This window comes from Niveispirillum sp. FG148 (genome assembly GCF_057809655.1).
The window spans coordinates 1-55,690 of sequence record NZ_JBMDKJ010000023.1; the positions used below are offsets into that span (position 1 = coordinate 1).

A 55,690-nucleotide genomic window follows, 5' to 3' on the forward strand; every position below is an offset into this window, starting at 1 on the left:
CGTGAGCCAAGCCGCCGGATGGCGGCGCCCGGCGCCTGAGGGAACAGAAAGCAGAAATCATGGCCGGCGACTGCCGGCCCGCCGCGCGTGCGGCGTGAGCCAAGCCGCCGGATGGCGGCGCCCGGCGCCTGAGGGAACAGAAAGCAGATCAAGAGCCATTGGCTCTTGATATCAGTCGTGGCGGGCCTGTGCGAAATTGGCACCGTCCAGGTCAGCGCCATCCAGCTTGGCCCCGCGCAGGTCGGCGCCCGAGAAATCGGCGCCGCGGGCCACCGCGCCGCGCAGATCGGCCCCGCGCAGATCCGCACCCTGCAGGCGTGCGCCGGACAGGCGGGCGGGCCATTTGCGGTCGGGAATGTCGGCGCTGAGCAGGGGGGTCAGGTTGATGCCCTGCAGAAAGGCGCCGCCCAGATGGGCGCGTTCCAGGTTGGCGCCCCGCATGTCGCAATGGCCCATGCTGGCTTCGCGCAGGTCAGTGCATTCCAGGTCGGCCATGACCAGACAGGCATTGGTCCACAGCGACCGGCGGGCCAGGGCGAAGGGCAGTTTCGCGGCGGTCAGGTTGCGACCCCGGAAATCCAGGCCCATCAGGTCGCGGCCGCTGAAATCACCGCGCTTGCCGTTGCGGCCGGCGCTCAACACCCAGTCGCCATGGGTGGCTAGCAACGCTTCCACCGGCTCCCCCCCATCGGTGGTGCCGGGCAGCAGGGCCCCGGTGATCTTCAGATCCGACATGGCGCGCGGGTCCAGGATGGCGCCGCGGAAATTCGCCCCTTCGGCCAGGGCGTCGCGCAGGATGGCGTCGGTCAGCACAGCGCCCGCGAAATCGGCCTCCTGCAACTGCGCACCTTGCAGGTTGGCCCCTTCCAGCACCGCCCCTTTGAAATTGGCCCCGCGCAGGTCGGCGCCGCGCAGGTCGACATTGCGCAGGGTCGCGTCGCTGAAATCGGCCTTCAGGGTAATGGCCCCGTTCATCTTCGATCCGGTGAAGTCCGCCGAATTGGCGATGATGGCCGCCAGATTGGGGATGCGCCCGTCAAAGGCCTGGGGCAGGGGCTTGCCGCCACGATAGACGGCCAGCACGGCCTCCCGGATGTCGGTATCGCGCATCCGGGCGCGGGTCAGGTCGGCGCCCCGCATGGTGATGCCGCGCATGTCGGCCTTGCTCAGGTCCGCCTGCTGCAGGTTGGCCATGCGCAGGTCGGCGGCAAACAGGTTGGCGCCGGTCAGCCGCGTCTTGACCATCTGCGCCTGATCGAAGCGCGATCCCGTCAGTTCGGCGCTGCGCAGGTCCATATTGGAAAGATTGACGCCCCGCAGGTCGCACAGGACGAAAATGGCACGCTGACCGCCGATCCGGCCTTCCATCAGCTTCACATGACGGCGCAGCGCTTCCAGCAGCTCCTCCTGCGAGGGGCGCCGCCATGTCGGTTCTGGCGACTCTGCTTTCTCTGCCGTCAAAATGAGCCTGCTTTCCGGACAGGTCGAAAAGCGGAAGCACCCCCGCCGCGACCATGGATAGACTATGCCAGAACAACCAAGCCTTGCACACCTCAGTGTGGTGGGAAAAGTATGGTGATGCTGGCTTGAATGCCGTTCAAGCTACAAATTTGCGGGCGTTGGCCACCATGACGGAATACATGGTCCGGATGAAATCCGTCGGGCGCAGCCGACCGAAGGGGATATTCTCCGAGGCAAAGGTCACCAGCTCGTCCGGCGGCTTCACCGGCACGACCTCCAGCCCCGCCTTGCGCAGCGCGTCCACCACGGACTTGGCCTGCTTCATGTAATCTTCGTTGAAGAAGCTTTTGTCCGCGTCCTTGATGGACTGGGCGATGATCTCCACGATCGGCTGCGCCACGGGTGGTCCCCACAATGCTTAATCAAGCGTTAATGCCGGGGCGAGTTTAGACGCCGATGCCGGCCCGGCGCAATTCCGGTTGCAGCCGGCCGGCCACGAACAGAAAGAACATCCGGTAGTCGGCGATCAGCGACCAGAGCGGATAGGTGAAGGTCGCGGGCTTGTTATGTTCGATGGCTGCATGGGACACCCAGGCGAAGAAATATCCCGACAAGGGCATGCCCAGCAGATAGAGCGGGTCCAGCGTCGCCCCGAAAAGCGCCAGGAAACCAAGGGCGATGGCGCTGCCGACATAATGGAAGGCGCGCGTCAGCGGCCTGGAATGTTCGCGCAGATAGAAGGGCCAGAAGGCTTCGAACGTCTGATATTCCCGCTGTGCCATGGCTGCAATCCTCCTGTCGCGCGGGCGCTTATGTCATTTTCTTGCCATTGCGGCGCCCAGCGCATAAGTCAAAGCGTTCGCCGGGGCTTGTCAAGGCGCAACGATGTTTCGCTGCCGCCCCGCTCAACCTTATCGAATCGAGGACCGGGAAAATGGGTTACAAGGTCGCTGTCGTTGGCGCCACGGGCAATGTCGGCCGGGAGATGCTGCAGACGCTGGCCGACCGGAAATTCCCGGTGTCGGAAGTGGTGGCGCTCGCCTCCGAACGCTCTGTCGGTCAGCAGGTCTCCTTCGGTGAAGATGATGTGCTGAAGGTCCAGGACCTGGCCAAGTTCGATTTCTCCGGTACCGATTTCGTGCTGTCCTCCCCCGGTGCCAAGGTGTCTGCCGTCTTCGCGCCCAAGGCTGCCGCCGCCGGCGCCTGCGTCATCGACAATACCAGCCATTTCCGCATGGACCCCGATGTCCCGCTGGTCGTGCCGGAGGTGAACCCGCACCACCTGTCCGGCTGGCGCAAGAAGGGCATCATCGCCAACCCCAACTGCTCCACCATTCAGATGGTGGTGGCGCTGAAGCCGCTGCATGATCTGGCCAAGATCCGCCGCGTCGTCGTTTCCACTTACCAGTCGGTTTCCGGCGGTGGCAAGGAAGCGATGGACGAGCTGTTCACCCAGACCCGCGCCATCTATGTCAACGATCCGGTGGAAAAGAAGAAGTTCACCAAGCAGATCGCCTTCAACGTCATTCCGCATATCGATGTGTTCATGGATGACGGCCAGACGAAGGAAGAATGGAAGATGGTGGTGGAGACGAAGAAGATCCTCGATCCCTCCATCAAGGTGACTGCCACCGCCGTGCGCGTGCCCGTGTTCATCGGCCATTCGGAAGCGATCAATATCGAGTTCGAGAACCCGATCACCGCCGATGAGGCCCGCCGTGCCTTGCGTGCCGCCCCCGGCATCTCCGTCGTCGATCACCGCGTCGATGAAGGCTATGTGACGCCGGTGGAGATCGCGGGCGAGGACAATGTCTTCATCAGCCGCATCCGCGAGGATTCCACGGTGGAAAACGGCCTGAACATCTGGGTCGTGGCCGACAATCTGCGCAAGGGTGCGGCGCTGAACGCCGTGCAGATCGCCGAAGTGATGATCCGCGACGGCCATATCGGTCCGGCCGACTGATCCTTGCCCGGTCTGGTTTTTTCCCTCAGTCGCCGGGCGCTGCCTCCGGCAGCTTGGCTTGCGCGCGCATGAGTGCGCGGGCCAGCAGTCGCTGGCCTCCAAGGGTCATAGGCCATGACCCTTGGCATCAAAGCCGCGCCATGAAGGTCAGCGGATAGGGCTTGCCCGCATGGTCGACCGCCGTCTCGCCTACGGGCCGGAAGCCCATGGACGTGTAGAAGGCGATGGCGCCGGGGTTCTGACTGTTGACATCGACCAGCAATTGCGGTGCCAGCGTCAGGGCATGGTCGATCAACCGCCGGCCCACACCCTGGCGGTGACAGGTCGCATCCACGAAAAGCGCGTCGATCTTGGGGCCCGTCAGGCCCATGAAGCCCAGGATGGTGCCATCATCATCGGCCAGCACCCAGACACTGATCTGCGGCAGATAGTGATCGACCAGCAGGCTTTCATAGAAACACAGGTCCTCGGGTGTGACAAAACCATGCGTGGCATCCACGGAAGACCGCCAGACCCGATGCAGGGCCTGGGCATCGGCGGGCGTGGACAGGCGCGGGGCAGAAGGCATCGGTGATCCGGGTCCATGAAAAAGGGGCCGGTCCTTTCACGGAACCGGCCCCCTGATGCTGACGTCAATCCGGCGCGATTACCAGACCTTGCAGGCCTTGTCGCCGCGGACCATCTTGTCGGTCGGCTTGCAGCTGAACGCCTTGGCGAATTCCGGCATGTTCGACAGGGTGCCGTTCACGCGGTGGCGCGGGGCCGAATGCGGGTCGGTCTGGGCGCGCAGCCGCTCATTCTCCGGCTTGGAGGAGGAGCACCAGACGCTGGCCCAGCCATAGAACAGCTTCTGTTCCGGGGTCAGGCCGTCGGCGCCCTTGGCCGACAGCACCTTGTCCCCGCCGACGCGGGCCTTCAGCGCCATCAGGGCCAGACGCAGGCCGCCATTGTCGGCCGTGTTCTCACCCAGGGTCAGCTTGCCGTTCTGGTTGGTGTCGCCGGCCACCTGATATGAGCCGTACTGGTCGACCAGACACTGGGCCTTGGCTTCGAACTTCTTGCCGTCTTCTTCCGTCCACCAGTCCTTCAGATTGCCGGCGGCGTCGAAGCCGCGGCCCTCGTCATCGAAACCATGGGTCATTTCATGGCCAATGACGGCACCGATGGCGCCATAATTCAGGCCGTCATCGGCCTTGAAGTCGAAGAAGGGCGGCTGCAGGATGCCGGCCGGGAAGTTGATATTGTTCTGGGTCGGGTCGTAATAGGCGTTCACCGTCGGCGGGGTCATGAACCATTCGTTCTTGTCCACCTTCGTGCCGATCTTGGCCAACTGGTAGGCGTTCTCGAACGCGGCCGACCGGAACTGGTTGCCCAGCAGGTCGTCTTTCTTGATCTCCAGCTTGGCATAATCGCGCCACTTGTCCGGATACCCGATCTTCTGGGCCATGGCGTCCAGCTTCTCCAGGGCCTTGGCCTTGGTCTCGGCGCTCATCCAGTCCAGGCCCTTGATGTCCTCGGCATAGGCGGCGCGCAGGTCGGCCAGCATCACCAGCATGCGCTTCTTATGTTCCGCACCGAAGGCGGCTTCGACGAAATGCTTGCCCAGATCCTCACCCAGCGCATCGTCAGCCGACGCGGTGCAGCGCTTCCAGCGCGGACGGATCTCGGCCGCACCCGACAGGGTCTTGCCATAGAAGCTGAAATTCTCGTCCACGAAGGGCTTGGACAGCAGCGGTGATGCCTTGCGCAGGGTTGCCCAGGTCAGATAGGTCTTGATGTCGTCCAGGCTGGTCTCGGCCAGGGCCTTGTCCAGGTTGGTGAAGAAGCCCGGATCATTGACATTCATGTCGCTGAAGGCGGGTGAGCCGACGGCCTTCACATAGGCCGCGAAATCCACACCCTTGGCCCCGTCAAGGAAGGTCTTGAAACTGGTCGGGTTGTTCAGCTTGGCCGTGTCGCGGCGGTCCACCTTGCTCATGGTGCCGGTGGCCAGCTTGGTCTCAAACGCCATGACGGCGGCTGCCTTCTTCGCGGCCATTTCGGCGCTGTCGCCGGCCAGCGTGAAGATGGCGGTGACATGCTTCACATAGGCGTCGCGCAGCTTGGTCGAGCGCTCGTCATCCTTGAAGTAATAGTCGCGGTCGGGCAGGCCCAGGCCGCCCTGGTCGAAGGCGGCGATCATGTCCTCCGCCTTGGCGAAGCTCGGCTGCCCGCCAAAGCCGAACAGGGCATTGACCCCGGCATTGTGCAGGGTGGCGATCAGGCCGGCCAGCTGCTTCTTGTCCTTCACGGCGGCGATCTGGCCCAGCAGCGGCTTCACCGGGGCGATGCCGGCCTTGTCCACGGCGGCCTCATCCATGCAGGCGGCATAGAAGGCGCCGATCTTGGCCGTGCCGGGCTCATTGCCCTTGGCGGCCTTTTCCAGGATGTCATGCAGCAGGTTCTGGTTGCGCTGCTGCAATTCGTCAAACGTGCCCCAGCGGGCGCGGTCGGACGGGATGGGGTTCGCCTTGATCCAGGGGCCGCAGGCATGCATGAAGAAATCGTCGCAGGGGCTGACGGCGGCATCGACCGGCGGGATCGACGATTGCGCCATGGACGGCTGGGCCAGACCCATCATCAGGGTCAGGCCGACGGCACCCAGGCATGAACTGGCGAACAGGCCCTTCATCCTTAATACTCCGGTACGGGGATTGCTGAGACATTTTTTCGGGTCGCCGGATGGCGGCTCTTGGGCGCCGACGGTACCACCCTGTGTCACTGTCCGCGAATGGCGCTGTGTAACGCGATTGTTACAACCCGCGCGGCGTCACCCGGCAGCAACAGGCCCAGATTGGCGGCAAGGGCGGTTTCCAGCGGACAATCCGCCCGCCGCACCGCCGGCAGCCCGGTCAACACCTGCTGCTGCACCCGCTCTGCCTCCAGTTCTGCCGCCTTGATCTGCTGGCGCAGGGGATCGGTGATGGCATCCGGTGCCGGCGCCGGTCCCGTCTTCAGCCGCCGACGGATGGCACGCAGCGGCCGCACCACCTCATCCCGCCACGGCACCGTCGCCGCCTGCGCCTCGGCCAGTTCTTCGGCCGTCAAAAGATGCCCCTGGGCCGCCAGCCAAGCCGCCCACAGCAGCAGGTTCACATCCGCCCCATGCCCATCCTGCGCCGCCAGACAGGCGTCCGCCACGCCGGGGGCGGCATAGACGGACAGGGAAAAGGACCAGAGGTCGGGCATGGGGGCTTCCGGAACGGCATCTGACCACGCGGCGCGCATAACCACCAATGCGCCCCCTTGGAATAAGGTGCTTTCCCCGCGAAAGCGGGGATCCAGGGGCCAGAGGAACTGCGATATGGTGCCTGTACCCCCTGGACCCCCGCTTTCGCGGGGGAGGCAGGTATTCAAGCTGGGATGTTGTATCTACCAGCGAACCCCTCTTGAGAATACGCCTTACGCATCCCCCACATAAATCCCCAGCCCCCGCGCCGTCTTCATCAACGTGCCGTCCAGGTCGACGGCGGCATAGGTGGCAATGGCATCCTCAATGGGGATGTCGATGACGCGGCGGTTGGACCAGGCGACCAGCCGGTCGGACTTGCCCTCGGCCAGCAGGTCGACGGCGGCCACCCCGAAGGCCGAGGCCACGACGCGGTCATTATGGCCCGGCGGGCAGCCGCGCTGCACATGGCCCAGGACGGTGACGCGGGTTTCAGCACCCGTGGCTTCGGCGATCAGGTGGCCGACATAATTGCCGATGCCGCCATAGCGCTTCTGCCCGTCGGCGAATTCCTGCTTGGAGGTGCCGCCCTCCATGGTCTTGGCCGCTTCCGACACCACCACCAGGGCGAAATTGCGCCCGCCGGCCTGCACGCGTTTGATCTTGTCGGCGATGCCCTGCACCGACCAGGACAGTTCGGGCAGCAGGATGACATCGGCCCCGCCGGCAATGCCGGCCGACAGGGCGATATGCCCGGCATCGCGGCCCATGACCTCCAGCACCATGACCCGGTCATGGCTGGCGGCGGTGGGCTGCAACCGGTCCAGCGCCTCCGTCGCCACGGCCACGGCGGTATCAAAGCCCACCGACATTTCGGTGATGCCCAGATCATTGTCGATGGTCTTCGGGATGCCGATCAGCTTGATCCCGCCCAGCAGGGCCAGCTTGCGCAGGATGGCCATGGACCCGTCGCCGCCAATGCCGATCAGGCTGTCCACGCCCAGCTCGCGCAAGCCCCCGATGATCTCCATCGACCGGTCCTTGCGCGTGCCGTCGGCCATGGGATAGGCGAACGGATCGCCCTTGTTGGTGGTGCCCAGGATGGTCCCGCCCTGGCGCAGCATGGCCCCGTCCACGCGGTTCAGGTCCAGATTGACATAGCGGACGGGCCGGGCCAGCAGCCCCTGCGTCCCATCCTCGATCCCCACCACCTCCCAGCCATAATGGGCGGCGCGATGCACCGCCGCCCGGATGACGGCGTTCAGCCCGGCGCAATCGCCGCCACTGGTCAGAATCCCGATCCGCTTATTGGCGCCGCTCATGACAAAGAACCTCTCCGGAATGTCTACCGGGACTTTGCCAAGAAACGGGGGCGGGGGGCAACCTTTCCGGAGAGGGCAGCGGCGGGCGGGCGGGGGTGGTTTCACCGGTGGGGGCGATGTGTGATGCTGATAGCTTGCCGCGGTTTGCGCTACTCTGGCGGGAGAAAGGCAGGGGTGGGCGATGGCGATTGAGGTTACAGATCGGTGGAGGCTGAAGGCATTCCTGGCGGATAAGCCGGCCCAATGGTCACGTCTGGTGGCGGCCCGGTCGGCCCTGCGGGTTTTGCCCTTTGCGCTGGCGGGCGTGCCTAAACAGCACTGGCTGACGCCGCTGCGCGTGTGCTTCGTATCATGGGCCGCTGGCAAATATCCGGCCCATGATATGGCAGCTGCCGCCCTTTCCGCCGATTCCGCCGCCGATTCCGCCGCCCTTTCCGCCGTCGATTCCGCCGCCGGTTCCGCCCTTTCCGCCCTTTCCGCCCTTTCCGCCGCCAGTTCCGCCCTTCCCGCCCTTTCCGTCGCCCATTCCGCCGATTCCGCCACCCATTCCGTCGACCTTTCCGCCGGTTCCGCCGCCGGTTCCGCCCATTCCGCCCGTTCCGCCATTTGGCGCGCAGTCAGTGGAGACCTGTCCTGGTTGACTGATCGCGGTACGGCGGGGTTGGTCGAGAATTTGGCGTTGTCCCCCCTCTGGCAGGGTGATACCCCCCTTTGGGCCTTGGACCGCTGGCAGTCATTCATGGCGGATACGCAGGCGTCGGCCGATGGCTGCGCCCCCTGGATTGCCTGGTATCAGGCGCTACTGAGCGGTGACGGCGCCAGCGCCGACTATTTTGGCGCGGACCTGACGATCCGCATTGCCTCCCAACCCGATGAATGGTGGAACCGACCAGCGCGGGAGGTGAACGCGGATATCGCCGCGTGGGTTGCGGATGCGAGGCCGCGCGTTCCGCCAAACGAGTTGGAAAGGCAGATCGACCGTCTGCCGCTACCGGGGCCGGCATCGCACCGCGTTGACCTTCGCGATGGGCGCCTGCATGCCGAACCCGTGATGGCCGATGGTCCGGACGCGATGGCGCAAGTCTATCTGGAGGAATTGCGGGAGAAGGCAAACGATCTGCTGGAGGAACTGTCGGCCAAGAATGCCGATCCGTTCGTGTCGAACGCGGTGCAGCGGTTGCTGGAGGCTCTGCCGGCCGCCTCGCCTGATGTCGAACCAGCCAGGGTTGATGTGCGCGGACTGACGATCAAATCCATCGCCGACATCTATAAGGCTCAAGGGGCGGAGGCGGAGCTGTTTGCCGGTGCGGTGGCGCAGATCAACGATGTCAGCCTGACTGTCCAGCGGCTTTGCCAATGCTATCCCGTGTTCCGGGCAATGGAGCTTGATGCCCTGGCCATGGGCATCACATCTGAACAAGCCCCGTCGGTCGCCAGCGATGCCGCCGATATTGTGGCGGCGATGCAGGGTGCCGACATCTGTGACGCCACCGCCAGCGAAGCCTTTGAAGAAGCCGTCACGGCCGTCAGGGAGGCGCGTACGCCCTCTGTTGCCAGCGTTCTGGCGGCCCGTCTGTTGCAACTGGTCCGCAATGCGCTGCTGATCCTGCTGCGCTCTTCCAAGAAATTGGCGGACGGTGCGGGTACGGAAATCAAAACACTGGCGCAGGATGCCTACAAAGATGCCCGGCCGAAGCTGGTCAAGATCGGAAGCCGCCTGATCCTGGCCGGCGCGCTGACCGCAGTGGGCAGCGCAGCGATCCCGCTGGGGAAACTCGGCAACGTTGTGCCGCAGTTCAAGGAAATCGCGGATGTCGTCAAGTCATTGAAAGATATGATCAAAGACTGAACGCCAATCGGGATGGACATAAGGGAAGGGAACGGAGCCGCACCCGCGACCTCCCGTCCCCGATCCCGCGACGCCCCGCCCTATTCCCCCCGCGCCGCCGCCTCCAGCCCGGCAATGTCGAACTTCACCATTTTCATCATGGCGGCACCCACACGCTGGGCCTGTTCCGGGCCGCCCATCATCAACTCGCCCAGGCGCTTGGGCACAATCTGCCAGGACAGGCCCCAGCGGTCGCGCAGCCAGCCGCATTGTTCGATCTGTCCGCCGTCCGACAGGGCGTCCCACAGCCGGTCCAGCTCCGCCTGATCATCGCATTCGACGATGATGGAGAAGCTGTGGTTGAACGGTTCCATGGGCCCGGCATTGATGGCCATGTAGCGCTGATCACCCAGGGTGAAGGCCGCCAGCTGCACGCTGCCCGGCGGGCCGCTGGGGCTGTCCACGGGCAGGGCGCTGATCCATTCGATGGTCGAGCCTTGGATCAGGCCTGTATAGAAGAGCACGGCCGCTTCCATGTCCTTTTCAAACCACAGATGCTGTTTGACGCTGGGCATATGTTCCTCCTGTCGGGTGCCTGACCCAAGGAACGGTTGGGCGATGCCGGGGCCGACAGGGGAGATGAAAAAAGGGGGCGCCCGTTGCGGGGCGCCCCAGGTGCAGCCGTTTCACGTCGATGGGGATCGAGGGTCAAGCGGCTGGGCCGAACCACATGCTGTCGAGCTTGCCGTCGGGGGTGACCAGCACCCACCAGTCGCGCACGCCCTTTTCATAAGTGGCGCGATAGACGTCCATGCCGCCCGCATCCACGCGCCGGAATTCCAGCTTCTTCAGCTCACCCAGCGGCAGCATCTCCTTCTGGATCTTGGGCAGCACCGCGATGACGCCGTCGGCCCGGTCGGCCAGGATGCTGTCGCGGTCGATCCTGCCTTCCTTGATCTGGGCGATATGGGCGCGCAGGGCCGCTTCGCTGCCGGGCAGGGGCTTGTTGGCCCTGACCCGTTCGGCCAGGGCCGTTTCCAGGGCCTGACCGCTGGCATCATCGATGCGCGGGGCCAGCAGTTCATGGCCGTTCTGGTGCAGGACGACACCCGTCACCGTGCCCGCCGCATCCATCTGGAAACTGCCCTGCATGGGCAGGTCCTTGGCAAAGAACTTGGTCGGGCTTTCGGGCAGGAACTCCATCGGGGTCTGGCCGATGACATTGGCCATGAAGCGCGTGCCGTCGCGATGGACCTTGACGGGCCGCCCTTTGGTGAACGGCATCTCGTAATAGCCCGCGAACTTGTCATAGGCGGCTGGGTCCAGGACGATGGGTTTGCGCGGCTTCTGCTGTTCGGCCATGCGCTCGGCCACCATCGGGTCGATCTTGTCCGCACCCGTGGTGCCGGCGGTGGCCATGGCGGCGGGGGCCAGCAGGGCCAGGACCAGGACCCAGCGCCGGGCATTCATCCGGATCGGCAGGGCGCCGCCTTGCAGGATGCGGTCCACGCGGGCGGCAACGGTGGCGGGCCGCGCCATGGCCAGACCGGCGGGCAGGCGGCGGGCCTTGGCGGCCATCTCCACCAGGATTTCAGCGTAATTCAAGCGATCCTCCATCTGTTCAAGAGCGTCGGTATCGCTGTTGGCCTCGGCAAGCTCAGCAATCCAGTTATTGAGCCACCATGCGGCCGGGCTGAACCAGAACAGGGCCCGGTGGATGGCGGCCAGAAGCAGCGTGTAATAATCCCCGCGTTCGACATGCGAGGTTTCGTGCGCCAGGACGGCCCGGCGTTTGGCGTCCGTCCAGCTTGTATGGTCGGGGGGCAGCAGGATGCTGCCGGCGATGGTCAGCGGCACGGTGGTGCGGTCGCTGACCCGCACGTCGCGGCCGTCCGTCCAGTCGGCGATCATCGGCAGGGCGGCATTGCGCAACCGCAGGCTGGCAAGGGTGCCCGCCAGCAGCCGCAGCAGCATGGCGCCCGCCAGGATGACGTAAAGGCCAAGGACCAGGGACTGTCCCTGCATCCAGATCCAGTGATCGATGCTGGCCGGCGCGGCGGTGCCGGACAGCGCGGCGGCGGGTCCGGCCTGCACAAGCGCGACCGCCGGCCGAAGCCAGTACCGCAGCCCGTTCAGCGGCACGACGATGGTTTCGTCCGGGGCCAGCCGCATCAGCAGCGGCATGGCAAGGGAGAAGGCCAGCACCCCCACCCAGACGGCCATCTGGGTGAAGGGATTGCCGACGCGCAGCAGGCGCAGCGCCAACCAGGCCAAGCCCATCAGCGCGGCCGACCGCAGGGCCGCCTCCGCCAGCAGCAACAGCATCATTTGCCTCCCTTGCGGGCCCGCTCGATCTTCTCGGCCAGGGCCTGAAGCTGTTCGGGCGACAGCATGTCGGTTTCCACCATGCCGACCACGACGTCCTCCACCGACCCGCCGCAGAGCCAGTCGACAATGCGCTTCACGGCGCGCGCCGCCACGCGGTCCCGCCCCTCCGCCGCACGGTAGATGAAGGTCCGCCCCTCCACAGCGTGGGTCAGGTATCCCTTCTCCTCCAGCCGTTTCAGGACAGTGCGGACGGTGGATTCCTTCAGCGGCCGGCTCAGCATCTCCCGCACCGCATCGGCGTTGACGGGGCCCTGCTGCCAGACAAGCTGCATGACCTCTCTTTCAAGGTCACCCAGGTCGGACGGATTGTGATCGTGTGTAGTGCTATCGTTCATAGTGCTACAGTCTGTAGCATTACGGATTGTCGCATGCAAGGGCCTTTTGACGGCCTGGGGCCGCCCCCCGATTGCACCGGGCAGCCCGCTGCGGTACAAGGCGCGCAACCATATTCAGTCCCTTGCCTGCGAAGGAAGCCCGCCATGGCCGCTTATCAATATGTCTATGTGATGAAGGGTGTGACCAAGGTCTATCCCGGCGGCAAGAAGGTGTTCGAGAATATCTGGCTGTCCTTCTATCCCGGCGCCAAGATCGGCGTGCTGGGTGTGAACGGTGCCGGTAAGTCGACCCTGCTGAAGATCATGGCCGGGCTGGACAAGGATTATAATGGCGAGGCCTGGGCCGCCGAGGGCGTCAAGGTCGGGTATCTGCCGCAGGAACCGCAGCTGAACCCGGCCAAGAATGTCTGGGACAATGTCATGGAGGGTGTGGCCCCGACCAAGGCGCTGCTGGACCGGTTCAACGCCGTCTCTGAAGCCATGGGCGACCCGGATGCCGATTTCGACACGCTGATGGCCGAACAGGCCGATCTGCAGGAAAAGATCGATGCGGCCGATGCCTGGGATCTGGACCGCACGGTCGAGATCGCCATGGACGCGCTGCGCTGCCCCGCCGGCGACGCCGCCGTGGACAAGCTGTCGGGCGGTGAGAAGCGCCGCGTGGCCTTGTGCAAGCTGCTGCTGTCCAAGCCCGACATGCTGCTGCTGGACGAACCGACCAACCATCTGGACGCCGAAAGCGTGGCCTGGCTGCAGCGCTTCCTGGCCGATTATGCCGGCACCGTGGTGATGGTCACCCACGATCGTTACTTCCTGGATGCCGTCACCGGCTGGATCCTGGAACTGGATCGTGGCTCGGGCATCCCGTACGAGGGCAATTATTCCGCCTGGCTGGAACAGAAGCAGAAGCGCCTGGAACAGGAAGGCCGGGAAGAGGGCGCCAAGCAGAAGCAGCTGGCCCAGGAACTGGAATGGGTGCGCGCCAGCCCGAAGGCGCGGCAGGCCAAGTCCAAGGCCCGCATCCAGGCTTACGAGGAATTGCTGGCGTCCGCCAACCAGAAGGAAGCCATCGGCGAAACCCGCATCGTCATCCCCACGCCGCCGCGCCTGGGCAATCTGGTCATCGAGGCCGAGCATCTGCGCAAGGGCTTTGGCGATCGCCTGCTGATCGACGATCTGTCCTTCCGCCTGCCGCCCGGCGGCATTGTCGGCATCATCGGTCCCAACGGTGCCGGTAAGACGACCCTGTTCCGCATGATCACCGGCGTTGAACAGCCCGATGGCGGCACCTTCAAGGTGGGCGAGACGGTGCAGCTGGGCTATGTCGACCAGAGCCGCGACAGCCTGGATGACAAGAAGAACGTCTGGGAGGAAATCTCCGGCGGGCTGGACGTGATCGAGCTGGGCAAGAAGTCCATGCCGAGCCGCGCCTATGTCTCGGCCTTCAACTTCCGCGGTCCGGACCAGCAGAAGAAGCTGGGCCAGTTGTCGGGCGGTGAGCGCAACCGCGTGCATCTGGCCAAGATGCTGAAGTCCGGCGCCAATGTCCTGCTGCTGGACGAACCGACCAACGATCTGGACGTGGAAACGCTGCGGGCCCTGGAAGAGGCGCTGACCACCTTCCCGGGCTGCGCCGTCGTCATCTCGCACGATCGCTGGTTCCTGGACCGTCTGGCCACGCACATCCTGGCGTTCGAGGGCGACAGCCAGGTGGTCTGGTTCGAAGGCAACTATGCGGACTATGAAGCCGACAAGCGCCGCCGCCTGGGGGCCGAAGCCGACCAGCCGCACCGCATCAAGTACAAGCCGCTGGAACGGTAGTTTCAGGCACCTCGGGCCAGGCCGGCGACCGCCGGCCCGCGCCTCGTGGCGCGCAAGCCAAGCCGCCGGATGGCGGCGCCCGGCGTCTGAGGGCGCAAAGAACCAGGCCGGCGACCGCCGGCCCGCGGCACATGCCGCGCAAGCCAAGCCGCCGGACGGCGGCGCCCGGCGCCTGAGGGAACACGAAAGCCGTCCTTGATCGCTCGCGATCAAGGACGGCTTTTCTTTGCTTTGAACAGAGTTCGTCCCAATTCCGCCACAGGTGGTACGCTTAATGGAGAGGCTGGCGATCCTGCCCGCCGACAATCAACGCCGAACGGCCCCACCATGCGACTTTCCCTGCTGACTGTTTCCGCCGCCGCCGCCCTGCTGCTGGGCGCCTGCGCCACCGACCCCGCCATCAAGGAAGGGGAGGCCCGCAATCGCCAGATCGCCGCCGGGTCCTGGCGTCTGTCGGAACTGCGCCTGGCCTGCATGGGCAATCCCGACGCGGGCCTGCCGGGTCGGCCCTTGACCCCGGCGGAAGCGGCCGAACAGCAGCGCATCGTGCAGGAACTGGCCGCCCTGGCTCCCGTGGTCTGGACGCAGGTGCCCCTGTCGCACCCGCGGGTGGAGGAATTCCGCCGCATCTGTGCCGGTGACGCGGCCACGGGCACGCCCGCCCGCGCGCTGACGCCCGATGAACGCAAGGAATTGCTGACCCTGCTGGGGGCCGTCACCGTCTCCACCACCGGCATGCCCGTGCCGGGTACTGGAACGCCCTATCCGCCCCCCTCCGGCAGCGCCTATCCGGGCAGCGGGTCGGGCGTGGGCGCCGATGGCAGTGTCATCATCTGGAATGATGGCAGCACCTATCGTCCCAACGATCGTGATCGCTACGACCGCGACCGCTATGAACGCGACCGCGCCCGCTGGGAATGGGAACAGCAGCAGCGCCAGCAGGAGATGCTGTGGGAACTGGAACGGCAGCGCCAGCGCGAAGCCTATGAATGGCGCCGCCGTGAGGAGGAACGCCGCCGCGAGCGGGAACGCGAGGCGCGCCGCCGCCGGGAGGAGGAGCATCGCCACAACCCGCCGCCGCCCGTTATACACCCGCAACCGGCCCCGCCGCCCGTGTCCGACAACGAGGCCCGCCGCGCTGCCGAGGAATCCGCCCGGCGTCTGGACCAGCAGCGCCGCGAGACCCAGGAGCAGATGAACCGCCAGATCGAGCAGCAGCGCCGCGACGCCGAAGGCGCGCAGCACCGGGCGGAGGAAGAGGCGCGCCGCCAGATGGAGGAACAGCGCCGCCGTGACGAAAGCCGCCGCGAGGTGGAGGATGAAGCCCGCCGGCAGGCCCAGGAGGAGCAGCGCATCCGCGATGCCGAAGCCGCCGCGCAGCGCCGCATGGAGGATCAGCGCCGCGCCGCCGAGGAATCGGCCCGGCGCCAGGCCGATGAGGAGCGCCGCCGCCAGCAGGAACAGGAACGCCCGCCCGTGTCGCGCGGCAGCGACGCGCCACAGGTGCAGCCGAACTGATCCAGCGGGGATGATCGGCGGGTCATCCGCCTGTCGCCTACTGTTGGGTGCATCTTCTGCTTCCGGGACCCGCATTCCGGTCGTACAATGCGCCCCTTGTCAGGCGACGGGGGCATCATGGCGGAGATGGAAGGCGGCCCGGTGGCCGCGACGGGTGGGGAGATTGTGTCGCTGCTGCTGCGCGAGGTCACGGCCATGACGCATTATGCGTTCGGCGCGGGCATTCCGCTGCCGGCCGACCTTCTGAACCGCCTGTCGCTGCTGGAACAGGGGCCGGCGCCGGCGATCAGCGACCTTGCGCGGCTGCACACGCAACTGGCGGCGCTGGTGGCGCCGGCCAGTCCGCGCACCATCCTGCTGCTGGCCGAGGACAAATATGCGGGCCGGTTCTTGTCCAGCTTTGGCCCCCTGCCCAATATCCGCCGCCTGCTGGCGGCGGCCCTGCTCTTCCTGCTCTGCTTCCTGGTTGCGTCGCTGTCCGAACATATCAATTCAGTGACCATCCGGCAGGACATCTACACCATCGATTCGGAGCATCTGCTGCATGTCCTGGCCTTCCTGATCAGCGCGGCGGGGCTGGGCGCCTGTTTCAACGCGTTGTCCACGGCCTACCGCTATATTCAGGCCGGCACCTATGATCCGCGCCTGGACAGCTCCTACTGGATACGCATCGTGCTGGGGGTCATTGCCGGCCTGCTGATTTCGCAGCTGGTGCCGCTGGACGGGACGGGGGCGGCCGGCGGCAATGTGGTGCCGGGTGGCGATGGGGATGTGGCGCCGACGCTGGGCAAGCCGTTGCTGGCGCTGCTGGGCGGCTATTCCGCCAACATGGTCAATTCCGTGCTGCAAAGGCTGGTGGAAACGGTGCAGGCCATGTTCAAGGGCAGCGCTGCGGAGGCGCTGGCCGCCCAGGAATCCATTCTGCGCGCGCGCGCCGATTTCCGGGTTGAGCAGCATAAATTGTCGCTGGCCGGTGGCGTCATGGGCCTGCGTCAGGCCATCCAGGATGGGGCCGACGGCCAACGCCTGCTGGAGATGGCGTCGCGGTTGGCTGAACAGGTGACGCCGGGTGGCACCCCGCTGCCCACGATTGACCGCGCCGAATAGGTGTCTGGGGTGGCCGGCGGGGGATTTGTCCTTTATCGTCGCTACCGGTTTCCCCGGATTTCCGCAGGCCTGTGACATCGGGGGGCCATAATTGCGAGGTTCGATACCGGGCATGATGATGCCGAAACTTCCCGCCCTTGCCCGCCTGCTGTTGCTGTCGCTGGCCCTGCTGCCGCCCCTGGCCGGGGCGCAGGCCCAGACGGTGATCGCGCCGTTGCCGACCATCGACAAGCCGCCGGCCACCCGCCCACCCATCGCCGTTCCGGCCAAGCCTGACCTGACGGTACCGCCGCTGCCCGCGGCCCCCGATCCGGGTGACATTCCCGCCGCACCGGTCACCGTACTGCCGCCTGCGCGTGTGCCCGGCCCGGCCACGGGGTCGGAACCGACCCGGCTGACGGGGGAGCGCAGTACCCTGGTCTATGCGGCCGGCGCCGCGGTTCTGCCGGCCGGCACCGATGCCGTCCTGGCCGATATCGTCGCCCGGCTGAAGGCGCACCCGACCGAACGGCTGGACATGCGCGCCTTTGCGTCGGCCCCGCCCGACCGCCCGACGGACGGCCGGCGCACCGCGCTGCTGCGGGTCCGGGCGCTGCGTGACCGGCTGGTGCAACTGGGCATTGATCCGTTGCGTCTGCTGGTCTTCGCGGAAAGCGCAGCCGCTGACGCTGCCCCCGGCGCCCCGCCCTCCGACCGTGTCGATCTGGTGATCCGCCCATGACCAGCCTGTCCGCCGACCGCCGCCCCGGCCACCATCCCCACCACCCGGAACCGTCGCCTGCCCCGGTCGTCCCGCCGGCCAGTCCGCCGCGCCGGTTCCTGATGCGGATGGGCCTGTTCACGGTGGCGGTCGCGGCGATTGCGGCGGCCCTGCTGCCGGCCCTGGTCCAGGCCTTCCTGGCCAATCCGGCGCTGAACGGACTGATCCTGTTCACCCTGCTGCTGGGTATCTGGTTCATCTTCCGCCAGGTGACCATGCTGGGGCCGGAGGTGGCGTGGCTGGAGGCGTTCAACGCCAACCGTGCCGGTGGCCCGCCGCCGCGCCTGCTGGCGCCCATGGCCCGCATGCTGGGCGAACGCCAGGGCGGCCGCTTCACCCTGTCGACGGTGGCCAGCCGGTCGCTGCTGGACGGGGTGGGCACGCGCCTGGATGAAGGGCGGGAGATTTCCAAATATCTGATCGGGCTGCTGATCTTCCTGGGCCTGCTGGGCACCTTCTGGGGCCTGTTGCAGACCGTGTCGTCGATCGGCGGCGTCATCGGCGGCCTCAGCCTGGATAATGCCGATGTGGCCGGCGTGTTCTCCAACCTGCAGGCGGGTCTGGCCGCCCCCCTGTCGGGCATGGGCATGGCCTTTTCGTCCAGCCTGTTCGGTCTGGCGGGATCGCTGGTCCTGGGATTCCTGGAATTGCAGGCGGGCCAGGCCCAGAACCGCTTCTATACAGAGCTGGAGGATTGGCTGGCCGGCGTCACCCGCCTGTCGTCGGGAACCCTGGGCGAGGGGGATGGGTCGGGCGGCGGCGGGTCCGTGCCCGTCTATATCCAGGCCCTGCTGGAACAGACGGCGGAGAATATCGAGCGGCTGCAATTCACCATGGCCAGCGCGGAGGAAGGCCGCAAGGCCCAGAACCAGCATCTGGCCCAGCTGACCGAGCGCATCGCCACCCTGACGGACCAGATGCGCACCGAACAGTCGGTGATGATGCGTCTGGCGGAGGGGACGTCCCAGATGCGCCCGGTCCTGGACAAGCTGGCCGAGGGTCTGTCCAACGGCGGCAGCCTGGGCATTGACGAGGCCACCCGCACCCATATCCGCAACCTGGAACTCTACGCTGCCCGCATCCTGGAGGAGACCAGCCAGGGCCGCGCCCAGTCCACGCAGGAACTGCGCAGCGAGATCAAGATCCTGGCCCGCACCATCGCGGCGCTGGGTGACGCGGAGCGCTGATCCATGGCCTATGTCCGCCGCCGGTCCACACGGGGGGAAAAGGTTGATATCTGGCCCGGCTGGGTGGATGCGCTGTCCAGTCTGGTCATGGTCGTCGTCTTTCTGCTGATGGTCTTCGTCGTCGGGCAATTCTACCTGACCACGGCGTTGCAGGGGCGCGACCGGCAGCTGGCCGACCTGAACAGCCAGGTCGCGCAACTGGCCAGCGCGCTGTCCATGGAACGCGACAACAGTGCCAAATTGCAGGCCGATCTGGGCCAGCTGACCGACCGGCTGCGCGCCACCCTGGCCGAAAAGGAAGCGCTGCAAAGCCGGCTGGACGCGCTGGGCGGGGCCGGTGATGCCGTCATCGCGGGGGAGGACCGGCAGGCCACCTTGACCCGGCAGCTGGAAGAGGAGCGCAAGATCAGTGCGGCTGCCCGCACAGAGGTGGCGCTGCTGAACCAGCAGATCGCGGCCCTGCGCGAACAGCTGCAGCAGCTTGTCACCACCCTGGATGCATCGGAAGCCAAGGCGCGGGAACAGGAAGTGCAGATCGCCGAACTGGGCCGGCGTCTGAACACGGCGCTGGCCGGCAAGGTGGCGGAACTGGCGCGCTTCCGGTCGGAATTCTTCGGCCGGCTGCGGGAAATCCTGGGCAACCGCGATGATGTGCGCATCGTCGGCGACCGTTTCGTCTTCCAGTCCGAGGTGCTGTTCGACAGCGGCTCGGCGGAACTGGGGGAGGCGGGGCAGGTGCAGATGGGCAGCCTTGCCAAGACCTTGCTGGACCTGGCCGGGCGCATGCCGCCGGAGATCAACTGGATCCTGCGCGTCGACGGCCATACCGACATCGTGCCGATCAAGGGCGGGCGTTATGCCAGCAACTGGGAACTGTCGACGGCGCGCGCCATCTCCGTCGTCAATTTCCTGATCCGCATGGGCGTGCCGCCGGAACGGCTGGCGGCGACAGGCTTTGGCGAATATCAGCCGCTGGAGCCCGGCAACAGCCCGGCGGCGCTGGCCATGAACCGGCGGATCGAGCTGAAACTGGACAGCCGCTGAGATATTTTGTTCGCAGGCCGAACGGTTAATGCCATCGCCGTGGCGTGACCATTACGCACGCTCGTGCTATACAACCGTCAATGGGAAAGACGACCCGAGACGAGGCACGCCGCAAGGGACGTGTCCCGGCCCTGCTGGGCCGCACCGGCATCAACCTGCTGTCGGCCATGGTGCTGTGCGGGTTGTGGATGCTCGTCGGCTGGCAGATCCATACGACCTATCGCGATGCGCTGGACGATGCCGAACGGGATACGGCCAATCTCACCCGCGCCTTCGGCCAGCATGTCAGCCGTACGCTGAGCCAGGTGCAGCAGCTGCTGCAGGAAGTGTCCGACCGGGTGGAGGCGGGGTATCCCGCCGACCTGGAGGTGATGCGCCGGCGCGTGGCCGGCATGGACCGCGTGTCGAAATTCTTCGGCATCCTGGACGCCAAGGGCATTGTCGTTGACGCCACGCGCCCCGGGGCCGTGGGGCTGGACATGTCGGACAGTGATTATTTCCGGCAGGCCACCGCACCGGGATCGCCCCGCCTGGGCTTCGGCAAGCCCATTATCGGCCGCACGCCGCTGATGTCGTCGGTGCCCTTCTGGGTGCGCGTGGAGGCACCGGACGGCACCTTGCGCGCCGTCGTCGTGGGTGACGTGCTGTCGGAATATTTCGCGGGCTTCTTCAGTGCCGTCGATCTGGACCTGGAGGCGGTGGCGACCCTGATGGACCTGGATGGCACCGTTTATGCCCGTGGTGCCAGCACGCCGGGCATTGTCGGCCAGTCCTACCCCAATCAGGCGGCCTTGGGTGCTGCGAGGGAGGGGGAGGAACATGGCATCATCCGCGCCGTCAGCCCCATCGACGGCACCGAACGCATCGCCAGCTATGAATTGCTGCCGGGCACCCAGCTGCTGGTGTCGGTGGGCCAGGATGTCGACCACGCGCTGCGCCCCTATCGGCAGCAGCGCAATCAGGCCATCCTGCAGGGCCTGTCGGGGTCGGTGCTGGTGCTGGCCCTGGTGCTGCTGGTCAATGGCTATATCGGCAAGCTGGAGGCCAGCGAAGCCGCGGCGCGCGCCGCGCGCGCGGAAGCCGAACAGGCGACGACAGCAAAGTCGCAGTTCCTGGCCGTGGCCAGCCATGAGCTGCGCACGCCCTTGAACGCCATCATCGGCTTTGCAGAGGTCATGGTCCATCGCATCCATGGCAGCATGGGAAATGCCAAATATGCCGAATATGCCGAGGATATCCGCAATTCCGGACTGCATCTGCTGGCCCTGATCAACGATATCCTGGACCTGGCCAAGATCGAGGCCGGGAAAATGGAACTGAGCCTGGACATCGTCGACCTGCAGCGTCTGGTCGCCGAATGCGCCCGGTTGATGCGGGGCAGTGTCGAGCTGGCCGATATCAGCCTGGAAGTGCGGGGCATCCAGCCGGCCCCCTATATGCGGGCCGATGGAATGAAGCTGCGTCAGGTGCTGCTGAACCTGATCAACAATGCCGTCAAATATACGCCCCCCGGCGGTACCGTGACGGTCAGTGTCGATCAGGAGGAGGATGGCGCCCCGGACGGGACGGAGCGGTTCATCATCCTGAGCGTGGCCGATACCGGCTGTGGCATGAATGAAACCGAGGTGGCGCTGGCCCTGGAGCCGTTCCGGCAGGTCCATTCCCATGTTTCGCGTGCGGGGGAGGGAACGGGCCTGGGGCTGCCTGTGGCGCGGTCGCTGGTCGAGCTGCATGGCGGCACGCTGACCATCGAAAGCGAGCCCGGCAAGGGCACCACCATCACGGTGCGCCTTCCGACGCGGCTGCATGTTTAGCGCTGTTTCCGGTCAACCGGACATGCGCTCTTATCGTGCGGACCGTCAATCCGGCCAGCGGCGGTGCTGCCACATCCATTGGCCCGGATCGTCGCGCACCCAGTCGCCCAGCAGGGCGTTGACCTGACGCATGGCAGCCAGCGTGTCGGCCTTGATGTCACCCGTCCGCGCCAGGGCCAAAGGCGGCAGGGCCGTGACACGGAAGCGGGCAGGGCCCAGGCGGACAACGCGGATGGGCACGGCCGGCGCGTCATAGCGCAGGGCCAGATCGGCCAGCACCGTGCCCGTCCGCGCCTCCCGCCCCAGGAAGGGGACGGCGGGTCCTTCGTTCAGCTTCTGGTCGACCAGAAGCCCCACGTGACCGCCGGTCCGGATGGCGGCCATCAACCCGCGCGCGGCTTCCCGTCCCTTGGGCACCATGGTCCCGCCCAGTGGCGTGCGGGCGCGGGCCAGCATCTCCGCGACATAGGGATTATTGGGCTTGCGGAAGACATAGGTCAGGTCCAGCCCGAACCGGGCCGACGCCATGGCGCACAATTCCCAATTGGCGAAATGGCCCGTGAAAACGATCCCGGGCCGCCCGTCATTGGCCAGGGCCTGCAGATGTTCGGCCCCCACCATTTCCACATGCCGGTCGAAATTCGCCGCAATGCGATCCAGATGCACATATTCGGCGAAGGTGCGGCCCAGATTGTCCCAGGCCTGGCTGATGATGGCATCGACGCGCGCCGGCTCCAGCTCCGGCAGGGCGCGTTCAATGTCGCGGCGCATGCGGCGTGTGCGCGACAAATGCGGTCCCAGCCGGCGCAGCAAGCCACCGCCCAGGTCGGATGCCTTTTCCGGCGACAGCCGCCGCATGATCTTGATGAAAATCCAGACGGCCACGGCCTGCAGCCGGTACAGAAACAGCCGGTCCAGCCTGCGGCGCAGGCGGCTATGGTTGGCCATGGCCTTCCTCCATCAACCGGTCCAGCAGGGCCTCGATCCCGGTCGGATCGTCCCAGTACAGGGTCACGGGCAACGTGTCGACCTTGTCCGCCCAGTTCGGGGGCAGGCGCATGGCATCCTTCTCCGTCGTCACCAATAGTGCATCCGCCGCCATCGCCTGCCGGGCAAGCCCGTCCAGATCGGCCGGGCGATAGGGGTGATGGTCGGCGAACCCCCTTTCCGCCACCACCTGCGCCCCGACGGCGCGCAGCGTGGCGAAGAACTTGGCGGGCTTGCCGATGCCAGCGAAACCCAGGACCCGCCGTCCGCACAGCCTTGCAGCGGCCGCCGCGTCCGGTACCAGCTGCGCCGTCAGCACGGGCAGCCCCCCCGGCACCGCCCGTGCGGCCGCCAGTCCCGGCCCTTCGCCCATCACCACGATCGCCGATGCCCGCGCCAGCCCGTCTGCGACGGGTTCACGCAAAGGGCCGGCCGGCATGACCAGCCCGTTGCCGAACCCGTCCCGCCCATCCACGACGATCAGCGACAGGTCCTTGCGCAAGGCCGGGTTCTGGAACCCGTCATCCAGGATGATGGCCTGAACTCCCGCTGCGGCCATGGCGCTGGCCGCAGCGACGCGGTCCCGCCCGATCCAGGCCGGGTGGTGGCGCGACAGCAGCAGCGGCTCGTCCCCCACCTCCCGCGCGGTGTGGCGGACGGGGTCGACGGGCAGGGGCCCGGCCAGCCGCCCGCCATGCCCGCGCGACAGCGACGCTGCCACCACGCCACGCGCCCGCAGCCGGCTGACCAGGTCCATCACCACAGGCGTCTTGCCCGCCCCCCCAGCCACCAGATTGCCGACGCACAGCACGGGCACGGGGACCTTGACGGGGATGCTCCGCCAGTGCCGCAGGGCCGCCCCGGTTCCCCACAGCAGCGACAGCGGCCACAGCATTGCCGCCGCGGCCCCGCGCTTGGCGTACCAGAAGCCCGGCGTCCGCATCAGCCGATCCCCGCTTCGGCCAGCAGCGGCGCCAGCGCCGCCATGACGGCATCCAGCGCCCCGGCGTTGCGCAGCGCCACATCCCGCGCCGCGACCGTCTGCGTCGTGCGCCGGTCAGGATCGGTCAGCAGACCGGCGACGGCATCGCCGATGCCCGCCGGCCCTTCAAGGGGCAGCAACCCGCCCGCCGCCTCCATGGCGGCCTGGATCTCGGCGAAATTGACCATGTGGGGACCATGGATGACGGCGCTGTCCAGCAAGGCCGGCTCGATGGGATTGTGCCCGCCGACGGGGGCGAAGGACCCGCCCATGACCGTGACCGGCGCGGTGCGGAAGACCAGCCCCATCTCCCCCAGCGTATCCACCAGATAGGCCGCGTCGCCCGCCGCGGGCAGGGCGCCCAGGCTGCGCCGTGTGAAGGCCAGGCGGGATTGCGTCAGCAGGTCCGCCACCTCCGCCCCCCGGCTGGGGTGGCGCGGGACCAGCAGCAGCAGAGCACCCGGCACCCGCTCCATCACGGCGCCATGGGCCGCGATCGCCATTGCCTCCTCCCCCGGATGGGTGCTGGCAAAGCACCAGACCGGGCGGGGGCCGATGGCGGCCGACAGGGCAGCCAGGCTGTCCGGGGCGGCGGGCAGGGGGCTGCTGGCATATTTCAGATTGCCGATGGCGCGGCTGTCGCCGATGCCCAGCGTGCGCAGCCTGTCGGCCGCCGCTGCCGTCTGCGCCAGCGCAAGGCGGAAGACGGACAGCAGCCGCCGGGCCGTGCCGGGCGCGCGGCGCCAGTTGGCGAAACTCTTCCCGGACAGGCGGGCATTGACCAGGGCACAGGGGATGGCCCGCCGCCGGATGGCGCCCAGCAGGTTGGGCCAGAATTCGGACTCGATCCACAACACCAGATCGGGTCGCCAATGGTCCAGGAATCCGGCCACGGCACCGGGCAGGTCGACCGGCACATATTGATGGAAGGCGCGTGTGGCCGGCAGTCGCTTCGCCATCAGCTCGGCCGAGGTGACGGTGCCCGTGGTGACCATGACGGACAGCCCCGCATCGCCCGCCAGCAGCCGGTCGACCAATGGCAGCACGGCCAGTGATTCCCCCACCGACGCCGCATGGATCCAGGCCAGCCGCCCGGGCGGCCGGGGCCGTTGCGGGCGGCCCAGCCGTTCATGCCGACGCGCCGGGTCCTCCTTCCCGCGTGCGGCCCGCTGGTCCAGCAGGCGCGTCACGGCCGGGCCGGCAAGGCGGGTCAAGCCATGGTAAAGGCATTCCAGCATGGGTTCTCGAACGGGCAACGGGCAGGCCTGGGGTCAATGGCGCGCACCCTAGCACGGGCGCAAAGCGCGTCGCCAGTTCCCCCCGGTCCCGTCCGCACAATGCCCCGCCCCCGCCCCAATCCGGCCGCGATCGGCGCCCAGCGTGCAAGGGTAGCGGGCTTACGGGCCCGAAGACCGGATATGATGAGATCATGCGCAATCACCTGCCGCTCGCGGCCGCCACGGCGGCCCTTCTGGCCCTGACCACCACCGGGGCTGCCCTGGCCGACTGGGGCGATCGTGATGGTGATCGGCATCAGCACCGTGAGGATGATCGCGGCGGGCGCGGCCGGGACCGTGATGGTGACCGTCATGGCCATGAGGACCGGGGGCGCGACTGGAATGACCGCGACCGGGGTCGCGACTTCCATCATCATGATCACTATCGCCCGGGCCCGCCGCCGCCGCCGCCGATCTATTACCGCCCGCCCCCTCCGATCTATTATCGGCCGGCCCCGCCGCCCCCGGTCTATTACCGGCCGGCCCCGCCGCCGGTGGTGCATTACCACGTTGTGCAGCCCCAATATTGGCATGGCCATTATGGCGACCGCTGGCGCCGCCTGCCGGATTTCTATGCCCTGGATGTCGGGATCGACCGCGGTCGCTGCGACCGCCGGATGGTGGGCAGCAACGCCGGAACCCTGCTGGGCGCCGTGGCGGGTGGTCTGGCGGGTTCCACCATCGGCGACGGGCGCGGCCAGGTGGCGGCCACGCTGGGCGGTGTCCTGATCGGCGCGGCCATCGGCAGCAGCCTGTCCGGCCCGCAATCCTACGCGGATCACGGCTGCGTCGTGCAGACCTTCGAACGCGCACCCACGGGCCAGGCCGTGGTCTGGGACAATCCCGATATCGGCGCCCGCTACAGCCTGACCCCCACCCGCACCTGGGAGGCAGAGGAAGGCCGTTACTGCCGGGAATATAACAGCGTGGCAGAGATCGGCGGCCGCACCCAGTCCGTCTACGGCACGGCCTGCCGTCAGCCGGACGGCAGTTGGGAGATTGTGCGTTGATATCCATCTGGGGTCTTGACGGGCGGGTTGCCAGGCACGACCTTAGCAGGGATGACACGGGCACCGATGGTGGCCCGATCCTGCCTGTATGCGGCATGGCCGCCGGTAGTGGAGATGACCTGATGCGCGAAGTGAACGCCCGCCGCACCCGTTCGGCCGGTCTGGCCCTGTTGCTGGCCGCGCCCCTGCTGGCGACGCCGGTCCTGGCGGCGGATTCCGGCAAGCCGGTCAATGGTTTCAAGCCCATCACCCGCGACCTGACCCCCGGCGAACGCGCGGCGGCCCAGTCCTATGCCCGCCCCGGCGACAATGCCGCGGCGGCGGCCCTGGCGCTTGCTGGCGGGATCGAGAGCGGTGGCGGTGCCCCCGCCACCGGCTTCAGCATGTCGGTCAGCGGTGGCAATCTGCCGGTCTTCGCCGACGGTTATGGCGCCCGCCGTTCCAACCAGCTTCTGGGCGACGGCCAGATCGGCTATGACGCCGAGCCGTTCTTTTCCAACAACCGCAGCTATTACACGCCCTACGGCTATACCGCGGCCACCCCGCGCCTGAACTATAATGAAAGTTTCCTGCGCCATCTTTATGGCGGGAACATCGCGGGTGTCCCGTCGGTGTCGGCGCCGACGCAGTTCTGGGACGGGCGGCGCTGATCGATGCGTAAGGCACTGGTTCCGGGGCTGCTGTCGGCGCTGCTGGTCCTGACGCCGGCCATGGCACAGGAGGCGTCGCCGGCCCCCGCCGCGCCAGCCAATACCTTCAAGCCGCTGCCCGCGGGGGAGCCGCTGCCGGGTCAGGCCGTGTCGATCGATGATGCGGATGAACGGGCCCGCGCCGCCCTGCCGCCGCCCTGCACGGGGCGCAGCCGGTCAGGCGCCGAAACGGGGACATGGCTGGGGGCGGCGCTGGGCATTGTGGCCGGGCTGTTTGCCAGCGACAAGGATGACAGCGGCCTGACCAAGGCGGGCAAGGCCGCGGCCGGTGCCGGCGTGGGCTCCACCGTCGGCTATCTGGCGGGCCGCGCCAGCGACGGGGATCGCGACTGTCCCGGCATGAAGGAGGAACTGCCCGGTTCCCCGATTGTGCCCGGTGATGATGAAATCCAGTGGGAAAAGACGCGGCGGGAGCGGGCAGGCGGACCCTGACCCTGCCAAAATCATCCGGTGCCTGCTGCTTTTGACGGATTCACCTGGAGTCCGTGCTGTGCTAGATTCGCGCGCAGTGTCCTGTCCGGCCCCAACTGGCCGGTTGCCGCAGGTTGGGAGTTGTCGCCATGGCGATGCGCGTTCGTGAGGATTATCGCGGTCTGACCGGTCCTGAAAAGGCCGCGATCCTGATGCTTGCGCTGGGGGAGGAAATCGCCTCCAAGCTGTTCTCCCTGATGGGCGATGACGAGATCAAGGAACTGTCCCAGACCATGGCCAATCTGGGCTCGGTCAGTTCCAATCTGGTTGAACGCCTGTTCGTGGAATTTGCCGAGCAGATCAGTTCCACCGGCTCTCTGGTCGGTTCGTTCGACAGCACCGAACGCCTGCTGACCAAGGTCCTGCCCAAGGACAAGGTCGACCAGATCATGGAGGAAATCCGTGGTCCCGCCGGTCGCACCATGTGGGACAAGCTGACCAATGTGAACGAGCAGGTGCTGGCCAACTATCTGAAGAACGAATATCCGCAGACCGTCGCCGTGATCATGTCCAAGATCAAGGGCGACCATGCCGGCCGCGTGCTGCAGCTTCTGCCCGAAAGCTTCGCCATGGAAGTCATCATGCGCATGCTGCGCATGGAGGCGGTGCAGAAGGAGGTTATCGACGATATCGAGCGCACGCTGCGCACCGAATTCATGTCGAACCTGGCCCGCACCAACCGCCGCGACGCGCACGAGATGATGGCGGAAATCTTCAACAGCTTCGACCGCAATACCGAAAGCCGTTTCATCGCGGCCCTGGAAGAACGCAACCGCGACAGCGCCGAGCGCATCCGCGCCCTGATGTTCACGTTCGAGGATCTGTCCAAGCTGGATCCCAGCGGCATCCAGACCCTGCTGCGCAATGTCGACAAGCAGAAGCTGGCCACGGCCCTGAAGGGGGCATCGGACACGCTGAAGGACATGTTCTTCACCAACATGTCCGAACGTGCGGCCAAGATCATGCGCGAAGACATGGGTGCGATGGGCCCCGTCCGCCTGCGCGATGTGGACGAGGCGCAGATGTACATGGTGCAGCTGACCAAGGACATGGCCGCCCGCGGCGAAATCGTCATCGCCAGCGGCAAGGGCGAGGACGAGCTGGTCTACTGACCGGCCGCATCCCCGCTGCTTTTCCTCACGCCCGGCTCATCAGCCCCAGGCGGACGGCCAGCCCCAGGAACACGGTACCCGACGCGTAGTTCAGCACCCTGGCGGCGGCCGGATTGCGGGCCAAGGTGCGGCCCAAGCCCCCGGCCCCGGCGCCGACCAGCCCATTCACGATGGTGCCGGAAATGTTCATCATCGTGCCCAGCACCAGGGCCTGCACCACCACCGACCCCCGCGCCGGATCGATGAATTGCGGCAGGAAGGCCAGGAAGAAGATGGCGACCTTGGGGTTCAGGATATTGGTGACGGCGCCGCGCAGGAAGATGCGGGTGATGTCATTCTGCGTCACCGCCGTGCCATCGGCCACGGGTGGGGCGGCGCGATAGGTGTTCCAGGCCAGCCAGACCAGATAGGCGGCGCCCGTCCAGCGCACGATCTCGAACAGCAGCGGCGATGCCATCAGCAGCCCCGCCAGTCCGAAGGCGGCGGCCGCCGTATGGACCATGGCCCCGGCCGCCACCCCCAGCGACGCCGCCACCCCTGCCTTCGGCCCGCGATGCGCCCCGCTGCCCAGACAGAACAGCATGTCGGGGCCTGGGGTCAGGTTCAGCGCCAGAGCGGCAGCCATGAACAGAAGCAGGGTCTCAATGGGGAAGGCGGGCATGGGGACGGCGCTCCATCATGGATGACGCCCCCATGCTGCGGCTGGTGACGGCATTACACCACCACGATTTCGTCAGCCCTGTATCCCTGGATATAGAGCAGGGCGGTCAGGTCGCCATTGTCGATGCGGGCGCGGGCCTGGGCCGCGACGCTGGGCTTGGCATGATAGGCGACACCGATGCCGGCCGCCAGCAGCATGGGCAGGTCATTGGCCCCGTCGCCGACGGTAATGCTGGACGCGACCGGCACGCGCTTGGCCGCCGCGATGCGGATCAGGGCCTGATATTTGGCATCCTTGTCCAGGATCGGCTCATGCACCGTGCCGTCCAGCTTGCCGCCGGCCACGGTCAGGTCGTTGGCCTGATCCTCGTCAAAGCCCAGGGTGCCGCGGACATGGGCGGTGAAGGTCTTGAACCCGCCCGACACCAGCGCGCAATAGACGCCATGCTTCTTCAGGGTGGCGATCAGGGTGGCGGCACCGGGCATATAGGTGATGCGGCCGATCATGTCGGTCAAAACCGATGCTTCCAGCCCGGCCAGCAGCGACACTCGCTCGCGCAGCGCGCCCTTGAAGTCGATCTCGCCATTCATGGCGCGGTGGGTGATGGCGGCGATCCGCTCCCGCGCGCCGATCAGGTCGCCCAACTCGTCCAGCATTTCCTGCTGGATGATGGTGGATTCCATGTCGGCGACCAGCACCGACTTGCGCCGCCCCTCCACCCCTTGCGCTACGATATCCACGGGCAGCCCCGCCAGCGCCTTGGCCACGGCCGCCTGCGCCTGATCATCGTTCAAGCCATTGAAGCCGATATCGGCGGCGATGCCCCGGGCCAGCCAGTCGGCCGGCGCCGTCTCCGCCCCCAGATCGGCCAGCGCCGTGCGTGCCGTCTTGGCGATGGCATCATCCAGGGCGGGGGCCGCCGGATTGGCGATCAGGGTCAGGACTTGGCGCAGCATGGGGAGTTCCCGTCCAAAGCGGTGGTCGATTGCCGCCCTTATCGCCGCTGCGGGAGCGGAGCGCAATGGGGTGCGGCGGGGGGCGGGGATGCTCAATCGACGCGGGGTTGGATACGGACCTTCCGTTCCTGCCGCAATTGCAGGAACCGTTCAATCAGCCGGCGGTAGAAGCCCGGCGGAAGGTGACCATAGGCGAAACGCCCCGGATCGCCCGGTATTGGATGAAGATCGAAACCCGGCCAATTGAATACATTCAGGTCGGTCAGCACGACCCAGGATTTTTCGCCGTCCAACCCCAGATGTGCCTTAACGGCGGCGGGTATCTCGACACAAATGTCCGGATCGGCTGGTGGCCGATGCGTGATGGGGGCGACCGTCACCTGGGGGGCGGAACTTCCCTGTGGCTGCACGCAAAGCAGTATGGCAGCGGGCCGGTTCTTGCGCCCCTCCGTTAATCCCGTGACCGCCTCGTGCCGCCACAGATAGGAATAACAGATGACAAGACCGTTCTCCGGCTTGGGCAGCGCCATCCGGCCTTACTCGTCCAGCAAACGGTCAAGATGGGCATGGGCCGGGTCCATCTGGGCCTGTCCGATGGCGTCCACGATCTCGTCCGGCAGTTCCTCGATAAGGTAGGCCTTGCGGGCGGCCTGTGCCTTCAGCCGCTGATATTCGTCAAAGGCTGGGGCCGACATGAAATAGCCGCTGGTGCGGCCATGGCTGGTGATGGCGACCGGCTCCCGCTGCGCCTCTTCCTTGTACCGGCCGAAATTCTTGGCAAACTCGGTGGCGGTGACGGCAACCATGGGGCTCTCCGTAAATTCCGTATCTTGCGGAATTGTAGCGCCCCTTGGGTCCAAGTCCAGGGACATCGTCTGCTTTGCGCAAACTCGGAACCGAAATAATATACCCTGCATGGAAATGGAGATGTCGTCATGGCTATCATCCTTGCCCGGGAGGCCGGTAAAGACGCAGATGCAAGGCGGGAAACGCGCGCTGCTGCGTCCGCCCGTTTAAAATCCATTTTGGATAAGAAAGTTCTCCTTGTCGGGCGGCCCTACTGGCAACAGCCGTGATTTCGTCGAGACCCACTACGGTCGCACAAGGGTCATCACCGCCCGCACCTTTCTGGCGGAGTTCGGCTGATCGTCCACTTGCGAAACCCCGGATCAGGGGCTAACACCCGTTCATGAGCCAACTCTCCGCCACCCCGGACCCGTCAAATCTCTACCCCGCCAATGTCGTCGGCGGCTCCACTGCGCCTTGGAAATCTGGGTCGGCGATCCGGCGGAATGGGGCAGCCTGAAATGGTGGATTCGGCAGAGACGCTTTCGCGCAGGCAGCAAGCGATGCTTGTCCGCTTCCTGTCAGACAAGGGGCGTGTGGAAGAAGCGTTGGACAAGGGCATGTCCATCCTGTCCGACCCGGCCATCGGCGGGCGAGAGGCCGGATGGGTCCGCACCGCCCTGTCGGGTACGGTGCCGCCGTTCCATGGCGCGCTGCTGCGCGATCACGCCCGTAACGATGCCTATGACGCGGCACTGCGTCGGGCGGTGCGTCCCGGTGACCATGTCCTGGATATCGGCACGGGGTCCGGCCTTCTGGCGATGATGGCGGCCCGGGCCGGTGCCGGGCTGGTGACGGCTGTCGAGATGAATCCGATGACGGCCGCCCTGGCCCGCCGGGTCGTGCGTGCCAATGCCCTGGATGATGTCGTCAGGGTGGTGGGGAAACATTCCGATGCCTTGTTGCTGACGCACGATTTGCCGCGCCCGGCGGATGTCGTCGTGTCGGAGATCATCAGCAACAAGGTGCTGGGGCAGAAATTGCTGCCCGTCTATCGCGACGTCATGTCCAGGCTTCTGACCCCCGGTGGCCGGGTCATCCCCGGTCGGGTGGCGGCCATCGTCGCGTTGGGCTGGCATCCGCGCCGGGTGGAAGGGTCGCTGCGGGACGTGTCCGGTTTCGACCTGTCTGCCTTCGACCCCGCCATCCGGCGCGAACGGCTGTTGACCCTGCCCCAGGACGGGTTGGAACTCCGCTCCGACACGGCTGTGCTGTTCGACTTCGATCTGGCGGACGCGTCCAGATGGCCGGGGCCGACCGCCCGTGTGCGGGTCCGCAAGGGGGAAGGCGAGGCCAACTGTCTGATGCAATGGCTGCGCATCACCTTCGATGACAGCGGCGCCCCCGGTTCGATCTATGAGAACCGGCCAGGGTGGATGCAGACTTCCTGCTGGGCGGTCAACTGCATCGGCCTGGAACAGAGCCAGCGATCCGCGCTACCCGGCGAATATGACATCAGCGGCCGTCTGCGCGACGATGACCTTGAAATCTGGCTGGAATAGGTCCGGGTCGACACCCGTGTTATCCGGGCCCACTGTCGGTGGGCTGGGGATGTGACCTGTGACCACGCTTCTGGTGGTCCTTCTCGACATAGACGCGAAGCGTCTGCAAAAAGGCCAGCGTTTCCTGCCGCAGGGGTTGAAGCAATTCCGCCGAAACGCCGGCGGCGGCGACGGCGGCGCCCAACTGTTGCGCCCTGTGCCGATCTGTCGGGGCAAGGTCCAGCTTTTCTGCCTGATCCAGCAGGATCAAGCAGTCATGGGCCTGCAGCGCGATGACGAAGGCCTGCGACATGGGCGCGATCAGCGACGGATCATCGGCCCAGCTACGGCCGCCGAAAAAGGCCTGCGTGACGCGCTGCCCCGCGCCAAAACAGTCGAAATCCAGGCATCCCTGATAGCCTTCTTCGACCCGGGTCGCGTGGATGGTACAGGTGCCGCAGGTGTCCAGATTGGGGCACGGCTGCTGGGCTGGTTTGTCGATCGCAAACCGGTCGGATCGGTCAAAGGCCAGGGCAATGCAGCACAAGGCGGCGCACCGCGTGCAATCGGGGCGCAGGACAGGTTTTTCCATTCGGGGATACCCATTGCGCGATGCCGCTGGTCACCTCGACCGCGTTGAAAACACCGCGCCAGGGAAAATTTCCGAGCCGCGAACGGGCCCTTGAAGTGCGGTAGCTATAGCCAACGCGCAGGGTGGCGTAAAGCCGGGATTCTATCCATGCCGCAGGGCAGGTCCGGCCGATCGTCCGCTTGCGAAACCCCGGATCAGGGGCTAACACCGCACCATGATTTCACACAACGCCGCATCGGCCCCCCTCCATCCCCGCCCTGTGCTGGTCATCGGCGGCCCCACCGCGTCCGGCAAGTCCGGGCTGGCGCTGTCTTGGGCGAAGCGTGCCGGTGGGGTGGTGATCAATGCCGACAGCATGCAGGTCTATGCCGACCTGCGCGTCGTCACCGCCCGCCCGTCGGCGGCGGACGAGGCCGAAGCGCCACACACTCTATATGGTGTCGTGCCCGCGTCGGTACGGATGAGTGCGGCGCGCTGGCGTGAGCTGGCCCTGGCGGAAATCGACCGGGCGCATGCGGAAGGCCGCCTGCCCATCGTGGTGGGGGGCACGGGGCTTTACCTGCGCTCCCTGATGCAGGGCCTGTCCGACATTCCCGACATTCCGGCCGATATGCGTCAGGCCGCCATGGACCTTCAGGCGGCGATCGGCAGCCCGGCCCTGCATGCCCGTCTGGCCGAAATCGACCCCGTGACGGCCGCGCGCCTGCACCCGACCGACAGCCAGCGCCTGATCCGTGCCTGGGAGGTGATCCAGGCCACGGGCCGGTCGATCAGCGACTGGCAGGCGGACCCGCCCACGGACGTGCCCACACACCTGTCCTTCACGACCCTGGTGGTGGAACCGCCGCGCCCCCGGCTTTATGCCCAATGCGACCGGCGGTTCCTGATCATGCTGGATCAGGGGGCGGAGGCGGAGGTGGCGGCGCTGATGGCGCAGGGGCTCGATCCCGCCCTGCCGGCCATGAAGGCGCTGGGCGTGCCGGAGATTGCCGCCATGCTGGACGGTTCGCTGGATCGGGAAACGGCCATCACCAGGGCCCAGCAATTGACCCGCAACTATGCCAAGCGGCAACTGACCTGGTTCCGCAACCAGATGCCTGCCGCAGTGCGGTTGGATTCGACGGAACTTGCATCTGAAGGGGTGTTCGCGAAATTTTATGACCAGATCATGACAGGCATGACTAAGAACATTGCTGAAATGGGTTGACCATCTTTCCGGTTCCGTCTAGGGTGCCGCCACGTCGCCCTTCGCCCCTGCGAGAGGCGGCGTTTTTCAACCCAGTTGGAACTGTCTGAAAGCGTCTGCCATGTCTTCGGGAACCATCCTCTCCGGTGCGGAAATCGTCATCAAGGCCCTTCGGGACCAGGGTGTCGACACGATCTTCGGCTATCCGGGCGGGGCGGTACTACCCATCTATGACGCGCTGTTCAAGCAGAACCAGATCAAGCACATCCTGGTTCGCCACGAACAGGCCGCCGTTCACGCGGCGGAAGGCTATGCCCGCTCGTCCGGCAAGGTCGGCGTCGTGCTGGTCACGTCCGGCCCCGGCGCCACCAATGCCGTCACCGGCCTGGTCGATGCGCTGATGGACAGCATTCCCATCGTCTGCCTGACGGGTCAGGTGCCCACGCACCTGATCGGCAATGACGCGTTCCAGGAATGCGACACGACCGGCATCACGCGGCCCGCGACCAAGCACAATTATCTGGTCAAGGACGTCAATAATCTGGCCCGTACGCTGCACGAGGCGTTCTATGTGGCCAAGAATGGCCGTCCGGGCCCCGTCGTTATCGACATCCCCAAGGATGTGCAGTTCGCCGACGGCGTCTATCGCACGCCGGGCGAAAGCCAGCCCAAATCCTATCGCCCGCAGATCAAGCCCGACCTGAACAAGGTGGAGGAGGCGGTGGAACTGCTGGCTAATGCCAAGCGCCCCATCTTCTATGTCGGCGGCGGCGTCATCAATTCCGGCCCCGTGGCCAGCCAGTTGCTGACGCAACTGGTGCGCATGACCGGCTATCCCTGCACCACCACCCTGATGGGCCTGGGCGCCTATCCCGCGCATGACCAGCAATGGCTGGGCATGCTGGGCATGCACGGCACCTACGAAGCTAATCTGGCGATGCATGGCTGCGACCTGATGGTCTGCGTCGGCGCCCGCTTCGATGACCGCGTCACCGGCAAGATCAGTGAATTCAGCCCCGGATCGAAGAAGATCCATATCGATATCGATCCGTCGAACATCAATAAGAATGTCCGGGTCGACTTGCCCATCGTCGGCGATGCCGCCTATGTCCTGGAAGACATGATCCGCATCTGGAAGGCGCGCAACAAGCGGGCCGATCAGGCGGCGCTGAAGGTCTGGTGGGACCAGATCGCCGTCTGGCGGTCCAAGGATTGCCTGCGGTATGAGAAGACGGACAAGGTCATCAAGCCGCAATATGCGCTGGAACGGCTGCGCGCCGCCATCCAGGGCCGCGACGATGTGTTCATCAGCACCGAAGTGGGCCAGCATCAGATGTGGGCCGCACAGTTCCTGCCCTTCAACAAGCCCAACCGCTGGCTGACTTCGGGCGGGCTGGGCACCATGGGTTACGGCCTGCCGGCCGCCATTGGCGCGCAGATCGCCAATCCCGGCGCGCTCTGCATCGACGTGGCCGGTGAGGCGTCGATCCAGATGAATATTCAGGAAATGTCCACGGCCCTGCAATATCGCCTCCCGGTCAAGGTCTTCATCCTGAACAATCAGTGGATGGGCATGGTCCGGCAGTGGCAGGAACTGCTGCATGGCTCGCGCTATTCGGAAAGCTATTCCGAAGCGCTGCCCGACTTCGTGAAGCTGGCCGATGCCTTTGGCGGCGTGGGCCTGCGCGCCACCAAGGTGAGCGAAGTGGACGATGTCATCGCCGAGATGATCGCCACCCCGCGCGCCGTCATCGTCGATATGTGCGTCGACCAGAAGGAAAACTGCTTCCCCATGATCCCGGGCGGCAAGGCGCACAATGAAATGCTGCTGGGTCCGGAGGAGCGGGTGTCCGACGCCACGCCGGAGGAAGGGATGGTGCTGGTCTGACCCGGCACCGACCTTTCGCCCTTCCGCCGACCTGACAAGATTTTTTTGGGAGCTTTTCCCCGTGACCACCCAACCAAGCAACATCCGCCGCCACACGATATCGGTGCTCGTCGATAACGAGCCGGGCGTGCTGGCGCGTGTCATCGGCCTGTTCTCCGGCCGCGGCTACAATATCGAAAGCCTGACGGTGGCGGAGACCAACGCGTCGGAGAATCTGTCGCGCATCACCGTCGTCACCTCTGGCACGCCCATGATCATCGAACAGATCAAGGTGCAGCTGGACCGGCTGGTGCCGGTGCACAAGGTGAAGGACCTGACGCTTGCCGGCCCGTTCATCGAACGGGAAATGGCGCTGGTCAAGGTTGTCGCCACGGGGGAGAAGCGGGTGGAGTCCTTGCGCATCGCCGATGTGTTCAAGGCCCGCGTCGTCGATGCCACCATTTCCAGCTTCGTGTTCGAGGTCACCGGCACTGCCGAGGACCTGGACCGCTTCATCGATCTGATGGAGCAGCTGGGCGAGGTCGATATCAGCCGCACCGGGGCTGCCGCCCTGTCGCGTGGCCCCTCGACCTTCTGATCCATACGCTTGGTCCATACACTGCCACGGTGTATGGCTCCGACGGATCCATACAATGACCGCCGGCCCCATACCGGGGCCGGTTACGACAACAGCAGAGCAGAACGAAGGAACATTCCCATGCGCGTCTATTACGATCGCGACGCCGACGTGAACCTGATCAAGGGCAAGAAGGTCGCCATTGTCGGCTATGGCAGCCAGGGTCACGCCCATGCCCAGAATCTGCGCGACAGCGGCGTGACGGACGTGACCATCGCGCTGAAGGCCGGTTCCGCCACCCGCGCCAAGGCCGAGGCCGCCGGCTTCAAGGTCCTGACCCCGGCCGAAGCCGCCGCCTATGCCGACGTCATCATGATCCTGACGCCGGACGAGCTGCAGGCCGACCTGTACAATAACGAGATCGGCCCGAACCTGAAGAACGGCGCCGCCGTTGCCTTCGCCCACGGCCTGAACGTGCATTTCCGTCTGATCGAGCCCAAGGCCGATATCGACGTGTTCATGATCGCGCCGAAGGGCCCCGGCCACACGGTGCGCGGCGAGTACAAGAAGGGCGGCGGCGTCCCCTGCCTGGTGGCCGTCCACCAGAACGCGTCCGGCAATGCCTTCGACATCGCCCTGTCCTATGCTTCCGCCGTCGGCGGCGGCCGGTCGGGCATCATCGAGACCACCTTCAAGGAAGAGTGCGAAACCGACCTGTTCGGTGAGCAGGCCGTGCTGTGCGGCGGCCTGACCCGCCTGATCCAGGCCGGTTTCGAGACGCTGGTGGAAGCCGGCTACGCTCCGGAGATGGCCTATTTCGAGTGCCTGCATGAAGTGAAGCTGATCGTGGACCTGATCTACGAAGGCGGCATCGCCAACATGCGCTACTCCATCTCCAACACGGCCGAATATGGTGACTATGTCACCGGTCCGCGCATCGTCACGGACGAGACCAAGGCCGAGATGAAGCGCGTGCTGGAAGACATCCAGTCCGGCCGCTTCGTCCGCGACTGGATCCTGGAAAACAAGGCCGGCACCCCGTCCTTCAAGGCCACCCGCCGCCGCCAGGCCGAGCACCAGATCGAGGAAGTGGGCGGCAAGCTGCGCGCCATGATGCCCTGGATCTCCGCTAACAAGCTGGTGGACAAGGCCAAGAACTGAGCTTTGCCCAAGGCTTGGTGAGAGTAAGCGCCGCCCGGCGGGGAAACCCGCCGGGCGGTTTGCTTTTGGCGGCATCAATCCGCGGGGCCCAGCAGGCGGGCGACCAGCCGGTCGATCTCCTGATTGATGCCGGCCGCATCCAGCGCCTGGCGGACCAGCTTGCGCGCCCGCTGGAACGCCATCCCCTCGGGAATTTCGACATTGGCGGCCAGGGCCTCCGCCTGCCTGCCGGCTTCGGCCAGATCATGGTGGAGTGCAATGCCGGCGTCAAAGCGGGGAATGGGGAGATTAAAGAAGACCTTATCAAAATCGCGGGCACCAAATTGCCCTCTGGATTGATATTTCTCTGCCCGCCCGCGTGCAGTTTCACTGTTGAAAATGGACGCAAGGTAGAAACTCTCCAGCTCTTCAGCCGGAGGTGACCAATACAATTTATGGTCAATCACCGCCGCATTGTCCCTCAATAGGGCAGCAGCGGGGAGTGTGCCCGCCTTTGCATAAACCACCCGAAGCGGGGGTAGCGGAAACTGCGCCGAGAGCTTCCCATAGTAATCGATCTGCTCGGTGAAGCTGATCGGGGAAGGGCGGCTGCCGTTCCATACATTCTCCACTTTGCGCAGCCAATCGTGAAGGGCACCATAACCGCGGTTGGCGGCGCCTTCTGCGTCCAGCACAGCGCCATCGCCATTGACGGGGATCACGCCCTCGAACGGCTTCCAGACGCGCCAAGGCAAAATGCTTTCACCCAGCAGCACGGGGCGAAGGAACTCCGCCTCCACATTTCCTTCCACACCGGGTAGGGACTTCCAGGGCTCCTTTTCCTGGCTGCTGCGGCGGCTGATGATGGCGGGGCTCGTGAGATTGCTGCCAAGTCGGCCCATTGACTTGCGCTCTACAAGGCAGAGCATGCGCGGGACCAGGATGGCCCCCTGCTTGAACGCCTTGCGATAGACCGAGCCCCCCTTGAACTCCGCCACCGCCTGGGCGCGGGCGTTGTCGATGACGGTCAATTGGCGGTCGGCGATGGCTTCCGGGGCATCGCGCAGGGCCAGCCGGCCGGAATAGGCGCGGACCGTGTCGGGCATGGATGATTGCAGCGCGCGCCGCCGCCCGAAAATGGCGCAGGAGGGCACAGGGAACAGGGGCGTGACATCGTCGCTCATCGTCCAGACCTCGTCCCAGGCAATGCGGACAGACTGGAAGGACCCACTGCGCAACCCCTCAAACTGCCCCCGCGTCAGCACGGCCATGGGCATGACCAGGGCGATGCGCCCACCGGAGCGCAGATAAAGATGGGCCGCCCGCACGGCGAACAGGGCGCAAAGATCGTTCTGGGTGGCGAACTTGCCCCCCACATAGACCCATTCACCCTGCGCCAGTTCCTTGAACCGCTTTTGCAGGTCGGGACTCATATGCCGATAGGCAACCCAGGGCGGATTTCCGACCAGCACATGGGCCCAGCCGCCCCCGGCGGAAAAGGCAAGGGGACGGGACAGGTTGCGGGCCACATAGGCCCAGACGGTGTCGCGGCCTTCACGGCGCAGCCGGTCGAAGGTGACATAGGTCTTGCCCAGGTCGCGGATTGCGTGTTCCTGCTCCACCGTGACATCGGCGCGATAATGCTGTTCGGTGATGCGATACAGCGCCTTTTCGATCTGATCGCGGGTCATGCCGGCTTCGGACCCCGTCCGCATGCGCTCAATGGCCTTGTCGAACAGGGCGGGGTCGCGGCAGAAGGTGTCGGGAAAGTCGAGCTGTTCACGACCTTCCGCATTCTTCTCACCGCTGCGCCCATCGCCGGCCGGGGGCGGCGGGACGCGGATGGTCAATTCCTTGCCGCCCATCAATTCGGAAATGGACAGTTGCATCGCATCGCCCAGATAGACGGGGATGGAGAAGCTGCCCTGCCGGCTGGTCAAGGCCGGCGCCAGGGCCAGAAGATAGGTGACGCGCGCGATGATGACGGCAACGGGGTGGATATCCGTGCCCGCCACATGCGCGGCCGCTTCCTGCGCCTGACGGCCCGGTTCCATCCCGGCTTCGCGCGCCTCCGCCAGGAAGTTGCGCACGGCATGGAACAGGAAGGTCCCGGACCCACAGCCGGGGTCCAGCACGCGCTGTTCAAGGGGACGATCAACCGCCCGGCGCACGACCTTGGCGGCCAGCCAGTCGGGCGTGTAATATTCGCCCAGCCCGTGCCGTTCCTCCCGGTCGATCAGCGATTCATAAAGGACTTTCAGCACGTCGCATTCCACCTCCGACAGGCGGAAGCGGCGGACATGGTTCATGATACGGCGGACCAGGATGCAGCCATCCTCGTGCGCGACCACCCAGTCGAAAAAGTCGCTTTCCACGGCACCCTGAATGCCGGCCGTGGCGAAGGCCTGACCGGACAGCAGGCGCCTTGGATCGTCCTCCGGCAGCTGCATGACGGCCAGCGCGATACATTTGGCCACAATCACCAGAAAGGTGTGCTGTATCCACAGCCCGTCGGATTCAATCTCCCGCCCATAGACCTGCTTCAGCAACTGGGCCCAGAGCTGCCGCTTCAGGGCCTCTGCCGGCTGCGGGGCCAGCCGGAGCCAGAGTGCCATCAGTTCCTGATGCGCGCGGTAATAGGCGACTGACTCCTGCCCCAATTCCGCGCGGATCGTCAGCGGATCGGGAGGCAGCGAGGATTTCAGCGCCAGGGCACCGTCCAGCCAAGCCAGGAATGGCTCCGGCGCGTCCGGGTTCAGTGTAATGTCACGCACCCTGACCAGGACGCCATCCTTCTGCTCGCAGGCTACCCACTTCAGGCCGTCGGACGCGATCCCGACATAGCGTTCACCTTCTTCCCGTTCCCGGTCGGCAAGATATTGGGGCATCCTGCGTTCAACATCCCGCCATTCCTGGTCCAGGTTGCTTTTTGCCTCCAGTACCGTCCGGCCAATCAGCGCGTCGAGCCGCCCGCGGATTTCCGGCAACCGATGCTCGAAGCTGACGGCAGACAAGTCTACGTCAAATGCATCCACCAGCAATTGCCGGAACCCGGCCTTGACTTCGTCATGGCCGGGTCGGGTGGAGAGATTGCGCAGCAGATCAAGCGTTGCCGAAGAGATTGGCATTGTCATTCCAAGGCATGGAAACGGGCGTGAAGGTGGGGTCGCGTCTGTGCGACGACAAAATCAGGCTTACCATACCTTGCCGATGCGCCCCAATCCCGTCCTGAAGTGCCCTTAAGATTCATATCAAATTGGCGAACCTAGCGACGGGTACGCTTCGTGCTTGCCCGTATCGCGCGAGTGGCTTACCCTTCGTGCAGATCAAAAGGATCGGCATAGGGGGGAGCCCATGATTTCGCTAAACGCGAACTCGCTCTTCGGCGCCACCAACGCGCAGGCGTTGAAGAAAACGATCGACCGCCATGTCGATCAGGCGGTGGAAGAGCGGTTCAAGCAGACCAGCAAGGCCGGCCAGGGCCGGTCGCGCGAGGAAATCTATGAGCGCTTGATGAGCGCCGGCATCAGCAGCAACGGCTTCAGCGATGCCGTCAAAAGTGCGGCCCGCGCGGACGAGCTTTCCAAATATATGAATCAGGCCCGGTCGGAGATGGACCGCCGTGCCGCCGCCGAAAAGCTGGACCAATCCAAGCGTCGCATGGGCGAACTGGAATCCGAAGCGCGGGAGGCCGCCGCCAAGGGCAACAGTTCCAAGCTGGCCCGCATCGCGCGCGAGGCGTCCAGCATGACCCGATCCCTGGCGGACGAGGCCAAGGGCCTGGTCAATGGCAAGGATGTCAGCCCGGCCGAACGCGCCGCTGCCATCGCCGCCGGCAAACCCGACCCCGCCACCCCCATCGAACCACAGCCCGGCATGACGGCCGGTGGTGTCCCCGTCGCCTTTGCCCGATCCTATGTGCAGGAGGTCCGCGACGTGGCGGGCCGCGCCCGCACCCTGCTGACCCAGGCCGAAGCCAACAAGGATAGCGGCCTGTGGATGAGCGAGGAGGAGAAGAAGGAGCTGGAGGAACTGCTGAAACAGTCCCGCGACGATCTGGCGGCCGCCAGCGACACGCTGGAAAGCCTGAACGGCACATTGGAGGCGCAGGATCCGGGTGGGGCCGCGGCGGCCGGCGCCGATGGGGGCGGGGCAACGGCGACGGCCGCGCAGGTGACCTACACCTATACCCAGACGGAAACCATCGCCATCGCGATGGTCAGCACGGAAACGAGCGTGTCCGTGACCGCGTGAGGGGGGATGACGGACGAGGAGAGTGCTTCCATCTGAACCAGACCGCCGCTACCCCAGATAGACCCGGTGATAGCGTGAACCCAGGCGGGTCAGCACCTCGTAGCCGATGGTGCCGGCCTCGCGTGCGACCTGATCCAGGTCGCGGTGCGGGCCGATGACATCCACCCAGCCGCCAACCTGTAACAGGGGGGCGGGAATGCCGGTCACATCGGCCGTCAGCAGGTCCATCGATACCCGGCCGATCAGCGGGGCGACATGGCCGCCGATCATCACCTGACCTTTACCGGCCAAGGACCAGGGATAGCCATCGGCGTAGCCCATGCCCAGCGCCGCCACCTTGCCGGGCGCGGTGATCTTGTGCGTGGCGTCGTAGCCCACCGTGTCCGGCGGGGCGACGTCACGCACCTGAAGGATGCGGGCCAGCAGGCGGACGACGGGCCGCATCGGATTGGGCAGCCAGGGCGCGGGGTTGGCCCCGTACAGGGCGATGCCGGGCCGGACCAGATCGAAATGATAATCGGCGCCATGGAAGATGCCGGCCGAATTGGACAGGCTGACTGGCGCCTTGGGCAACCGGGCCAGCGCCGCCTTCACCCGCGCCAACTGGGTGGCGGTAAAGGGGTTGTGCGGATCATCGGCGCAGGCCAGATGGCTCATCCAGGCATTGAGATCCAGGCCGGGCAGCAGCGATGAATGATCGTTGCACAACCGTTCCAATTCATCCGGGGCTAGGCCCAGCCGGTTCATTCCGGTATCGACATGAATAAGCGCGGGCAAGGTCCGCCCCAACCGGTGGGCGTGATCGCGCCAGCGGGTGATTTCGCCCAGGCTGCTGAGGGCCGGGGTCAGGCGCATGGCGGCGATTTCCGCCTCTGTCCCCGCCGGCACGCCATGCAGGACGATGACACGCGCATCGGGCAGGGCGGTACGGACCCGCACGCCCGCTTCGATATCGGCGACGAAGAAGGTGCGGGCCCCGGCCTTCCACAGGGAAGTGGCCACGGCGACATCGCCCAGGCCATAGCCATTGGCCTTTACCACCGCGGCGCATTCAGCGCCCCCGGCGCGGGCCGCCATGTCGCGCCAGTTGGCGACAAGGGCGGCCAGGTCAATGACCAGCACGGCCCCGACGCGGGCCGCATCGGGGCTGTTCAGAACATAGTCGGGAAGGGGAGAGGTCACTTTACGGTGGCTCTGCATATCGGGGCGGGCGGGCCTACTCGTCGTAGGAGCCGCCGCCATGCTGGGTGTCGAGATCGCCGAAACGGGTATAGTTGCCGTCGAAATAAAGACGGACCGTGCCGACGGGGCCGTGACGCTGCTTGCCGATGATGACGTCGGCCGTGTTGTGGACCTGGGCCAACCGTTCCTGCCATTGCTGGTACCGGTCGTTATATTTGTCCTCGGACTCATCAGGACGGCGGCCGGGCTCCGCACGTTCCAGGTAATATTGTTCGCGGAACACGAACATGACGACGTCGGCGTCCTGTTCGATCGAGCCGGATTCACGCAAGTCGGAGAGCTGCGGCCGCTTGTCCTCGCGGCTTTCGACCGAGCGCGACAGCTGCGACAGGGCGATGACGGGCAGGTCCAGTTCCTTGGCGATGGCCTTCAGGCCCCGCGTGATCTCGGAAATTTCCTGCACGCGATTCTGTTCGCCGCGACCCGTGCCGCCGCCACGCAGCAGCTGCAAATAGTCGACCACGACCAGACCCAGCCCATGGGTGCGCTTCAGCCGGCGGGCCCGGGTGCGCACCGCCGTGATGGACAGGGCCGGCGTATCGTCGACGAAGAAGGGGACGCGGGCCAGATACTGGCTGGCCTCCACGAATTTCGGGAAATCGGTGGCGGTGATCTCACCACGGCGGATCTTGTCGCCCGACACTTCCGCCTGGTCGGCCAGGATACGCAGGGCCAGCTGTTCGGCCGACATTTCCAGGGAGAAGAAGCCCACGGGCGCCCCTTCCTTGCCGCCGGACAGCATATAGGCCTTGGCAGCATTGAAGGCGATGTTGGTAGCCAGCGCCGTCTTACCCATGGAAGGCCGGCCGGCCAGGATCAGCAGATCGCTGGGATGCAGGCCGCCCAGCTTGCCATCCAGATCGCGCAGGCCCGAGGTGACGCCCGTGACATGGCTGGAGCGGCGGAAGGCAGCTTCCGCGCTGGCGATGGCGGCCGTCAGCGCCCGGTCGAAGGGGATGAAATCACCCTTGATGTCGCCCGTGGCCGCCAGTTCGAACAGCTTCTTTTCCGCCTCTTCGATCTGGTCGTTGGCGGCGATGTCCAGGTCATGCTTATAGGCATGGTTGACCATATCCTCGCCGACTTCGATCAACTGCCGGCGCAGGTACGCATCGTGGATAACCCGGCCGTAATCTTCCAGATTATGGACAGAGACGATGGCCGCGGCCAGCCGGGCCAGATAATCCGACCCGCCGATTTCCGACAGGTCGCGGTCCTGTTCGAAATAGGCCTTCAGCGTAATCGGATTGGCCACCTGCCCGCGATCGATCAGCTTCAGGATGGCCTGATAGATCTTCTGGTTGGCGGGATCGAAGAAATGTTCCGGCCGCAGGAATTCGCCAACCTTTTCAAAGGCCTTGTTGTTCACAAGAATGGCGCCCAGCACCGTCTGCTCCGCCTCTTCATTGTGGGGCGGAGTGCGGTAGGCGACAGGGGCAGCGGCACCGGAAAAACCGGTCGGGTCGATCAGCTTCGTATCCATGGCGCGCAGTTTAGCAGGCGCCTCGCGAGAGCGTTACGCCATCGCGTGGGGGCAGAGGTGAAAGCCGGGGATGAATTGGGGATAAGCTGTGGATAACTATGCCGCCCGGCTTTGCCGCTCCGCCAACCGCCGTTCGTCCGCCAGCATGTAGTCGCGGCTCAGGGGCACGGCCTCGACGCTTTTCGCCATCTGAATCTGAAACACCATATGGCCTTGATGACGGAAGGCGCATTCCGACCCAACCAGGTAGAATTCCCACATGCGGCAGAAACGCTCATCATAAAGCGCCCGGGCCTTGTCGCGGTTGGCCAGGAAGCGTTCGCGCCAATGGCGCAGGGTTTCGGCATAATGCAGGCGCCAGATTTCCGCGTCGGTCAGCCACAGGCCGGCCCCCTCCACCGCCGGCATCACCTCTGACAAAGCCGGGGAATAACCGCCGGGGAAGATATATTTGCGAATCCAGGCGTTGGTCGTGCCCGGCCCCTCCATCCGGCCGATGGAATGCAGCAGGGCCACGCCATCATCGGCCAGCAGGTCATGGACCTTGCCGAAGAAGGTTGGATATTGCGGCACGCCGACATGTTCGAACATGCCGACACTGACGATCCGGTCGAACCGGCCCGTCATCTGGCGGTAATCACAGAGTTCGAACCGGACCCGGTCGGACAGGCCCGCGGCGGCCGCCCGTTCGCGTGCCACGGCCAGCTGTTCCTTTGACAGGGTGATGCCCGTGACCTGGATATCGGCGGCCCGAGCCAGGGTCAGGGCCATGCCACCCCAGCCGCAGCCGATATCCAGCACCTGTGCGCCCGGCTTCAGCAGCAGCTTGGCCGCGATGTGCCGCTTCTTCGCCTCCTGCGCCTGTTCCAGATCCGTACCGGGGTCTGCGAAATAGGCACAGGAATACTGACGGTCGCTGTCCAGGAACAGTTCATAGAATTCCCGCGACAGGTCGTAATGGTGGGCCACATTGCGGTGGGAGCGGTCCAGCGGATTATATTGCTGGATCAGGCGTTGCAGCCGGAGGGCGAAGCGCTGTGCCAGCGCCCCGGTCGGCCCCAGATGACCCCGGCCGATATTGGCGGTCACCAGATCCAGAAAGTCATAAAGACTTCCCTCCACCATCTGCAACGTGCCGTCCATATAGGCTTCGCCGGCATAGAGGCCGGGGTGGAGGCCCAGTTTCCATTCCAGCGCGGGGTCGGTCAGGCGCACCGTCACCGGGGCCCGATTATCCGTTGCCGAACCGAAATAATGCCGACCGCCGCGGGCGTCGATGACGCAGAGCCGGCCCTGTTTGATCAATGAGGAGAGCAGACGGTACAACAGCATGTCGGAACACCCCCAAGCCGCTGATACGTCTTGAAAATGTAACCATGCTGCGCGCGTGTGCAAACCTGTCCGAAAGAAAAAGGGCGCCCCGCCTTTCGGTGGGACGCCCCTTAACTTTGGAAGCAAGCCGCCGGATGTTTCCATCCGGAACCGGGACCTATCAGGCCTCGGTTTCCTCGGTGGCTTCGGTCTCTTCGACCTCTTCTTCCTCATCCTCGTCGTCGCGGCTGACGACCATGCCGCCACGGGCGGCCTGGACGGCGGCTTCTTCAACCGAGCGAGCCACGTTGACCGTCACGGCCACGGACACTTCCGGATGCAGGACGACCTTGACCTTGAACAGGCCCAGGGTCTTGATCGGCTCGGCGATGGCGACCTGCGCCCGGGCGATCGTGGTGCCGGCGGTGGTGACCGCCTCGGCAACGTCGCGCGAGGTGACGGAGCCGTACAGCACGCCGGACTCGGCGGCCTGACGGACCACGACGACGGCCAGACCGTTGACCTTCGTGGCGACGACCTCGGCTTCCTTCTTCAGCTCCAGATTGCGAGCTTCCAGCTGCGCCTTCTGGGCCTCGAAATAGGCCAGGTTGTCCTTGGTGGCGCGCAGGGCCTTCTTCTTCGGCAGCAGGTAATTACGGGCGTAGCCCGCCTTCACCTTGACCACCTGGCCCAGCTGACCCAACTTTTCGACGCGTTCCAGCAGAATGACGTCCATGTCTTTTCTCCCGGTTCGCTTACTTCACAATGTACGGCAGAAGAGCCAGGAAGCGGGCGCGCTTGATAGCACGGGCCAGCTCACGCTGCTTCTTCGCCGACACGGCGGTGATACGGGACGGGACGATCTTGCCGCGTTCGGAGATGAACCGGGACAGCAGCTTGATGTCCTTGTAGTCGATCGTCGGCGCGTTCGGGCCGGAGAACGGGCAGGTCTTCCGGCGACGGAAGAACGGACGACGGCCACCGCCAGAGCGGGGAGCGCCACCCGTGGAAGCGCCCTGGGGACGTTCGGTGGTCATGCGCGGTCTCCTTCACCTTCAACGGCGGCGTCACGACGCGGGCCGCGGCTGAAGCCGCCCTCGCGCGGACCACGATCGCCGAACTCACGACGCGGGCCACGGTCGCCGAAGCCACCGCGGGGAGCGCGTTCCGCACGTTCGCCCTTGTTGGCGAGCATGGCGGTCTGGCCCTCGTCGATCTTTTCGATCTTGACGGTCATATAGCGCAGCACGTCTTCATTGATCGACAGGTTACGCTCCATTTCGGCAACGGCCGCCGCGGAGGCGTCCAGGCCGAGATAGACGTAATGACCCTTGCGGTTCTTCTTGATCCGGTAGGTCAGGGTCTTCAGACCCCACTGCTCGGTCTTGACGACGGAGCCGCCCTGGTCCTTCAGGATGGTGCTGAAGGTCTCGGTCAGGGTTTCAACCTGAGCCGAGGAGATGTCCTGACGGAAAATCAGGATGGTTTCATACAGTGCCATAAAACTCCCCATGGCTATTGATGGTCCGCCGCTGTGTCCGGAACGGGTTCCAGATCAGCCGCACGGTCCTAGCCGGTGCCTTGGCGAGCACCGGCGGGGTTTCGGAAGGGGCGCACTATACAGAAAGCCGGCAAGGGCGCAAGGCCGGCCGCGCCCCGCAGGCGACATGGGCGGGGCGACGGGGCCGCATGGGGAGCGCCGCCGGCACCCGTCCGGTCAGTCGATCTGGGCGAGGGGCTCCGGCGTGCCGCGGATGGCCGCCCGCCGCGCCCGGTCGACGTCCGGCAGGGCCAGGGCCGCGGTCAGGCGGGCCACGGTCGCATCCGGCATGGTCAGCGAGCAGGCGAACCAGTAGCCCTGGGGCGGCAGTTCCGCCACGACGCGGATATCCATATCCTTCAGGTCCGGCGTGTCCAGCGCACTGCCGATCAGCATGCCAAAGCGCAACTGCCCCGTTTCCACCATCCGCGCCAGCGTGCGCTGATCGTCCACGGTGACATGGTCGATGCCGCGCCCTTCCAGGACCGTCTGATAGATGCCGCGCGGCGCCCCCAGTTGCCCGCCCGCGATGCGCAGGAAATCGGGCAGGTTCCCCTGGAAAGGATCCTGGCCGCGGGCGATGAACACCATCCGGTCCCGCAGCATTTCCAGCAGCCAGCGCACCTGCCCCTCGCGTACGGGTAGACGGGCATAGCCGATGGAGCAGGTGTCGGTCTGCTGCAGGACCATTTCCAGCGGCTGGTCGGTGGGGGTGGCCCGGGCCCGGATGCGCAGACGGCCACGTTCCGCCATCAGGCCCAGCCAGTGCTGGAAGCCTGGCTGCAATTCGCCCTGTGGATCGATGATCGTCGGGGATTGGGACATCAGCAGGGTGACGACCGGCGCGTCCCTATCCCCGAACCAGCCCAGTTCCCGTGCAGATACCGGCATGCCGGCCAGAGCCAGCGCGACAGCCAGCATCAGGCGGGGCGGGCAGGAAAACAGCGGGCGGCGCTTCATCGATGGCCCTTGCAAGCGGGATACGGGAACTGTTGCCTTGGATGATGCGCGAATTTGACCGCCGGTAAATAGACCAGAGGTATGGGATGGCCGGATCGGTCACTGCGTCGGGGTCGCTGCTTCAATGGGCACGTCGTTCATGGCGGTGCGGCGCAGGGCTTCGGAAGAAGGCGACAGCAGGGCCCGCTGTAACGGCTGGGCCAGGCTGTCCGGCATGTCGGGACTGCAGGCAAACCAGAATTCAAGTGGTGGCATTTCCGCCACGATGCGCAGCCGCATCGTCTGCACTTCCGGGGCGTTCAGCGTGCCGGCGATCACCATGCCGAACCGGACCCGGCCCGCATCCACCATCCGCGCCAGCGAACGCTGGTCATCCACGGCCACATAATCGACCCCGTGCCCGGCCAGCGTCTCGCGATAGACGCCGCTGGGGGCCGCCACCTGGCCCGGTGCGATCTTCAGCAGGTCGGGCAGGGCGCCCTGAAACGGGTCGTCCTGGCGTGCGATGAACACCATGCGATCGCGCCGCACGAGCGAAAGCCAGCGCGCCTTCGTTTCCCGGGACGGAAGGCGGGCATAACCCAGGACGCAATGGTCGATGCTGCGCGCCATATCGGCCGTGCGCCGGTCGAAATTCGCAGGCTGAATCCGCAGGTGGATGGAGGCCTTGTCCGCCACGTAGGAGAACCACAGGCGCATGGCCGGCAGCAGCCGTCCCGATCCATCCACGATGGTGGGGATCACGGGCACGGCCAAGGTCACCTCCGGCTGTCCGCTCTGCCCGAAGCTGTCTTCGATGTCACTTGCCCGACCGGGATGGGCCAGGGTCAGCACAAGCCCCAGCAGCAGGCCGGCGGCCCACCGGACGGCGGATATCCGAAATGGCTTAGGACCCGGGGCGGCCATGCTGCATCACGATGCTTGGGGGAACGAGGGCTGGTGGACGTCATATCTGGCGGATATATTGAGATTCGATCCGATATCTTACCTTCCGGTTAAGGATGGAGCGAATGGCGCCCATGCGCCCGGCGCGTCGATCATCCGTCATCCTGCGCCAGCCGGGCGTTCCCGGCCAGTATTTCCATCAACTTAGCGGTCCCTTCCGTAATCGTAACAAGGTGTCGGTGCTGTTGAGCGGGGCACTGCGGCTTGACAGGGCCACACGCCGCTGTATCAAGGCCGCACTGGATTTATTGCAGGTGACCTTCATGACCCGCGCTTTCGTCTTTCCCGGCCAGGGCAGTCAGGCCGTCGGCATGGGCCGCGAACTGGCCGAGCGGTTCGCCATCGCGCGTGAAACGTTTGCCGAAGTGGATGCCGCCCTGGGCCAGAAGCTCAGCGCGCTGATGTTCGAAGGGCCGGGCGACGAACTGACCCTGACCGAGAATGCCCAGCCGGCCCTGATGGCCGTGTCCGTGGCCGTGACCCGCGTGCTGGCCGCCGAAAAGGGGCTGGACCTGTCCAAGGCCGCCTTCGTCGCCGGCCACTCCCTGGGTGAATATTCGGCCCTGTGTGCCGCGGGCGCCATCAGCCTGGCCGACACGGCCCGCCTGCTGAAGCTGCGCGGCCAGTCGATGCAGAAGGCGGTGCCGGTCGGTGTCGGCGCCATGGCTGCCATCCTGGGCGCCGATCTGGACGCCGCGCGCGAAATTGCGGCCGAAGCGGCCCAGGGCGAGGTCTGCACGGCCGCCAACGACAATGCGCCGGGTCAGGTGGTGGTGTCGGGCCACAAATCGGCCGTGGAGCGGGCCATCAAGATCGCGGCCGAGCGGGGGTTCAAGCGCGCCATGCTGCTGCCCGTGTCCGCCCCCTTCCATTGCCCGCTGATGCAGCCCGCCGCCGATGCCATGAAAGAGGCGCTGGCCGGCACGGCCATCCAGTCGCCGGTCGCCCCGCTGGTCGCCAATGTCACGGCGTCGGCCGTGACCGACCCGGAGACCATCCGCCGCCTGCTGGTGGAGCAGGTGACGGGGGCCGTGCGCTGGCGCGAAAGCGTGCTGTTCATGAAGGAACAGGGCGTGTCCGAGCTGATCGAGCTGGGCGCCGGCAAGGTGCTGGCCGGTCTGGTCAAGCGCATTGACAAGGAACTGGTCGCCAGCTCTGTCGGGCTGCCGGCCGATATCGATGGTTTCATCGCCGGATGACGTGGTTATGGGGTGGGGCTGCGGCACCGCCTTGCTATCGGAGGGATTTCCCATGTTCGACCTGACCGGCAAGACCGCCCTGGTCACGGGTGCATCGGGCGGCATTGGTGCTGCCATCGCCCGCGCGCTGCATGCCAGGGGCGCCAAGGTCGCCCTGCACGGCACCAAGGTGGAGGCGCTGGAAGCGCTGGCCGCCGAGCTGGGCGAGGGCGCCGTCGTCGTGCCCGCCAACCTGTCGGACCCCGCACAGGTGGAAGACCTGTTCAAGAAGGCCGAGACGGCCCTGGGCGGCGGCGTCGACATCCTGGTCAACAATGCCGGGCTGACGCGGGACACCCTGATCCTGCGCATGAAGGATGATGACTGGGACAGTGTCATCAATGTCAATCTGACGGCCGGCTTCCGCCTGGCCCGCGCCGCCGTGAAGGGCATGATGAAGCGCCGCTGGGGCCGCATCATCGGCATCACCTCCGTCGTCGGCGTCACCGGCAATCCCGGCCAGGTGAACTATGCGGCCAGCAAGGCCGGCATGATCGGCATGTCCAAGGCGCTGGCCCAAGAAGTGGCGACGCGCGGCATCACCGTCAATACGGTGGCGCCCGGCATGATCGCCACGGCCATGACCGACGTGCTGAACGATGCCCAGAAGGAAGCCATGAACAGCCGCATCCCGGCCGGTCGCCTGGGCACGCCCGACGATATCGCCGCCGCCGTGCTATATCTGGCCTCCAACGAGGCTGCCTATGTCACGGGCCAGACATTGCATGTGAATGGCGGCATGGCCATGATCTGAGAAGGCGGGTGAGGGGCTTCGGTCGCCTCACCCCGTTCTCGGATGCTGCGAATGCTGGTCAGGGGCCGCCGTTCATGTTAAGTGACGGCTCTTTCCTGACCGGCGGCGCGGGCCGGGCCAAGGATTGCGCTTGTTCCGAACCCCGCGACGACCCTTAACTACCGGCCTCCGGCCGGACCCACCGGAAGATCCTGAAAGGTCAAATAAATGAGCGATGTTGCTGAACGCGTGAAGAAGATCGTCATCGAGCACCTGGGCGTGGAAGAGGCGAAGGTGACCGACACCGCGTCCTTCATCGACGATCTGGGCGCCGACAGCCTGGACACGGTCGAGCTGGTCATGGCGTTTGAGGAAGAGTTCGGCATCGAGATCCCGGACGACGCTGCCGAAAAGATCCTGACCGTCAAGGACGCCATCGACTTCATCAGCTCCAAGAGCTGATAACCGTCAAAGGTGGGACGGAACCGGGAACGGCATTCGGCTGTTCCCGGTCCTGGCCAAGGCCGCCCATCGTCACTATCTGATTTCCGGGACGACCATGGCTGTCCCCCTCTTCGTCATCACTTTCGCAGGTCGGATACATGCGCCGCGTCGTCATCACCGGAATGGGTCTCGTGACTCCGCTCGGGGTTGGGGTGCAAACCAACTGGGACCGTCTGATCAAAAGCCAGTCGGGCATCCGCACGATCCAGGGCTTTGATGTTTCCGATCTTCCCTGCAAGATCGCCGGCCAGGTGCCGCGCGGTGACGGCAGCGAAGGCACGCTGAACCTGGATCTCTTCATTCCGCCCAAGGAACAGAAGAAGATGGATGATTTCATCATGTTCGCTATCGCGGCGGCAGATGAAGCCATCAAGGACAGCGGCTGGAAGCCCTCCAACGACGAAGAGTTCGAGCGCACGGGCGTTACCGTCGGCTCCGGCATCGGTGGCCTGCCCGGCATCTATGAGACGTCGCTGATCCTGGCCGAAAAGGGCCCGCGCCGTGTCTCGCCCTTCTTCATCCCGTCCTGCCTGATCAATCTGGCATCGGGCCATATCTCCATCAACCATGGCTACAAGGGCCCGAACCATGCCGTGGTTACGGCCTGTTCCACGGGCGCCCATTCCATCGGCGACGCCGCGCGCATGATCGCGCTGGACGATGCCGACGTGATGGTTGCCGGTGGCGCGGAGGGCGCCTGCTCCCGCCTGGGCATCGCCGGCTTTGCCGCCGCCCGTACCCTGTCCACCGCCTTCAACGACGCGCCCGAAAAGGGCAGCCGCCCCTATGACAAGGCCCGCGACGGGTTCGTCATGGGCGAGGGCGCCGGCGTCGTGGTTCTGGAGGAACTGGAGCACGCCAAGCGCCGTGGCGCCCACATCTATGCCGAAGTCGTCGGCTATGGCCTGTCGGGTGACGCCCACCACATCACCTCGCCGGCCGAAGACGGCAATGGCGGCTTCCGGTCCATGCGCATGGCGATGAAGCGCGCTGGCATGAATCCGGAAGATGTGGATTACATCAACGCGCATGGCACCAGCACGCCCGTGGGCGACCTGATCGAACTGGGTGCCGTCAAGCGCCTGTTCGGCAATGATCTGGCCGGCGCCTCCATGTCGTCGACCAAGTCGGCCATCGGTCACCTGCTGGGGGCCGCCGGTGCCGTGGAAGCCATCTATTCGGTCCTGTCCATCCGCGACCAGATCGTGCCGCCGACCCTGAATCTGGAAAATCCGGACGAGGGCACGGAGGGCGCTGACCTGGTGCCGAAGGTGGCCAAGGAACGCCGCGTGCGCGCCGCCCTGTCCAACAGCTTCGGCTTTGGCGGCACCAACGCCTCCCTGGTGTTCAAGGCCTTCTCCTGATCACCGGCGTGAGCGGGACGAACGGAAAAGAGACCCAAAAGCGCCGCCGTTGGCTTCTGCCGACGGCGGCGTCGTTTTTGGTGCTGGCCGCAGCGGGTGCCGGGGGCGCCTGGGCGGCATGGCAGCGCTATATCGGGCCGGGGCCGCTGACGGCGGAGACGGTGATCGTCATTCCGCGCGGCAGCGGGGTGCAGGCCATCGCCCAGAAGCTGGCCGAGGGCGGCGTCGTGCGTCATCCCTGGGACGTGCTGCTGACCAGCCGCCTGCGCGGCGACGGCGCCCGGCTGCGGGCCGGGGAATATCAATTCCCGGCGGGGATCAGCATCAAGGGTGCCCTGGACCTGATCATCAGCGGCAAGGTCGTCGTCCACCGGGTCACGGTGCCGGAAGGGCTGACCAGTTGGCAGATCGTGGAGCGGCTGCGGGCGGAGACGGCGTTGTCGGGCGATGTCATCACCCCGCCACCCGAGGGTAGTCTGCTGCCGGAGACCTACCAGTTCCTGCGCGATGATGCCCGCGCCGACATCCTGGCCCGCATGTCCGCCGACATGGCCCGCGCGCTGGACAGGCTTTGGGCCGAACGCGGCCCCGACCTGCCGCTGAAATCCCCCCAGGAGGCGGTCATCCTGGCGTCGGTGGTGGAAAAGGAGACGGGCGTGGCGGCCGAGCGCCCGCGCGTGGCCGGCGTCTTCATCAACCGGCTGCGCGCCGGCATGAAGCTGCAATCCGACCCGACCATCATCTATGCCCTGTCGGACAAGCGCGGGCAGATCGACCGCGACCTGACCCGCGCCGACTGGAAGCTGGACAGCCCCTATAACACCTATGTCGTGCCGGGCCTGCCCCCCGCCCCCATCGCCAATCCGGGCCTGCTGTCCTTGCAGGCCGTGCTGAAGCCGGAAACGCACAAGTACCTGTACTTCGTCGCCGACGGCACGGGCGGCCACGCCTTCGCGGAGACGCTGGAGGCGCATAACCGCAATGTCGTGAAATGGCGAAAGGTGCGGGACGGGGAGTGAAGGCTTAAGCCGCCACCACCACCCGGTCCCACCACCATTCATGGTCGGCATAGAAGCGCGCGGCCATGCGGCGGACGTAAGGGGTCAGGTTGCCGTGGGCGGCGACGGCCTGATGCAAGGCCGTGTCGAAGATGGGCGTCAGGGTGGCGGCCAGGACGGCGAAGGCAAACGCGTCCACGCCCGTGGGCCGATCACTCATGATGAAGGGCCGGTCGCCCAGCAGTACCGACAGGGCCGACAGTGACCTTGTGGCGAGATCCAGCCGTTCGGTCGGGCTGTGGCGGCCGATGCCGTGGCCGGCCATGTTGGCGGCGACGCGGGCCCGCACATCCTTGATGATGGCGTCGCGCAGATGGTCGGGCGCGCCCTGGAAGAACAGGGCGGGGCCGCGCTGGAAATTGGCATCATCCATCCAGCGGTCATGGACCATGGCCCAGCAATAATGATCCTCCAGCATCCGTTCGATGGCCCAGGATTCGGCCCGTTCGCGCAAGGACAGGCCTTCGTCCAGGTCAATGCCGCGGGTGGCTTCCAGATGGGCGCGGATGAAGGTGCTGTCGGCCACGATCTGCCCGTCATCCTCGATAATCGGCAGCTTGTGCTTGGGCGTCTTTTCCAGGTCGCCCTTCACCTTCTCATAGTCCAGGCCGGCCATGCGCAGCTGCACCTCCGTCTTGGTCACATAGGGGCTGGGGTCGGGCAGGCCGAAGGCGGGGCCGAAAGCATGCAGCTTGATCATCGTCATTCTCCGTTTGTTCCGGTGATGCGGCATGGTTTACAGCCACCCTGCTGCCAACCTACTGTCAGCAGTCTTTCGAACGAGGGTGCGAAATGCGGCGGGCGGACCGGCTGTTCCAGATCATCCAGATATTGCGCCGGTCGCCCCGGCCGGTGACGGCCGAGGCCATCGCGGCGGAACTGGAAACGTCCAAACGGTCGGTCTATCGCGACATCGCCACGCTGATGGCCCAGCGCGTGCCCATCCGCGGGGAGGCGGGGGTGGGCTATCTGCTGGAAGGCGGATTCGACATGCCGCCCTTGATGCTGACCCCGGATGAGATCGAGGTGGCGATGCTGGGGGCGGAATGGGTGTCACGGCAGGGCGACCCGGTGCTGGCCCGCGCGGCCGCCGACCTGATGGCCAAGATCGAGGCGGCGGTGCCGGAAAATCTGCGTCCCGTGGTGCAGCTACCGGCCGGGGTCGCGCCACCACGGCCGCAGCGGGTGGTGGATGCCATCGATATGGTGGCCCTGCGCGCCGCCATCCATGGCGGGCGCAAGGTGCGGCTGATCTATCGCGATGAACGCGGGCAGGAGACGGAGCGGCTGGTCTGGCCCGTGCTGGTCGCCTATTTCGACCATGTGCGCATGCTGGCCGCCTGGTGCGAGATGCGGGCGGATTTCCGGCATTTCCGTACCGACCGCGTGGTGCGGGCAGAGTTTACCGGCGAACGCTATCCGGAGCGCCCGGTGCGGCTGCGCAGCC

General features: G+C 65.8%; 55 protein-coding genes (1 of these 55 cut by a window edge). 26 read left to right on the forward strand and 29 right to left on the reverse strand.

Annotated elements, in window-relative coordinates; all coding sequences use genetic code 11:
• From ACODTW_RS20320 to ACODTW_RS20335, 4 genes are all read right to left on the reverse strand, one after another.
• The coding region (locus ACODTW_RS20320; RefSeq protein ID WP_488947901.1) for a hypothetical protein at positions 1-221 on the reverse strand (221 nt) is incomplete at its 3' end.
• Entirely contained in the window at positions 172-1,461 is a 1,290-nt protein-coding gene (locus tag ACODTW_RS20325; protein ID WP_488947902.1) for a pentapeptide repeat-containing protein, read from the reverse strand. The genes ACODTW_RS20320 and ACODTW_RS20325, both read right to left, overlap by 50 nt.
• A gap of 136 nt (positions 1,462-1,597) precedes the next feature.
• Positions 1,598-1,861, reverse strand: a complete 264-nt coding sequence (locus ACODTW_RS20330) for a hypothetical protein (protein ID WP_488947903.1) — start codon at positions 1,859-1,861, stop codon at positions 1,598-1,600.
• A gap of 46 nt (positions 1,862-1,907) precedes the next feature.
• Positions 1,908-2,243, reverse strand: coding sequence for an Mpo1-like protein (locus tag ACODTW_RS20335; RefSeq protein WP_488947904.1), 336 nt, complete (start codon positions 2,241-2,243; stop codon positions 1,908-1,910).
• 152 nt (positions 2,244-2,395) lie between these two features.
• Here ACODTW_RS20335 and ACODTW_RS20340 point away from each other — a divergent pair, with 152 nt between their 5' ends.
• A complete protein-coding gene (locus ACODTW_RS20340) occupies positions 2,396-3,424 on the forward strand; it encodes an aspartate-semialdehyde dehydrogenase (RefSeq protein WP_488947905.1) in 1,029 nt (342 codons plus the stop codon).
• 127 nt (positions 3,425-3,551) lie between these two features.
• On the opposite strand, the gene ACODTW_RS20345 is transcribed toward ACODTW_RS20340, so the two are convergent.
• From ACODTW_RS20345 to ACODTW_RS20360, 4 genes are all read right to left on the reverse strand, one after another.
• Positions 3,552-3,992 (reverse strand): acetyltransferase, encoded by a 441-nt coding sequence (locus ACODTW_RS20345; RefSeq protein ID WP_488947906.1) that lies wholly within the window; start codon positions 3,990-3,992, stop codon positions 3,552-3,554.
• A 78-nt stretch (positions 3,993-4,070) separates the two neighbouring features.
• Complete coding sequence (locus ACODTW_RS20350; protein WP_488947907.1) at positions 4,071-6,095, reverse strand: M13 family metallopeptidase; 2,025 nt, start codon at positions 6,093-6,095, stop codon at positions 4,071-4,073.
• An 86-nt stretch (positions 6,096-6,181) separates the two neighbouring features.
• A complete protein-coding gene (locus ACODTW_RS20355) occupies positions 6,182-6,652 on the reverse strand; it encodes a TIGR02444 family protein (protein ID WP_488947908.1) in 471 nt (156 codons plus the stop codon).
• Between the two features lie 213 nt (positions 6,653-6,865).
• The gene (locus tag ACODTW_RS20360; protein ID WP_488947909.1) at positions 6,866-7,954 is read right to left on the reverse strand and encodes an ATP-dependent 6-phosphofructokinase; all 1,089 of its coding nucleotides are present in this window, start codon (positions 7,952-7,954) and stop codon (positions 6,866-6,868) included.
• A gap of 181 nt (positions 7,955-8,135) precedes the next feature.
• On the opposite strand from ACODTW_RS20360, the gene ACODTW_RS20365 reads away from it, so the two are divergent.
• The gene (locus tag ACODTW_RS20365) at positions 8,136-9,803 is read left to right on the forward strand and encodes a hypothetical protein (RefSeq protein ID WP_488947910.1); all 1,668 of its coding nucleotides are present in this window, start codon (positions 8,136-8,138) and stop codon (positions 9,801-9,803) included.
• 80 nt (positions 9,804-9,883) lie between these two features.
• Here ACODTW_RS20365 and ACODTW_RS20370 read toward each other — a convergent pair whose 3' ends face one another.
• The 3 genes from ACODTW_RS20370 to ACODTW_RS20380 all read right to left on the reverse strand — a co-directional run bounded on the left by ACODTW_RS20370 (position 9,884) and on the right by ACODTW_RS20380 (position 12,505).
• Complete coding sequence (locus ACODTW_RS20370; RefSeq protein WP_488947911.1) at positions 9,884-10,357, reverse strand: VOC family protein; 474 nt, start codon at positions 10,355-10,357, stop codon at positions 9,884-9,886.
• A gap of 133 nt (positions 10,358-10,490) precedes the next feature.
• The gene (locus ACODTW_RS20375) at positions 10,491-12,110 is read right to left on the reverse strand and encodes a M56 family metallopeptidase (RefSeq protein ID WP_488947912.1); all 1,620 of its coding nucleotides are present in this window, start codon (positions 12,108-12,110) and stop codon (positions 10,491-10,493) included.
• A complete protein-coding gene (locus ACODTW_RS20380; protein ID WP_488947913.1) occupies positions 12,107-12,505 on the reverse strand; it encodes a BlaI/MecI/CopY family transcriptional regulator in 399 nt (132 codons plus the stop codon). The genes ACODTW_RS20375 and ACODTW_RS20380 overlap by 4 nt, the downstream gene beginning before the upstream one ends.
• 144 nt (positions 12,506-12,649) lie before the next feature.
• On the opposite strand from ACODTW_RS20380, the gene ettA reads away from it, so the two are divergent.
• From ettA to ACODTW_RS20415, 7 genes are all read left to right on the forward strand, one after another.
• Positions 12,650-14,326, forward strand: a complete 1,677-nt coding sequence (ettA, locus tag ACODTW_RS20385; protein WP_488947914.1) for an energy-dependent translational throttle protein EttA — start codon at positions 12,650-12,652, stop codon at positions 14,324-14,326.
• A 327-nt stretch (positions 14,327-14,653) separates the two neighbouring features.
• Positions 14,654-15,844 (forward strand): hypothetical protein, encoded by a 1,191-nt coding sequence (locus tag ACODTW_RS20390; RefSeq protein ID WP_488947915.1) that lies wholly within the window; start codon positions 14,654-14,656, stop codon positions 15,842-15,844.
• Positions 15,845-15,961: 117 nt separating this feature from the next.
• Positions 15,962-16,951: a hypothetical protein gene (locus ACODTW_RS20395; RefSeq protein ID WP_488947916.1), complete on the forward strand. Its 990-nt coding sequence runs from the start codon at positions 15,962-15,964 to the stop codon at positions 16,949-16,951.
• A gap of 112 nt (positions 16,952-17,063) precedes the next feature.
• Positions 17,064-17,672, forward strand: a complete 609-nt coding sequence (locus ACODTW_RS20400) for an OmpA family protein (RefSeq protein ID WP_488947917.1) — start codon at positions 17,064-17,066, stop codon at positions 17,670-17,672.
• Positions 17,669-18,898 (forward strand): flagellar motor protein MotA, encoded by a 1,230-nt coding sequence (locus ACODTW_RS20405; protein ID WP_488947918.1) that lies wholly within the window; start codon positions 17,669-17,671, stop codon positions 18,896-18,898. Before ACODTW_RS20400 ends, ACODTW_RS20405 begins: the two co-directional genes overlap by 4 nt.
• 3 nt (positions 18,899-18,901) lie before the next feature.
• Complete coding sequence (locus ACODTW_RS20410; RefSeq protein WP_488947919.1) at positions 18,902-19,942, forward strand: peptidoglycan -binding protein; 1,041 nt, start codon at positions 18,902-18,904, stop codon at positions 19,940-19,942.
• Positions 19,943-20,022: 80 nt separating this feature from the next.
• Complete coding sequence (locus ACODTW_RS20415; RefSeq protein ID WP_488947920.1) at positions 20,023-21,756, forward strand: sensor histidine kinase; 1,734 nt, start codon at positions 20,023-20,025, stop codon at positions 21,754-21,756.
• 45 nt (positions 21,757-21,801) lie between these two features.
• Here the strand turns inward: ACODTW_RS20415 and ACODTW_RS20420 are convergent, their stop codons facing one another.
• From ACODTW_RS20420 to ACODTW_RS20430, 3 genes are read right to left on the reverse strand one after another with little or no spacing between them, the layout of a single operon-like run.
• Positions 21,802-22,704, reverse strand: coding sequence for a lipid A biosynthesis lauroyl acyltransferase (locus tag ACODTW_RS20420; protein ID WP_488947921.1), 903 nt, complete (start codon positions 22,702-22,704; stop codon positions 21,802-21,804).
• Positions 22,691-23,686, reverse strand: a complete 996-nt coding sequence (lpxK, locus tag ACODTW_RS20425) for a tetraacyldisaccharide 4'-kinase (protein WP_488947922.1) — start codon at positions 23,684-23,686, stop codon at positions 22,691-22,693. Before lpxK ends, ACODTW_RS20420 begins: the two co-directional genes overlap by 14 nt.
• Positions 23,686-24,963, reverse strand: coding sequence for a 3-deoxy-D-manno-octulosonic acid transferase (locus tag ACODTW_RS20430; RefSeq protein WP_488947923.1), 1,278 nt, complete (start codon positions 24,961-24,963; stop codon positions 23,686-23,688). The genes lpxK and ACODTW_RS20430 overlap by 1 nt, the downstream gene beginning before the upstream one ends.
• 191 nt (positions 24,964-25,154) lie before the next feature.
• On the opposite strand from ACODTW_RS20430, the gene ACODTW_RS20435 reads away from it, so the two are divergent.
• From ACODTW_RS20435 to fliG, 4 genes are all read left to right on the forward strand, one after another.
• Complete coding sequence (locus tag ACODTW_RS20435; RefSeq protein WP_488947924.1) at positions 25,155-26,012, forward strand: RT0821/Lpp0805 family surface protein; 858 nt, start codon at positions 25,155-25,157, stop codon at positions 26,010-26,012.
• Positions 26,013-26,134: 122 nt separating this feature from the next.
• Entirely contained in the window at positions 26,135-26,662 is a 528-nt protein-coding gene (locus ACODTW_RS20440) for a hypothetical protein (RefSeq protein ID WP_488947925.1), read from the forward strand.
• Positions 26,663-26,665: 3 nt separating this feature from the next.
• On the forward strand, positions 26,666-27,154 hold the full coding sequence (locus tag ACODTW_RS20445) for a hypothetical protein (protein WP_488947926.1): 489 nt from the start codon (positions 26,666-26,668) through the stop codon (positions 27,152-27,154).
• 128 nt (positions 27,155-27,282) lie between these two features.
• The gene (fliG, locus tag ACODTW_RS20450) at positions 27,283-28,305 is read left to right on the forward strand and encodes a flagellar motor switch protein FliG (RefSeq protein WP_488947927.1); all 1,023 of its coding nucleotides are present in this window, start codon (positions 27,283-27,285) and stop codon (positions 28,303-28,305) included.
• Positions 28,306-28,330: 25 nt separating this feature from the next.
• Here fliG and ACODTW_RS20455 read toward each other — a convergent pair whose 3' ends face one another.
• The 4 genes from ACODTW_RS20455 to ACODTW_RS20470 form a co-directional block, all read right to left on the reverse strand.
• The gene (locus ACODTW_RS20455; protein ID WP_488947928.1) at positions 28,331-28,966 is read right to left on the reverse strand and encodes a LysE family translocator; all 636 of its coding nucleotides are present in this window, start codon (positions 28,964-28,966) and stop codon (positions 28,331-28,333) included.
• Positions 28,967-29,019: 53 nt separating this feature from the next.
• On the reverse strand, positions 29,020-29,919 hold the full coding sequence (gene serB, locus ACODTW_RS20460; protein ID WP_488948003.1) for a phosphoserine phosphatase SerB: 900 nt from the start codon (positions 29,917-29,919) through the stop codon (positions 29,020-29,022).
• A 95-nt stretch (positions 29,920-30,014) separates the two neighbouring features.
• Positions 30,015-30,452, reverse strand: a complete 438-nt coding sequence (locus ACODTW_RS20465) for a growth inhibitor PemK (RefSeq protein WP_488947929.1) — start codon at positions 30,450-30,452, stop codon at positions 30,015-30,017.
• Between the two features lie 6 nt (positions 30,453-30,458).
• The gene (locus tag ACODTW_RS20470) at positions 30,459-30,728 is read right to left on the reverse strand and encodes a type II toxin-antitoxin system Phd/YefM family antitoxin (protein WP_488947930.1); all 270 of its coding nucleotides are present in this window, start codon (positions 30,726-30,728) and stop codon (positions 30,459-30,461) included.
• Positions 30,729-30,857: 129 nt separating this feature from the next.
• On the opposite strand from ACODTW_RS20470, the gene ACODTW_RS20475 reads away from it, so the two are divergent.
• Entirely contained in the window at positions 30,858-30,998 is a 141-nt protein-coding gene (locus ACODTW_RS20475; protein WP_488947931.1) for a hypothetical protein, read from the forward strand.
• A 273-nt stretch (positions 30,999-31,271) separates the two neighbouring features.
• Positions 31,272-32,270 (forward strand): 50S ribosomal protein L11 methyltransferase, encoded by a 999-nt coding sequence (locus ACODTW_RS20480; protein WP_488947932.1) that lies wholly within the window; start codon positions 31,272-31,274, stop codon positions 32,268-32,270.
• Positions 32,271-32,289: 19 nt separating this feature from the next.
• On the opposite strand, the gene ACODTW_RS20485 is transcribed toward ACODTW_RS20480, so the two are convergent.
• Entirely contained in the window at positions 32,290-32,841 is a 552-nt protein-coding gene (locus ACODTW_RS20485) for a hypothetical protein (RefSeq protein ID WP_488947933.1), read from the reverse strand.
• Between the two features lie 214 nt (positions 32,842-33,055).
• Between ACODTW_RS20485 and miaA the strand changes: the two genes are divergently transcribed.
• The 4 genes from miaA (at position 33,056) to ilvC (ending at position 37,632) form a co-directional block, all read left to right on the forward strand.
• Entirely contained in the window at positions 33,056-34,048 is a 993-nt protein-coding gene (gene miaA, locus ACODTW_RS20490) for a tRNA (adenosine(37)-N6)-dimethylallyltransferase MiaA (RefSeq protein WP_488947934.1), read from the forward strand.
• Positions 34,049-34,148: 100 nt separating this feature from the next.
• Positions 34,149-35,915 carry an acetolactate synthase 3 large subunit gene (locus ACODTW_RS20495; RefSeq protein ID WP_488947935.1) on the forward strand — a complete coding sequence of 589 codons (1,767 nt, stop codon included), beginning with the start codon at positions 34,149-34,151 and terminating at the stop codon, positions 35,913-35,915.
• 61 nt (positions 35,916-35,976) lie between these two features.
• Positions 35,977-36,492: an acetolactate synthase small subunit gene (gene ilvN, locus ACODTW_RS20500; protein WP_488947936.1), complete on the forward strand. Its 516-nt coding sequence runs from the start codon at positions 35,977-35,979 to the stop codon at positions 36,490-36,492.
• A gap of 120 nt (positions 36,493-36,612) precedes the next feature.
• Complete coding sequence (gene ilvC / locus ACODTW_RS20505) at positions 36,613-37,632, forward strand: ketol-acid reductoisomerase (protein ID WP_488947937.1); 1,020 nt, start codon at positions 36,613-36,615, stop codon at positions 37,630-37,632.
• Between the two features lie 74 nt (positions 37,633-37,706).
• On the opposite strand, the gene ACODTW_RS20510 is transcribed toward ilvC, so the two are convergent.
• On the reverse strand, positions 37,707-40,739 hold the full coding sequence (locus ACODTW_RS20510) for an N-6 DNA methylase (protein ID WP_488947938.1): 3,033 nt from the start codon (positions 40,737-40,739) through the stop codon (positions 37,707-37,709).
• Between the two features lie 226 nt (positions 40,740-40,965).
• Between ACODTW_RS20510 and ACODTW_RS20515 the strand changes: the two genes are divergently transcribed.
• Positions 40,966-41,865, forward strand: coding sequence for a hypothetical protein (locus tag ACODTW_RS20515; protein ID WP_488947939.1), 900 nt, complete (start codon positions 40,966-40,968; stop codon positions 41,863-41,865).
• 48 nt (positions 41,866-41,913) lie between these two features.
• On the opposite strand, the gene alr is transcribed toward ACODTW_RS20515, so the two are convergent.
• The 8 genes from alr to ACODTW_RS20555 all read right to left on the reverse strand — a co-directional run bounded on the left by alr (position 41,914) and on the right by ACODTW_RS20555 (position 49,307).
• Complete coding sequence (alr, locus tag ACODTW_RS20520) at positions 41,914-43,047, reverse strand: alanine racemase (protein ID WP_488947940.1); 1,134 nt, start codon at positions 43,045-43,047, stop codon at positions 41,914-41,916.
• A gap of 34 nt (positions 43,048-43,081) precedes the next feature.
• The gene (locus ACODTW_RS20525; protein WP_488947941.1) at positions 43,082-44,590 is read right to left on the reverse strand and encodes a replicative DNA helicase; all 1,509 of its coding nucleotides are present in this window, start codon (positions 44,588-44,590) and stop codon (positions 43,082-43,084) included.
• A 96-nt stretch (positions 44,591-44,686) separates the two neighbouring features.
• Complete coding sequence (locus ACODTW_RS20530; RefSeq protein ID WP_488947942.1) at positions 44,687-45,922, reverse strand: cyclopropane fatty acid synthase; 1,236 nt, start codon at positions 45,920-45,922, stop codon at positions 44,687-44,689.
• Positions 45,923-46,082: 160 nt separating this feature from the next.
• Complete coding sequence (gene rplI, locus ACODTW_RS20535; protein WP_488947943.1) at positions 46,083-46,637, reverse strand: 50S ribosomal protein L9; 555 nt, start codon at positions 46,635-46,637, stop codon at positions 46,083-46,085.
• 19 nt (positions 46,638-46,656) lie between these two features.
• Entirely contained in the window at positions 46,657-46,938 is a 282-nt protein-coding gene (gene rpsR, locus ACODTW_RS20540; RefSeq protein ID WP_488947944.1) for a 30S ribosomal protein S18, read from the reverse strand.
• The gene (gene rpsF, locus ACODTW_RS20545; protein ID WP_488947945.1) at positions 46,935-47,402 is read right to left on the reverse strand and encodes a 30S ribosomal protein S6; all 468 of its coding nucleotides are present in this window, start codon (positions 47,400-47,402) and stop codon (positions 46,935-46,937) included. The genes rpsR and rpsF overlap by 4 nt, the downstream gene beginning before the upstream one ends.
• A gap of 216 nt (positions 47,403-47,618) precedes the next feature.
• Positions 47,619-48,401 (reverse strand): hypothetical protein, encoded by a 783-nt coding sequence (locus tag ACODTW_RS20550; RefSeq protein WP_488947946.1) that lies wholly within the window; start codon positions 48,399-48,401, stop codon positions 47,619-47,621.
• A gap of 99 nt (positions 48,402-48,500) precedes the next feature.
• Entirely contained in the window at positions 48,501-49,307 is an 807-nt protein-coding gene (locus ACODTW_RS20555; RefSeq protein ID WP_488947947.1) for a PhnD/SsuA/transferrin family substrate-binding protein, read from the reverse strand.
• 302 nt (positions 49,308-49,609) lie between these two features.
• Between ACODTW_RS20555 and fabD the strand changes: the two genes are divergently transcribed.
• The 5 genes from fabD (at position 49,610) to mltG (ending at position 54,204) form a co-directional block, all read left to right on the forward strand.
• Positions 49,610-50,545, forward strand: coding sequence for an ACP S-malonyltransferase (fabD, locus tag ACODTW_RS20560; RefSeq protein ID WP_488948004.1), 936 nt, complete (start codon positions 49,610-49,612; stop codon positions 50,543-50,545).
• A 52-nt stretch (positions 50,546-50,597) separates the two neighbouring features.
• The gene (gene fabG / locus ACODTW_RS20565) at positions 50,598-51,338 is read left to right on the forward strand and encodes a 3-oxoacyl-[acyl-carrier-protein] reductase (RefSeq protein ID WP_488947948.1); all 741 of its coding nucleotides are present in this window, start codon (positions 50,598-50,600) and stop codon (positions 51,336-51,338) included.
• 207 nt (positions 51,339-51,545) lie between these two features.
• The gene (locus ACODTW_RS20570) at positions 51,546-51,779 is read left to right on the forward strand and encodes an acyl carrier protein (RefSeq protein ID WP_488947949.1); all 234 of its coding nucleotides are present in this window, start codon (positions 51,546-51,548) and stop codon (positions 51,777-51,779) included.
• 140 nt (positions 51,780-51,919) lie between these two features.
• Positions 51,920-53,185 carry a beta-ketoacyl-ACP synthase II gene (fabF, locus tag ACODTW_RS20575; RefSeq protein WP_488947950.1) on the forward strand — a complete coding sequence of 422 codons (1,266 nt, stop codon included), beginning with the start codon at positions 51,920-51,922 and terminating at the stop codon, positions 53,183-53,185.
• An 80-nt stretch (positions 53,186-53,265) separates the two neighbouring features.
• The gene (gene mltG / locus ACODTW_RS20580) at positions 53,266-54,204 is read left to right on the forward strand and encodes an endolytic transglycosylase MltG (protein WP_488947951.1); all 939 of its coding nucleotides are present in this window, start codon (positions 53,266-53,268) and stop codon (positions 54,202-54,204) included.
• Positions 54,205-54,208: 4 nt separating this feature from the next.
• Here mltG and ACODTW_RS20585 read toward each other — a convergent pair whose 3' ends face one another.
• Positions 54,209-54,949 (reverse strand): glutathione S-transferase family protein, encoded by a 741-nt coding sequence (locus ACODTW_RS20585; protein WP_488947952.1) that lies wholly within the window; start codon positions 54,947-54,949, stop codon positions 54,209-54,211.
• Between the two features lie 86 nt (positions 54,950-55,035).
• Between ACODTW_RS20585 and ACODTW_RS20590 the strand changes: the two genes are divergently transcribed.
• Positions 55,036-55,690 carry the 5' portion of a helix-turn-helix transcriptional regulator gene (locus tag ACODTW_RS20590; protein ID WP_488947953.1) on the forward strand. 38 nt of this gene lie beyond the right edge of the window, so only the first 655 of its 693 coding nucleotides appear in the window; the start codon lies at positions 55,036-55,038; the stop codon falls past the right edge of the window.

What these genes read in the sequence shown, in the direction of transcription:
- ACODTW_RS20350 (WP_488947907.1), bottom strand. Translation starts at nt 6,095, where the DNA reads ATGAAGGGCCTGTTCGCCAGTTCATGCCTGGGTGCCGTCGGCCTGACC.
- ACODTW_RS20530 (WP_488947942.1), bottom strand. Translation starts at nt 45,922, where the DNA reads ATGCTGTTGTACCGTCTGCTCTCCTCATTGATCAAACAGGGCCGGCTC.
- ACODTW_RS20470 (WP_488947930.1), bottom strand. Translation starts at nt 30,728, where the DNA reads ATGGTTGCCGTCACCGCCACCGAGTTTGCCAAGAATTTCGGCCGGTAC.
- ACODTW_RS20375 (WP_488947912.1), bottom strand. Translation starts at nt 12,110, where the DNA reads ATGATGCTGTTGCTGCTGGCGGAGGCGGCCCTGCGGTCGGCCGCGCTG.
- rpsF (WP_488947945.1), bottom strand. Translation starts at nt 47,402, where the DNA reads ATGGCACTGTATGAAACCATCCTGATTTTCCGTCAGGACATCTCCTCG.
- ACODTW_RS20405 (WP_488947918.1), top strand. Translation starts at nt 17,669, where the DNA reads ATGACCAGCCTGTCCGCCGACCGCCGCCCCGGCCACCATCCCCACCAC.
- ACODTW_RS20465 (WP_488947929.1), bottom strand. Translation starts at nt 30,452, where the DNA reads ATGGCGCTGCCCAAGCCGGAGAACGGTCTTGTCATCTGTTATTCCTAT.
- ACODTW_RS20420 (WP_488947921.1), bottom strand. Translation starts at nt 22,704, where the DNA reads ATGGCCAACCATAGCCGCCTGCGCCGCAGGCTGGACCGGCTGTTTCTG.
- ACODTW_RS20370 (WP_488947911.1), bottom strand. Translation starts at nt 10,357, where the DNA reads ATGCCCAGCGTCAAACAGCATCTGTGGTTTGAAAAGGACATGGAAGCG.
- ACODTW_RS20390 (WP_488947915.1), top strand. Translation starts at nt 14,654, where the DNA reads ATGCGACTTTCCCTGCTGACTGTTTCCGCCGCCGCCGCCCTGCTGCTG.
- rplI (WP_488947943.1), bottom strand. Translation starts at nt 46,637, where the DNA reads ATGGACGTCATTCTGCTGGAACGCGTCGAAAAGTTGGGTCAGCTGGGC.
- ACODTW_RS20480 (WP_488947932.1), top strand. Translation starts at nt 31,272, where the DNA reads ATGCTTGTCCGCTTCCTGTCAGACAAGGGGCGTGTGGAAGAAGCGTTG.
- ACODTW_RS20510 (WP_488947938.1), bottom strand. Translation starts at nt 40,739, where the DNA reads ATGCCAATCTCTTCGGCAACGCTTGATCTGCTGCGCAATCTCTCCACC.
- ACODTW_RS20495 (WP_488947935.1), top strand. Translation starts at nt 34,149, where the DNA reads ATGTCTTCGGGAACCATCCTCTCCGGTGCGGAAATCGTCATCAAGGCC.
- fliG (WP_488947927.1), top strand. Translation starts at nt 27,283, where the DNA reads ATGGCGATGCGCGTTCGTGAGGATTATCGCGGTCTGACCGGTCCTGAA.
- ACODTW_RS20335 (WP_488947904.1), bottom strand. Translation starts at nt 2,243, where the DNA reads ATGGCACAGCGGGAATATCAGACGTTCGAAGCCTTCTGGCCCTTCTAT.
- ACODTW_RS20555 (WP_488947947.1), bottom strand. Translation starts at nt 49,307, where the DNA reads ATGGCCGCCCCGGGTCCTAAGCCATTTCGGATATCCGCCGTCCGGTGG.
- ettA (WP_488947914.1), top strand. Translation starts at nt 12,650, where the DNA reads ATGGCCGCTTATCAATATGTCTATGTGATGAAGGGTGTGACCAAGGTC.
- ACODTW_RS20365 (WP_488947910.1), top strand. Translation starts at nt 8,136, where the DNA reads ATGGCGATTGAGGTTACAGATCGGTGGAGGCTGAAGGCATTCCTGGCG.
- ACODTW_RS20435 (WP_488947924.1), top strand. Translation starts at nt 25,155, where the DNA reads ATGCGCAATCACCTGCCGCTCGCGGCCGCCACGGCGGCCCTTCTGGCC.
- ACODTW_RS20345 (WP_488947906.1), bottom strand. Translation starts at nt 3,992, where the DNA reads ATGCCTTCTGCCCCGCGCCTGTCCACGCCCGCCGATGCCCAGGCCCTG.
- ACODTW_RS20485 (WP_488947933.1), bottom strand. Translation starts at nt 32,841, where the DNA reads ATGGAAAAACCTGTCCTGCGCCCCGATTGCACGCGGTGCGCCGCCTTG.
- ACODTW_RS20455 (WP_488947928.1), bottom strand. Translation starts at nt 28,966, where the DNA reads ATGCCCGCCTTCCCCATTGAGACCCTGCTTCTGTTCATGGCTGCCGCT.
- ACODTW_RS20380 (WP_488947913.1), bottom strand. Translation starts at nt 12,505, where the DNA reads ATGAACGATAGCACTACACACGATCACAATCCGTCCGACCTGGGTGAC.
- ACODTW_RS20475 (WP_488947931.1), top strand. Translation starts at nt 30,858, where the DNA reads ATGGCTATCATCCTTGCCCGGGAGGCCGGTAAAGACGCAGATGCAAGG.
- ACODTW_RS20515 (WP_488947939.1), top strand. Translation starts at nt 40,966, where the DNA reads ATGATTTCGCTAAACGCGAACTCGCTCTTCGGCGCCACCAACGCGCAG.
- ACODTW_RS20410 (WP_488947919.1), top strand. Translation starts at nt 18,902, where the DNA reads ATGGCCTATGTCCGCCGCCGGTCCACACGGGGGGAAAAGGTTGATATC.
- ACODTW_RS20550 (WP_488947946.1), bottom strand. Translation starts at nt 48,401, where the DNA reads ATGAAGCGCCGCCCGCTGTTTTCCTGCCCGCCCCGCCTGATGCTGGCT.
- ACODTW_RS20445 (WP_488947926.1), top strand. Translation starts at nt 26,666, where the DNA reads ATGCGTAAGGCACTGGTTCCGGGGCTGCTGTCGGCGCTGCTGGTCCTG.
- miaA (WP_488947934.1), top strand. Translation starts at nt 33,056, where the DNA reads ATGATTTCACACAACGCCGCATCGGCCCCCCTCCATCCCCGCCCTGTG.
- ACODTW_RS20355 (WP_488947908.1), bottom strand. Translation starts at nt 6,652, where the DNA reads ATGCCCGACCTCTGGTCCTTTTCCCTGTCCGTCTATGCCGCCCCCGGC.
- ACODTW_RS20585 (WP_488947952.1), bottom strand. Translation starts at nt 54,949, where the DNA reads ATGACGATGATCAAGCTGCATGCTTTCGGCCCCGCCTTCGGCCTGCCC.
- ACODTW_RS20340 (WP_488947905.1), top strand. Translation starts at nt 2,396, where the DNA reads ATGGGTTACAAGGTCGCTGTCGTTGGCGCCACGGGCAATGTCGGCCGG.
- lpxK (WP_488947922.1), bottom strand. Translation starts at nt 23,686, where the DNA reads ATGCGGACGCCGGGCTTCTGGTACGCCAAGCGCGGGGCCGCGGCGGCA.
- fabG (WP_488947948.1), top strand. Translation starts at nt 50,598, where the DNA reads ATGTTCGACCTGACCGGCAAGACCGCCCTGGTCACGGGTGCATCGGGC.
- ACODTW_RS20525 (WP_488947941.1), bottom strand. Translation starts at nt 44,590, where the DNA reads ATGGATACGAAGCTGATCGACCCGACCGGTTTTTCCGGTGCCGCTGCC.
- rpsR (WP_488947944.1), bottom strand. Translation starts at nt 46,938, where the DNA reads ATGACCACCGAACGTCCCCAGGGCGCTTCCACGGGTGGCGCTCCCCGC.
- ACODTW_RS20400 (WP_488947917.1), top strand. Translation starts at nt 17,064, where the DNA reads ATGATGATGCCGAAACTTCCCGCCCTTGCCCGCCTGCTGTTGCTGTCG.
- ACODTW_RS20440 (WP_488947925.1), top strand. Translation starts at nt 26,135, where the DNA reads ATGCGCGAAGTGAACGCCCGCCGCACCCGTTCGGCCGGTCTGGCCCTG.
- fabF (WP_488947950.1), top strand. Translation starts at nt 51,920, where the DNA reads ATGCGCCGCGTCGTCATCACCGGAATGGGTCTCGTGACTCCGCTCGGG.
- ACODTW_RS20415 (WP_488947920.1), top strand. Translation starts at nt 20,023, where the DNA reads ATGGGAAAGACGACCCGAGACGAGGCACGCCGCAAGGGACGTGTCCCG.
- fabD (WP_488948004.1), top strand. Translation starts at nt 49,610, where the DNA reads ATGACCCGCGCTTTCGTCTTTCCCGGCCAGGGCAGTCAGGCCGTCGGC.
- ACODTW_RS20570 (WP_488947949.1), top strand. Translation starts at nt 51,546, where the DNA reads ATGAGCGATGTTGCTGAACGCGTGAAGAAGATCGTCATCGAGCACCTG.
- ACODTW_RS20395 (WP_488947916.1), top strand. Translation starts at nt 15,962, where the DNA reads ATGGCGGAGATGGAAGGCGGCCCGGTGGCCGCGACGGGTGGGGAGATT.
- ilvC (WP_488947937.1), top strand. Translation starts at nt 36,613, where the DNA reads ATGCGCGTCTATTACGATCGCGACGCCGACGTGAACCTGATCAAGGGC.
- ACODTW_RS20360 (WP_488947909.1), bottom strand. Translation starts at nt 7,954, where the DNA reads ATGAGCGGCGCCAATAAGCGGATCGGGATTCTGACCAGTGGCGGCGAT.
- ACODTW_RS20430 (WP_488947923.1), bottom strand. Translation starts at nt 24,963, where the DNA reads ATGCTGGAATGCCTTTACCATGGCTTGACCCGCCTTGCCGGCCCGGCC.